Source organism: Enterobacter sp., from assembly GCF_977039595.1.
This window is the reverse complement of the sequence record NZ_CDRQYH010000014.1, coordinates 1-56,548: the sequence shown is the minus strand read 5'-3', so window position 1 is coordinate 56,548 and position 56,548 is coordinate 1. Positions and strand designations below refer to the sequence as shown.

55 protein-coding genes (1 of these 55 cut by a window edge) are annotated in these 56,548 nt (G+C 56.7%); 39 read left to right on the top strand and 16 right to left on the bottom strand.

What is annotated here, in order from left to right:
• A protein-coding gene (gene rluF / locus ACWYRJ_RS06875; protein WP_111965811.1) for a 23S rRNA pseudouridine(2604) synthase RluF crosses the window boundary here: on the top strand, positions 1–699 show its 3' portion. It extends 174 nt beyond the left edge of the window; the window shows 699 of its 873 coding nt (coding positions 175–873); the start codon falls outside the window, past its left edge; its stop codon occupies positions 697–699.
• Here the strand turns inward: rluF and ACWYRJ_RS06870 are convergent, their stop codons facing one another.
• The 3 genes from ACWYRJ_RS06870 to lysC form a co-directional block, all read right to left on the bottom strand.
• Positions 700–972 (bottom strand): DUF3811 domain-containing protein, encoded by a 273-nt coding sequence (locus ACWYRJ_RS06870; RefSeq protein WP_023309994.1) that lies wholly within the window; start codon positions 970–972, stop codon positions 700–702.
• 50 nt (positions 973–1,022) lie between these two features.
• The gene (gene panS / locus ACWYRJ_RS06865) at positions 1,023–1,967 is read right to left on the bottom strand and encodes a ketopantoate/pantoate/pantothenate transporter PanS (RefSeq protein WP_111965812.1); all 945 of its coding nucleotides are present in this window, start codon (positions 1,965–1,967) and stop codon (positions 1,023–1,025) included.
• Positions 1,968–2,060: 93 nt separating this feature from the next.
• Positions 2,061–3,410: a lysine-sensitive aspartokinase 3 gene (gene lysC, locus ACWYRJ_RS06860; protein ID WP_111965816.1), complete on the bottom strand. Its 1,350-nt coding sequence runs from the start codon at positions 3,408–3,410 to the stop codon at positions 2,061–2,063.
• A gap of 374 nt (positions 3,411–3,784) precedes the next feature.
• Here lysC and pgi point away from each other — a divergent pair, with 374 nt between their 5' ends.
• The 5 genes from pgi to ACWYRJ_RS06835 all read left to right on the top strand — a co-directional run bounded on the left by pgi (position 3,785) and on the right by ACWYRJ_RS06835 (position 9,576).
• Complete coding sequence (pgi, locus tag ACWYRJ_RS06855; protein WP_115876949.1) at positions 3,785–5,434, top strand: glucose-6-phosphate isomerase; 1,650 nt, start codon at positions 3,785–3,787, stop codon at positions 5,432–5,434.
• 367 nt (positions 5,435–5,801) lie between these two features.
• Positions 5,802–6,044 (top strand): exopolysaccharide production protein YjbE, encoded by a 243-nt coding sequence (gene yjbE / locus ACWYRJ_RS06850; protein ID WP_008503423.1) that lies wholly within the window; start codon positions 5,802–5,804, stop codon positions 6,042–6,044.
• A gap of 63 nt (positions 6,045–6,107) precedes the next feature.
• On the top strand, positions 6,108–6,746 hold the full coding sequence (locus tag ACWYRJ_RS06845; RefSeq protein WP_115876948.1) for a YjbF family lipoprotein: 639 nt from the start codon (positions 6,108–6,110) through the stop codon (positions 6,744–6,746).
• Positions 6,743–7,480 carry a capsule biosynthesis GfcC family protein gene (locus tag ACWYRJ_RS06840; protein WP_149367204.1) on the top strand — a complete coding sequence of 246 codons (738 nt, stop codon included), beginning with the start codon at positions 6,743–6,745 and terminating at the stop codon, positions 7,478–7,480. The genes ACWYRJ_RS06845 and ACWYRJ_RS06840 overlap by 4 nt, the downstream gene beginning before the upstream one ends.
• On the top strand, positions 7,480–9,576 hold the full coding sequence (locus ACWYRJ_RS06835) for a YjbH domain-containing protein (protein WP_115876946.1): 2,097 nt from the start codon (positions 7,480–7,482) through the stop codon (positions 9,574–9,576). Before ACWYRJ_RS06840 ends, ACWYRJ_RS06835 begins: the two co-directional genes overlap by 1 nt.
• Positions 9,577–9,652: 76 nt before the next feature.
• Here the strand turns inward: ACWYRJ_RS06835 and ACWYRJ_RS06830 are convergent, their stop codons facing one another.
• On the bottom strand, positions 9,653–10,105 hold the full coding sequence (locus ACWYRJ_RS06830) for an acyltransferase (RefSeq protein WP_149367206.1): 453 nt from the start codon (positions 10,103–10,105) through the stop codon (positions 9,653–9,655).
• A gap of 96 nt (positions 10,106–10,201) precedes the next feature.
• Between ACWYRJ_RS06830 and psiE the strand changes: the two genes are divergently transcribed.
• A complete protein-coding gene (psiE, locus tag ACWYRJ_RS06825; RefSeq protein ID WP_000202963.1) occupies positions 10,202–10,612 on the top strand; it encodes a phosphate-starvation-inducible protein PsiE in 411 nt (136 codons plus the stop codon).
• A gap of 97 nt (positions 10,613–10,709) precedes the next feature.
• Here psiE and malG read toward each other — a convergent pair whose 3' ends face one another.
• The 3 genes from malG to malE all read right to left on the bottom strand — a co-directional run bounded on the left by malG (position 10,710) and on the right by malE (position 14,475).
• The gene (gene malG, locus ACWYRJ_RS06820) at positions 10,710–11,600 is read right to left on the bottom strand and encodes a maltose ABC transporter permease MalG (RefSeq protein ID WP_023310002.1); all 891 of its coding nucleotides are present in this window, start codon (positions 11,598–11,600) and stop codon (positions 10,710–10,712) included.
• A 14-nt stretch (positions 11,601–11,614) separates the two neighbouring features.
• Positions 11,615–13,159 carry a maltose ABC transporter permease MalF gene (gene malF / locus ACWYRJ_RS06815; RefSeq protein ID WP_136195996.1) on the bottom strand — a complete coding sequence of 515 codons (1,545 nt, stop codon included), beginning with the start codon at positions 13,157–13,159 and terminating at the stop codon, positions 11,615–11,617.
• Positions 13,160–13,284: 125 nt separating this feature from the next.
• Positions 13,285–14,475: a maltose/maltodextrin ABC transporter substrate-binding protein MalE gene (gene malE / locus ACWYRJ_RS06810; RefSeq protein WP_045909150.1), complete on the bottom strand. Its 1,191-nt coding sequence runs from the start codon at positions 14,473–14,475 to the stop codon at positions 13,285–13,287.
• 370 nt (positions 14,476–14,845) lie between these two features.
• Here malE and malK point away from each other — a divergent pair, with 370 nt between their 5' ends.
• The 5 genes from malK to ubiA all read left to right on the top strand — a co-directional run bounded on the left by malK (position 14,846) and on the right by ubiA (position 19,983).
• Complete coding sequence (gene malK, locus ACWYRJ_RS06805; RefSeq protein WP_023310005.1) at positions 14,846–15,955, top strand: maltose/maltodextrin ABC transporter ATP-binding protein MalK; 1,110 nt, start codon at positions 14,846–14,848, stop codon at positions 15,953–15,955.
• Between the two features lie 71 nt (positions 15,956–16,026).
• Positions 16,027–17,352 carry a maltoporin gene (locus tag ACWYRJ_RS06800; protein WP_047173657.1) on the top strand — a complete coding sequence of 442 codons (1,326 nt, stop codon included), beginning with the start codon at positions 16,027–16,029 and terminating at the stop codon, positions 17,350–17,352.
• Positions 17,353–17,463: 111 nt separating this feature from the next.
• Positions 17,464–18,423: a maltose operon protein MalM gene (gene malM, locus ACWYRJ_RS06795; protein ID WP_133295391.1), complete on the top strand. Its 960-nt coding sequence runs from the start codon at positions 17,464–17,466 to the stop codon at positions 18,421–18,423.
• Between the two features lie 180 nt (positions 18,424–18,603).
• A complete protein-coding gene (gene ubiC, locus ACWYRJ_RS06790; protein WP_021242729.1) occupies positions 18,604–19,101 on the top strand; it encodes a chorismate lyase in 498 nt (165 codons plus the stop codon).
• 12 nt (positions 19,102–19,113) lie between these two features.
• A complete protein-coding gene (gene ubiA, locus ACWYRJ_RS06785; RefSeq protein WP_111965826.1) occupies positions 19,114–19,983 on the top strand; it encodes a 4-hydroxybenzoate octaprenyltransferase in 870 nt (289 codons plus the stop codon).
• An 87-nt stretch (positions 19,984–20,070) separates the two neighbouring features.
• Here ubiA and zntA read toward each other — a convergent pair whose 3' ends face one another.
• On the bottom strand, positions 20,071–22,242 hold the full coding sequence (zntA, locus tag ACWYRJ_RS06780) for a Zn(II)/Cd(II)/Pb(II) translocating P-type ATPase ZntA (RefSeq protein WP_455507602.1): 2,172 nt from the start codon (positions 22,240–22,242) through the stop codon (positions 20,071–20,073).
• Positions 22,243–22,318: 76 nt separating this feature from the next.
• Entirely contained in the window at positions 22,319–22,945 is a 627-nt protein-coding gene (locus ACWYRJ_RS06775; protein ID WP_024906687.1) for a lysoplasmalogenase, read from the bottom strand.
• Between the two features lie 129 nt (positions 22,946–23,074).
• On the opposite strand from ACWYRJ_RS06775, the gene ACWYRJ_RS06770 reads away from it, so the two are divergent.
• Entirely contained in the window at positions 23,075–23,431 is a 357-nt protein-coding gene (locus tag ACWYRJ_RS06770) for a DUF2500 domain-containing protein (RefSeq protein WP_149367209.1), read from the top strand.
• Positions 23,432–23,479: 48 nt separating this feature from the next.
• On the opposite strand, the gene ACWYRJ_RS06765 is transcribed toward ACWYRJ_RS06770, so the two are convergent.
• Both ACWYRJ_RS06765 and rsmD read right to left on the bottom strand, forming a co-directional pair.
• Complete coding sequence (locus ACWYRJ_RS06765; protein ID WP_010436509.1) at positions 23,480–23,761, bottom strand: DUF1145 family protein; 282 nt, start codon at positions 23,759–23,761, stop codon at positions 23,480–23,482.
• On the bottom strand, positions 23,745–24,347 hold the full coding sequence (gene rsmD, locus ACWYRJ_RS06760; protein WP_023310014.1) for a 16S rRNA (guanine(966)-N(2))-methyltransferase: 603 nt from the start codon (positions 24,345–24,347) through the stop codon (positions 23,745–23,747). Before rsmD ends, ACWYRJ_RS06765 begins: the two co-directional genes overlap by 17 nt.
• Positions 24,348–24,474: 127 nt before the next feature.
• Between rsmD and ftsY the strand changes: the two genes are divergently transcribed.
• From ftsY to livJ, 6 genes are all read left to right on the top strand, one after another.
• Complete coding sequence (gene ftsY, locus ACWYRJ_RS06755; RefSeq protein WP_455507601.1) at positions 24,475–25,935, top strand: signal recognition particle-docking protein FtsY; 1,461 nt, start codon at positions 24,475–24,477, stop codon at positions 25,933–25,935.
• A 2-nt stretch (positions 25,936–25,937) separates the two neighbouring features.
• A complete protein-coding gene (ftsE, locus tag ACWYRJ_RS06750) occupies positions 25,938–26,603 on the top strand; it encodes a cell division ATP-binding protein FtsE (RefSeq protein WP_045402529.1) in 666 nt (221 codons plus the stop codon).
• Entirely contained in the window at positions 26,596–27,651 is a 1,056-nt protein-coding gene (ftsX, locus tag ACWYRJ_RS06745) for a permease-like cell division protein FtsX (protein WP_045909157.1), read from the top strand. The genes ftsE and ftsX overlap by 8 nt, the downstream gene beginning before the upstream one ends.
• Before the next feature lie 251 nt (positions 27,652–27,902).
• Positions 27,903–28,760: an RNA polymerase sigma factor RpoH gene (rpoH, locus tag ACWYRJ_RS06740; RefSeq protein WP_028015143.1), complete on the top strand. Its 858-nt coding sequence runs from the start codon at positions 27,903–27,905 to the stop codon at positions 28,758–28,760.
• Positions 28,761–28,896: 136 nt separating this feature from the next.
• Positions 28,897–30,162, top strand: coding sequence for a 4-aminobutyrate--2-oxoglutarate transaminase (locus ACWYRJ_RS06735; protein ID WP_149367211.1), 1,266 nt, complete (start codon positions 28,897–28,899; stop codon positions 30,160–30,162).
• 197 nt (positions 30,163–30,359) lie between these two features.
• Positions 30,360–31,460 carry a branched chain amino acid ABC transporter substrate-binding protein LivJ gene (livJ, locus tag ACWYRJ_RS06730; RefSeq protein ID WP_074147346.1) on the top strand — a complete coding sequence of 367 codons (1,101 nt, stop codon included), beginning with the start codon at positions 30,360–30,362 and terminating at the stop codon, positions 31,458–31,460.
• Positions 31,461–31,637: 177 nt separating this feature from the next.
• On the opposite strand, the gene panM is transcribed toward livJ, so the two are convergent.
• On the bottom strand, positions 31,638–32,021 hold the full coding sequence (panM, locus tag ACWYRJ_RS06725; protein WP_455507600.1) for an aspartate 1-decarboxylase autocleavage activator PanM: 384 nt from the start codon (positions 32,019–32,021) through the stop codon (positions 31,638–31,640).
• Between the two features lie 424 nt (positions 32,022–32,445).
• On the opposite strand from panM, the gene livK reads away from it, so the two are divergent.
• From livK to ugpQ, 10 genes are all read left to right on the top strand, one after another.
• Complete coding sequence (livK, locus tag ACWYRJ_RS06720) at positions 32,446–33,555, top strand: high-affinity branched-chain amino acid ABC transporter substrate-binding protein LivK (protein ID WP_047653117.1); 1,110 nt, start codon at positions 32,446–32,448, stop codon at positions 33,553–33,555.
• 46 nt (positions 33,556–33,601) lie between these two features.
• On the top strand, positions 33,602–34,528 hold the full coding sequence (livH, locus tag ACWYRJ_RS06715; RefSeq protein ID WP_013099131.1) for a high-affinity branched-chain amino acid ABC transporter permease LivH: 927 nt from the start codon (positions 33,602–33,604) through the stop codon (positions 34,526–34,528).
• Positions 34,525–35,802, top strand: a complete 1,278-nt coding sequence (gene livM / locus ACWYRJ_RS06710; protein WP_048226437.1) for a branched chain amino acid ABC transporter permease LivM — start codon at positions 34,525–34,527, stop codon at positions 35,800–35,802. The genes livH and livM overlap by 4 nt, the downstream gene beginning before the upstream one ends.
• Positions 35,799–36,566, top strand: a complete 768-nt coding sequence (gene livG, locus ACWYRJ_RS06705; protein ID WP_024906698.1) for a high-affinity branched-chain amino acid ABC transporter ATP-binding protein LivG — start codon at positions 35,799–35,801, stop codon at positions 36,564–36,566. The genes livM and livG overlap by 4 nt, the downstream gene beginning before the upstream one ends.
• 1 nt (position 36,567) lies before the next feature.
• Complete coding sequence (livF, locus tag ACWYRJ_RS06700; RefSeq protein ID WP_008500102.1) at positions 36,568–37,281, top strand: high-affinity branched-chain amino acid ABC transporter ATP-binding protein LivF; 714 nt, start codon at positions 36,568–36,570, stop codon at positions 37,279–37,281.
• A 245-nt stretch (positions 37,282–37,526) separates the two neighbouring features.
• Positions 37,527–38,843, top strand: a complete 1,317-nt coding sequence (gene ugpB, locus ACWYRJ_RS06695; RefSeq protein WP_455507599.1) for a sn-glycerol-3-phosphate ABC transporter substrate-binding protein UgpB — start codon at positions 37,527–37,529, stop codon at positions 38,841–38,843.
• A 127-nt stretch (positions 38,844–38,970) separates the two neighbouring features.
• A complete protein-coding gene (ugpA, locus tag ACWYRJ_RS06690) occupies positions 38,971–39,858 on the top strand; it encodes a sn-glycerol-3-phosphate ABC transporter permease UgpA (RefSeq protein ID WP_455507598.1) in 888 nt (295 codons plus the stop codon).
• Positions 39,855–40,700: a sn-glycerol-3-phosphate ABC transporter permease UgpE gene (gene ugpE / locus ACWYRJ_RS06685; protein WP_013099125.1), complete on the top strand. Its 846-nt coding sequence runs from the start codon at positions 39,855–39,857 to the stop codon at positions 40,698–40,700. The genes ugpA and ugpE overlap by 4 nt, the downstream gene beginning before the upstream one ends.
• Before the next feature lies 1 nt (position 40,701).
• Positions 40,702–41,772 carry a sn-glycerol-3-phosphate import ATP-binding protein UgpC gene (locus ACWYRJ_RS06680; RefSeq protein ID WP_271369650.1) on the top strand — a complete coding sequence of 357 codons (1,071 nt, stop codon included), beginning with the start codon at positions 40,702–40,704 and terminating at the stop codon, positions 41,770–41,772.
• Positions 41,769–42,515: a glycerophosphodiester phosphodiesterase gene (gene ugpQ / locus ACWYRJ_RS06675; RefSeq protein ID WP_115876932.1), complete on the top strand. Its 747-nt coding sequence runs from the start codon at positions 41,769–41,771 to the stop codon at positions 42,513–42,515. Before ACWYRJ_RS06680 ends, ugpQ begins: the two co-directional genes overlap by 4 nt.
• On the opposite strand, the gene ACWYRJ_RS06670 is transcribed toward ugpQ, so the two are convergent.
• Positions 42,499–42,876 (bottom strand): DUF2756 family protein, encoded by a 378-nt coding sequence (locus tag ACWYRJ_RS06670; protein ID WP_111964217.1) that lies wholly within the window; start codon positions 42,874–42,876, stop codon positions 42,499–42,501. The genes ugpQ and ACWYRJ_RS06670 overlap by 17 nt on opposite strands.
• Positions 42,877–42,999: 123 nt before the next feature.
• Here ACWYRJ_RS06670 and ggt point away from each other — a divergent pair, with 123 nt between their 5' ends.
• On the top strand, positions 43,000–44,745 hold the full coding sequence (gene ggt / locus ACWYRJ_RS06665; RefSeq protein WP_223580980.1) for a gamma-glutamyltransferase: 1,746 nt from the start codon (positions 43,000–43,002) through the stop codon (positions 44,743–44,745).
• Between the two features lie 48 nt (positions 44,746–44,793).
• Here the strand turns inward: ggt and yhhY are convergent, their stop codons facing one another.
• Entirely contained in the window at positions 44,794–45,282 is a 489-nt protein-coding gene (yhhY, locus tag ACWYRJ_RS06660) for an N-acetyltransferase (protein ID WP_455507597.1), read from the bottom strand.
• 256 nt (positions 45,283–45,538) lie between these two features.
• On the opposite strand from yhhY, the gene ACWYRJ_RS06655 reads away from it, so the two are divergent.
• From ACWYRJ_RS06655 to gntU, 5 genes are all read left to right on the top strand, one after another.
• Positions 45,539–46,576: an oxidoreductase gene (locus tag ACWYRJ_RS06655; protein ID WP_455507596.1), complete on the top strand. Its 1,038-nt coding sequence runs from the start codon at positions 45,539–45,541 to the stop codon at positions 46,574–46,576.
• 123 nt (positions 46,577–46,699) lie between these two features.
• Entirely contained in the window at positions 46,700–47,395 is a 696-nt protein-coding gene (locus ACWYRJ_RS06650) for a pirin family protein (RefSeq protein ID WP_455507595.1), read from the top strand.
• A 101-nt stretch (positions 47,396–47,496) separates the two neighbouring features.
• Entirely contained in the window at positions 47,497–48,492 is a 996-nt protein-coding gene (gene gntR / locus ACWYRJ_RS06645; RefSeq protein ID WP_021242747.1) for a gluconate operon transcriptional repressor GntR, read from the top strand.
• A gap of 126 nt (positions 48,493–48,618) precedes the next feature.
• Entirely contained in the window at positions 48,619–49,146 is a 528-nt protein-coding gene (gntK, locus tag ACWYRJ_RS06640) for a gluconokinase (RefSeq protein WP_008503362.1), read from the top strand.
• Positions 49,147–49,149: 3 nt separating this feature from the next.
• Positions 49,150–50,490 carry a gluconate transporter gene (gene gntU / locus ACWYRJ_RS06635; RefSeq protein ID WP_127729256.1) on the top strand — a complete coding sequence of 447 codons (1,341 nt, stop codon included), beginning with the start codon at positions 49,150–49,152 and terminating at the stop codon, positions 50,488–50,490.
• A 105-nt stretch (positions 50,491–50,595) separates the two neighbouring features.
• Here gntU and plsB read toward each other — a convergent pair whose 3' ends face one another.
• Positions 50,596–53,016 (bottom strand): glycerol-3-phosphate 1-O-acyltransferase PlsB, encoded by a 2,421-nt coding sequence (plsB, locus tag ACWYRJ_RS06630; protein WP_455507594.1) that lies wholly within the window; start codon positions 53,014–53,016, stop codon positions 50,596–50,598.
• Positions 53,017–53,170: 154 nt separating this feature from the next.
• Between plsB and ACWYRJ_RS06625 the strand changes: the two genes are divergently transcribed.
• From ACWYRJ_RS06625 to ACWYRJ_RS06610, 4 genes are all read left to right on the top strand, one after another.
• Positions 53,171–53,539 (top strand): diacylglycerol kinase, encoded by a 369-nt coding sequence (locus tag ACWYRJ_RS06625; protein WP_111964212.1) that lies wholly within the window; start codon positions 53,171–53,173, stop codon positions 53,537–53,539.
• Between the two features lie 108 nt (positions 53,540–53,647).
• On the top strand, positions 53,648–54,256 hold the full coding sequence (gene lexA, locus ACWYRJ_RS06620; RefSeq protein ID WP_111964211.1) for a transcriptional repressor LexA: 609 nt from the start codon (positions 53,648–53,650) through the stop codon (positions 54,254–54,256).
• Between the two features lie 62 nt (positions 54,257–54,318).
• Positions 54,319–55,656, top strand: a complete 1,338-nt coding sequence (gene dinF, locus ACWYRJ_RS06615) for an MATE family efflux transporter DinF (protein WP_455507593.1) — start codon at positions 54,319–54,321, stop codon at positions 55,654–55,656.
• Between the two features lie 120 nt (positions 55,657–55,776).
• Positions 55,777–55,986, top strand: a complete 210-nt coding sequence (locus ACWYRJ_RS06610; RefSeq protein ID WP_024906712.1) for a CsbD family protein — start codon at positions 55,777–55,779, stop codon at positions 55,984–55,986.
• 47 nt (positions 55,987–56,033) lie between these two features.
• Here ACWYRJ_RS06610 and zur read toward each other — a convergent pair whose 3' ends face one another.
• On the bottom strand, positions 56,034–56,546 hold the full coding sequence (gene zur / locus ACWYRJ_RS06605) for a zinc uptake transcriptional repressor Zur (RefSeq protein WP_008503369.1): 513 nt from the start codon (positions 56,544–56,546) through the stop codon (positions 56,034–56,036).
• Between the last annotated feature and the right edge of the window lie 2 nt (positions 56,547–56,548).

Genomic DNA, 56,548 nt, shown 5'->3' with positions numbered 1-56,548 from the left:
ATCGAACCGCGTGATGCTGAAGACCTGGTGTTTATCGCGTTGAACAAACCGGTTGGGATTGTCAGCACCACAGAAGACGGCGAGCGGGACAACATCGTAGATTTCGTGAACCACAGCAGCCGTATCTTCCCGATTGGCCGTCTGGATAAAGACTCTCAGGGGCTGATTTTCCTCACCAACCACGGCGATCTGGTCAACAAGATCCTGCGTGCCGGTAACGATCACGAAAAAGAGTACATTGTGACGGTGAATAAACCGGTCACGGACGACTTTATTCGCGGCATGGGCGCCGGTGTGCCGATCCTCGGTACCGTCACGAAAAAGTGTAAGGTGAAGAAAGAAGCGCCGTTCGCGTTCCGCATTACCCTGGTGCAGGGCTTAAACCGCCAGATTCGCCGCATGTGCGAGTATTTCGGTTATGAAGTGACGAAGCTTGAGCGCACGCGCATCATGAACGTCAGCCTGTCCGGCATCCCGCTGGGTGAGTGGCGCGACTTAACGGACGACGAGCTGATCGAGCTGTTCAAGCTTATCGAGAACTCCTCGTCCGAAGCGAAGCCGAAGGCCAAAGCAAAACCGAAAGCTCAGGCGATTAAGCGCCCGGTCGTGAAGGCGCCGCAGGCGGAAGAGAAAGGGCGAGGCAAGCCGGGCAACGGAAAACGCTTTACCCAGCCGGGGCGTAAAAAGAAAGGGCGCTGATTAGCGCCTTCCACGGGTTGATGTGGTGGCGGACCAGGAAAAGGTCGCTTCTGCATCAGGTTTATAAGCCTGCTCTTTTTTCAGCTTGCGGGCTTTTTTCGCTGCGGCATCACGCTGCGCCATCAGCTTGTCGATGTACTCTTTTTTCACCTGATTGGTTTCGGCGTTGGTCAGCGTGCGGCCATGCGCGATGCGGGCGCGGTCGAGAAGCGTTTTCAGTTCGCGCTGCTCGGCTTCCGTCATGTCTTTCTGGGTCAAACGTGGTGTCGCCATTGCTGAAGCCTCCTGAGAGAGAGGCTTCAGTGTAAAGCAAGCTGAGTCAATTAACCCTGCTTCACCGCATCTTTTTTCGTTTGTTCATCAATCGGTTTGCCGGACCAATAGCCCGCCAGCAGAGAGCCGGAGAGATTGTGCCAGACGGAGAACAGCGCACCCGGCAGGGCCGCCAGCGGCGAGAAGTAAATTTTACCGAGCGCCGCCGCCAGGCCGGAGTTCTGCATGCCTACCTCAATTGCCAGCGTGCGGCAGGTAGATTCGTCAAAACCAAACAGCTTCCCGCCCCAGTAGCCGCCCAGCAGGCCGATGGTGTTATGCAGCACAACCGCGACGATCACCACAAAGCCTACGGAAGCAATGTGCGAGGCGGAGCCCGCCACCACGGCGCTGATGATGGCCAGAATGCAGATCATCGAAAACGCGGGCAGATACGGCTCAACGGCCTTCACCACGCGAGGGAACAGGTGGTGAATGACCAGCCCCAGCGCAATCGGGATCACCACGATTTGCAGAATGCTCAGCAGCATTCCCATCACGTCCACCTGAATATGCGCATCCACGTACAGGCGGGTTAACAGCGGTGTGGCAACGACGCCAACTAGCGTGGAGACGGATGAGATAGTGACGGAGAGCGCCACATCCCCTTTCGCGAGGTAGATCATGACGTTGGACGCCGTGCCGCTGGCCACGCTGCCCACCAGCACCATCCCGGCGGAAAGGTCGGGCGGCATCTTAAAGGCCATCGCCAGCAGCCACGCCGCGAGCGGCATCACCAGATAGTGCAGAAATATTCCTGCCGCGACGGGCGCAGGGCGAGACAACACGCGCTTAAAATCGTCTACTTTCAGATGCACACCCATACCGAACATGATCAGCATCAGCAGCGTGGCGACCCACGGACCAATACCGGTGAACGTGGTGGGCGTGTAATACGCGAGTACGGAGAGCAGCAGCGCCCATAACGGGAACAGCCGCGTAATGGCGGATAACATAGTGGATTCCTTGCAGTATTGTCGTGTTGTTTAGTTATAAAAAAGCCGGGTCTGTGCCCGGCTTATAGGTATTGTTTATCGTGCTAACGAATTTTATTCAAACAAATTCTGATGAAGTTTCTGCACGACCTGCTCGGCCTGATCGGCTGGCACCAGGAAGCAGAGGTTATAGCTGGACGCACCGTAGCAAATCATGCGGATGTTGAACGGGTCGAGCACGCCAAATACCTCTTTGCCCACGCCGCAGGCGCGCGACAGCTTGTTGCCGATGATGGCAACCAGCGCCAGGTCTTCTTCCACTTCCACGCGGCACAGCTCAGACAGCTCAATCAGCAGCGACTGCGTCAGCAGGGTATCACCGGTTGAGGTTGAACCGGTGGTGTCCAGCGTCAGCGCAATGCTCACTTCCGAGGTGGTGATCAGATCCACGGAGATGTTGTGGCGTGCCAGAATGCCAAACACTTCCGCCAGGAAACCGCGGGAGTGCAGCATATTGTGACTGTGGAGCGTCACCAGCGTCTGGCGACGGCGCAGGGCCAGGGCGCGGAACAGCGGTGGGTTTTCCGTTTTCTTGCAGACCAGCGTCCCGCCGGCTTTTGGATCTTTACTGGAGCCGACGAAGACCGGGATATCGCTGCGTACGGCAGGCAGCAGCGTGGCCGGGTGAAGCACTTTCGCGCCGAAGGTGGCCATTTCCGCCGCTTCTTCAAAGGCGATCACATCAATACGTTTCGCCGCGGAAACGACGCGCGGGTCGGTGGTGTAAATGCCCGGAACGTCAGTCCAGATATCCACGCGCGTGGCATGCAGGGCCTCGCCCAGTAGCGCTGCGGTGTAGTCGCTGCCGCCACGGCCAAGCGTGGTGGTGCGGCCCTTCGCTTCGCTGCCGATAAAGCCCTGTGTGACCACGATGCCGTCTGCCAGACGCGGGGCCAGCTGCTGATTGGTCAGTTCCGCCAGCGCCTCAACGTCCGGCTCGGCGCGGCCAAAGCGGTCGCTGGTACGCATGATTTTGCGCACGTCAAACCACTGCGCCTGAACGTTACGCTCGCGCATGATTTCAACAAACAGCAGGGTGGACATCAGCTCACCGTGGCTGACCAGCTCGTCGGTCAGGGCGGTGGAGGTTGCCAGAGAAGCCGCTTCTGCCAGGGTAGTGATATTTTCCAGTAGACGTTCCACTTCCTCGCGGATGACGTTAGGGTTCTGCAGACGTTCAAGAATGTCGAACTGAATTTTGCGCAGTGCATCCAGCTTCACGAAACGTTCTGTCGCTTCCAGTCCTTCAGACAGAGAAACCAGCAGGTTCGTCACGCCGGCGGAGGCAGACAGCACCACCAGGCGGGTATTCGGATCGGCCAGCACCACATCGGCGCTGCGGTTCATGGCATCGTAATCGGCCACACTGGTGCCGCCAAATTTGGCGACCACAAAACTCGTCATAACAACCTCGTGTCAGGGAATGAATAAGCGACCTTGGCACAAGAGTGAAACGAAAACAGGTGCAGGCGCAAAATACGGCCCTATAAATAAAATGTGAGGGAGGTCCTGTCAATGCTGGGATTATGCGGATTTTTTATGGGGGGGTACCCCTGAGAAACAGGACTTATAACAGGGCCAGATTTTATGCTCCGTTTTAGGGCATTTTGACCGACATTTCTCCGCTCCGGGAGGGCGCTTCAGCAGCTATACTTTTCGGGTCTTTTCACCTGTGTTTGATGCAGGCCAGGGCAATGGCATAAAAACCATCACAATTTTTATTTGCAGGCGCTACAATCGACCGCAGTCACAATTCTCAAATCAGAAGAGTATTGCTAATGAAAAACATCAACCCAACGCAGACCGCTGCCTGGCAGGCACTCCAGAAACATTATGATGAAATGAAAGACGTCACCATCGCGGATCTTTTCGCGAAAGATGCCGATCGTTTCAACAAGTTCTCCGCGACCTTCGACGACCTGATGCTGGTGGATTTTTCTAAAAACCGCATTACCGAAGAGACGCTGGCAAAACTGCAGGATCTGGCAAAAGAGACTGAGCTTGCAGACGCCATCAAATCCATGTTCTCCGGCGAGAAGATCAACCGCACCGAAGACCGTGCCGTGCTGCACGTGGCCCTGCGTAACCGTAGCAATACGCCAATCATCGTTGACGGCAAAGACGTCATGCCGGAAGTGAACGCGGTGCTGGAAAAGATGAAAGCGTTCTCCGAAGCGATTATCTCCGGTAGCTGGAAAGGCTACACCGGCAAACCGATCACCGACGTGGTTAACATCGGTATCGGCGGTTCTGACCTCGGCCCGTTCATGGTGACCGAAGCGCTGCGTCCGTATAAAAACCACCTCAACATGCACTTTGTGTCTAACGTCGATGGTACCCACATCGCCGAAGTGCTGAAGAACGTGAACCCGGAAACTACCCTGTTCCTGGTTGCGTCTAAAACCTTTACCACTCAGGAAACCATGACCAACGCCCACAGCGCGCGCGACTGGTTCCTGAAAACCGCTGGCGACAACAAGCACGTGGCGAAACACTTCGCGGCGCTTTCTACCAACGGTAAAGCCGTCAGCGAGTTCGGTATCGACACCGCGAACATGTTCGAGTTCTGGGACTGGGTTGGCGGCCGCTACTCCCTGTGGTCTGCGATTGGCCTGTCCATCATCCTGTCCGTGGGCTTCGACAACTTCGTCGAGCTGCTCTCCGGCGCGCACGCGATGGACAAACACTTCTCCACTACCGCGCCTGAGAAAAACCTGCCGGTGCTGCTGGCGCTGATCGGGATCTGGTACAACAACTTCTTCGGCGCTGAAACCGAAGCGATCCTGCCGTACGACCAGTACATGCACCGCTTTGCGGCTTACTTCCAGCAGGGCAACATGGAATCCAACGGTAAGTACGTTGACCGTAACGGCAACGCGGTGGACTACCAGACTGGTCCAATTATCTGGGGCGAGCCGGGCACTAACGGTCAGCATGCTTTCTACCAGCTCATTCACCAGGGCACCAAAATGGTACCGTGCGATTTCATCGCTCCGGCTATCACCCATAACCCGCTGTCCGACCACCATCCGAAGCTGCTGTCCAACTTCTTCGCCCAGACCGAAGCGCTGGCGTTCGGTAAATCCCGCGAGGTGGTTGAGCAGGAATACCGTGACCAGGGTAAAGATCCTGCCACGCTGGAGCACGTGGTACCGTTCAAAGTGTTTGAAGGCAACCGTCCAACCAACTCCATCCTGCTGCGCGAAATCACGCCGTTCAGCCTGGGCGCGCTGATTGCCCTGTACGAGCACAAAATCTTCACGCAGGGCGCGATCCTGAACATCTTCACCTTTGACCAGTGGGGCGTTGAGCTGGGCAAACAGCTGGCAAACCGTATTCTGCCAGAGCTGGGTGACGATAAAGCGATTACCAGCCATGACAGCTCGACAAATGGTTTGATCAACCGTTATAAAGCATGGCGTGCGTAATTAAAACGACATGAAAACGTGCCGGCTTAATGCCGGCATTTTTTTATCGGATAATTCCTGATGTCTGTTAGTTAACTCAAATTCTGGATCTGAGTTTAATCCGAAAAAGACGCTTAACCCGTTAATTGCTGCGGTTTATTTTAAGAAAATACGCAGAAATAAGATAATGTAAACATATTATAAGTATTTGATTTGTATTTGTTTTATATTCTTTGTGTTTGTCCTTCATTTCCATTTTAACCATTATTCCGAAAACCCGCCCCCTATTTCCCCTTACGGCAAACCCACGGCATGAGTTGTGTATACTCGATTCCGCCTGAAATTCTTTTCGGGCAAATCTCCATTCATTCATTGAAGGGAAATTGTTATGAAGAAAGTACTGTATGGCATTTTTGCCATATCTGCGCTTGCGGCGACATCTGTTTATGCAGCTCCGGTTCAGGTCGGGGAAGCGGCAGGGTCGGCTGCGACGTCTGCGTCTGCGGGAAGTTCTACCGCAGCCAGCGCCAGCACCGTAAGTTCAGCCGTGGGTGTCGCGCTGGCGGCAACCGGTGGCGGTGATGGCTCCAACACCGGAACCACGACCACCACGACAACCAGCACCCAGTAATAGCGGGTGTTTTAATCATAACCACACTTCGGTGTGGTTATTTCGCCCCTTCGGAGAAGAGTCGTGAAGCGACCTGCAATCATTCTGATTTGCCTGCTGCTGCAGGCGTGCTCGGCCACCACTAAAGGGCTGGGAAATTCACTGTGGGAAAGCATGTTCGGCACGCCGGGCGTGCATCTGACCGATGACGAACTTCAGAACATGCCTTATGCCAGTCAGTACATGCAGCTTAACGATGGCCCGCAGCTGTTTGTGGTGCTCGCTTTCGATGAAAACGGGCAGCAGAAATGGGTGACGCAGGATCAGGCCACCATCGTGACGCAGCATGGCCGTATCGTGAAAACCCTGCTGGGCGGCGACAACCTGCTGGAGGTGAATAATCTCGCCGACGACCCGCTGATCAAGCCGAACCAGATCGTCGACGGCGCAGGCTGGACGCGCACGATGGGCTGGACTGAACACAAGCAGGTGCGTTACGCCACGGCACGCTCGACCTTCCGCTGGGACGGCACCGACAGCGTGAAGGTCGGCAGCGACGAAACGCAGGTTCGCGTGCTGGATGAAGAGGTCACTACCGATCGGGCCACCTGGCACAACCGCTTCTGGATTGACGAGGAAGGGCAGATCCGCCAGTCATTACAGTATCTTGGTGCCGGATTCTTCCCGGTCAAAACCACCCTGATCAAGGCGGCGAAATCATGAAAACGCTCATTCACGCTGCGCTTATCGCCAGTTTTGCCGCGCCGCTGGCATGGTCCGCGGGAACGGTAAAGGTCTACACGCCGGACAGTGAAAAACCCAAAACCTTAACCCACGCCGAGCATCTTCTCGATCTCGTCGGACAGCCAAGGCTCGCCAACAGCTGGTGGCCGGGGGCAGTCATCGCTGAACGTCAGAAGACAGCTGAAGCGGAACAACAGCACAAGGCGCTCCTTGCCAGGCTAACGGGATTAGCGGAGCAGGAAGACGGCGACGACGCGGCGGCGATTAATAGCGTTCGCCAGCAGTTGCAGGCGCTGAAGGTGACGGGCCGACAGAACGTCAATCTTGATCCGGATGACGTGCGGGTCACGGAAAACGGCAACCCGGCCCTGGAAGGGGACTATACGCTCTGGCTTCCGGCGAAGCCGACGACGGTGACCGTGATGGGGCTTATCAGCAGCCCGGGTAACAAGCCCTTTACCCCCGGTCGTGACGTGGCGAGCTACCTCGACGAGCAGAGTCGGCTGAGCGGCGCGGATAACAGCTACGCCTGGGTGATTTACCCCGACGGCCACACGCAAAAAGCCCCCGTTGCTTACTGGAATAAACGTCATATCGAACCCATGCCGGGCAGCATTATTTTTGTCGGTTTTGCCGACCATTTCTGGACGAAGGCGTATGACGGGCTTAACGCCGATATCCTTCACTCCCTGATTCAGCGGATACCGGAATAATGAAAAGAACCTATCTCTACAGCATGCTGGCGCTCTGCGTGAGTGCCGCCTGCCATGCAGAAACGTATCCGGCACCCATTGGCCCGTCTCAGTCAGACTTCGGCGGCGTCGGTTTACTGCAAACGCCCACCGCGCGTATGGCGCGCGAAGGGGAAATTAGCCTTAACTACCGTGATAACGACCAGTATCGCTACTACTCGGGGTCAGTGCAGCTGTTCCCGTGGCTTGAAACCACCTTGCGCTATACCGACGTGCGGACGAAACAATACAGCAGCGTCGAGGCGTTCTCAGGCGATCAGACCTACAAAGATAAAGCCTTCGACGTCAAGCTGCGCCTGTGGGAAGAGAGCTACTGGATGCCGCAGGTCTCCGTGGGCGCCAAAGATATCGGCGGTACCGGCCTGTTTGATGCGGAATACATCGTGGCCAGCAAGGCCTGGGGGCCGTTCGACTTCTCGCTTGGCCTGGGATGGGGCTATCTCGGCACCAGCGGAAACGTGAAAAACCCGTTTTGCTCCTACAGCGATAAATACTGCTACCGCGATAACAGCTATAAGAAAGCGGGCTCCATCAACGGGGATCAGATGTTCCACGGTCCGGCATCGCTGTTTGGCGGTGTGGAGTATCAAACCCCATGGCAGCCGTTACGCCTGAAGCTGGAGTACGAGGGGAATGATTACTCGCAGGACTTCGCCGGGAAGATTGAGCAGAAGAGCAAGTTTAACGTCGGCGCAATTTATCGCGTCACCGACTGGGCCGACGTTAACCTCAGCTACGAGCGCGGCAATACGGTGATGTTCGGCTTCACGCTGCGCACTAACTTTAACGACATGCGGCCACACTACAATGATAACGCGCGGCCTGCATACCAGCCGGAACCGCAGGATGCGATTCTGCAGCACTCCGTGGTGGCAAACCAGCTGACGCTGCTGAAATACAATGCCGGCCTGGCGGATCCGAAAATTCAGGTGAAAGGCGATACGCTTTACGTCACCGGCGAGCAGGTGAAATACCGCGACTCGCGGGAAGGGATCGAGCGCGCCAACCGGATCATCATGAACGATCTGCCAGAGGGAATCCGCACGATCCGCGTGACGGAGAATCGTCTCAACCTGCCGCAGGTGACGACGGAAACGGACGTTGCCAGCCTTAAGCGCCACCTCGAAGGCGAGCCGCTGGGACATGAAACCGAGCTGGTGCAAAAACGCGTTGAGCCGATCGTGCCAGAAACCACAGAGCAGGGCTGGTATATCGACAAGTCGCGCTTCGATTTCCATATCGATCCGGTGCTGAACCAGTCCGTCGGTGGGCCGGAAAACTTCTACATGTATCAGCTGGGCGTCATGGCGACGGCGGATCTGTGGCTGACCGACCATCTGCTTACCACCGGCAGCCTGTTCGGCAACATCGCCAACAACTACGACAAGTTCAACTACACCAATCCGCCAAAAGACTCGTCGCTGCCGCGCGTGCGTACCCGCGTGCGTGAGTACGTGCAGAACGATGCTTACGTGAACAACCTGCAGGCCAACTACTTCCAGTACTTCGGCAACGGCTTCTACGGCCAGGTGTACGGCGGGTATCTGGAAACCATGTACGGCGGCGCGGGGGCGGAAGTGCTTTATCGTCCTGTCGACAGCAACTGGGCGTTCGGGATTGATGCTAACTATGTTAAACAGCGTGACTGGCGCAGCGCGCAGGACATGATGAAGTTCACCGACTACAGCGTCAAAACCGGACACCTGACCGCCTACTGGACGCCGTCGTTCGCGCCTGACGTGCTGGTGAAAGCCAGCGTAGGCCAGTACCTGGCGGGCGATAAGGGCGGTACGCTGGACATCTCCAAACACTTCGATAGCGGCGTCGTGGTGGGCGGCTACGCCACCATTACCAACGTCTCGCCGGACGAATACGGGGAAGGGGACTTCACCAAGGGAGTCTATGTGTCGATTCCGCTGGATCTATTCTCGTCAGGCCCAACCCGCAGCCGTGCAGCGGTTGGCTGGACGCCGCTGACGCGCGACGGCGGCCAGCAGCTTGGACGTAAGTTCCAGCTGTACGACATGACCAGCGATAAGAACATTAACTTCCGCTGATGCTTCACGCCGCGCGGCGCTGCGTTTTCCCGGCCTACGATTTCGTAGGCCCGGTAAGCGCAGCGCCACCGGGAAGTCACAAGCGGCGCAGCAGCCTCGCAGGGTTACCGGCATAGACACCTTTCTCGACGATCGATTTTGTTACCACGCTTCCTGCTCCAATCACCGCCCCGTCGCAGATGGAGACCGCCAGGATGGTGGCACCGCTGCCTATTGATACGTCATTCCCCACGGTAATGCGTCCCCAGCTGTTCCGGTCAGCATTGGGTTTGCCTTCGCGGAACATATCGTTGGCAAACATCACCCCATGGCCAATAAAACAGCGTTCGCCGACGGTGACGTACTCGCAAATGAAGGTGTGCGACTGAATCTTGCTGTCGTCGCCTATGTACGTATTGCCCTGGATTTCAACAAACGGGCCGACGAATACGCCGTTGCCCAGCACGCAGTCGTAAAGATTAGTAGGTTCATATACGGTCACATTGTCGCCGCAGGTCACGTTGCGAACCCCGGTTGGTTTACGATCCATCGGTTACCTCCGTACATAAAACATAATTAAAAAATATAGATCCCCGTCACATTTTTGCGTTATACAGAAACCTCGCCCTGGAGAATGAGGTGCTGTATGACATCCCTGACTCGCCCGCGCGTTGAGTTTATCTCAACTATCCTCCAGACCGTGCTGAACCTCGGTCTGTTGAGCCTTGGCCTGATACTGGTCGTCTTTCTCGGCAAAGAGACGGTGCATCTGGCGGATGTGCTGTTTGCCCCTGAACAAACCAGCAAATATGCGCTGGTGGAAGGCCTGGTGGTCTACTTTCTCTACTTTGAATTTATCGCCCTGATTGTGAAGTATTTTCAGTCCGGCTTTCACTTCCCGCTACGTTATTTTGTCTACATTGGGATCACCGCCATTGTGCGGCTGATCATCGTCGATCATAAATCCCCGCTCGACGTGCTGATCTACTCGGCGGCGATCCTGCTGCTGGTGATCACCCTCTGGCTGTGCAATTCGAAGCGGCTGAAACGGGAATAAAAAAATGGCGCTCCGAAGAGCGCCTAACAACAGTCACAAGTTGGGTCAATACAATACGTCTAAAGTTGAGGGTTGCAGTGGCATAACAAAATGAAACTTAACCTTTCACACCGCCCGCCGTCAGGCCGTTCACCAGCCAGCGCTGCGCCAGCAGGAACACCACGGTAATCGGGATGGCGGAAAGTACGGCCGCCGCGGCAAAGTCGCCCCACAGGTAGTTTTGCGGGTTGAGGTATTGCTGCATACCCACGGCCAGGGTGTAGCTGTTCACATCACGCAGTAACAGTGAGGCAACCGGTACTTCAGTGATCGCAGCGATAAACGACAGGATAAACACCACCGCCAGAATCGGCACCGACAGCGGCAGCAGCACCAGGCGGAACGCCTGCCACGGGGTAGCCCCATCCAGCGCGGCCGCTTCCTCCAGCGAGCCGTCGATGGTTTCGAAATAGCCTTTAATGGTCCACACATGCAGTGCGATACCGCCAAGGTAGGCGAAGATTACGCCGCCGTGGGTGTTCAGGCCGATAAACGGGACGTACTGGCCCAGGCGGTCAAACAAGGCATACAGCGCCACCAGCGACAGCACCGCCGGGAACATCTGGAAAATTAGCATCCCTTTCAGCAGCGTCGCTTTGCCCGGGAAGCGCATGCGGGCGAAGGCGTAGGCACAGGTAGTGGACAGCGCCACGATACCAATGGCGGTAATGCCTGCGATTTTCACCGAGTTCCACAGCCACAGCAGCACCGGGAACGGCGGCGGCGTGACGCGGCCATCCGCGTGTTCCACGCTAAAGCCCAGCGCGAGCTTCCAGTGCTCCCAGGAGATTTCGTCCGGGATCAGGCTTCCTGTCGCGAAGTTACCCGAACGCAGGGAGATGGCGATAACCATCAGCAGCGGGAACATGATCGCCGCGATGAAAATCAGCAGGCCTAAGTGCGTCGCCAGGAGGCGCAACTTCTGAGATTTGGGTTGTACCATTGCCATGATCGATGCCCTCCTTAGTCGAATTTCATACGTGTGGCTTTCAGGTTCACAATCGCCAGGGCGCCTACCAGCAGGAAGATCAGGGTGGCAATCGCTGCCGCCAGACCGAAGTCCTGGCCGCCGCCGCCTTCGAAGGCGATACGGTAGGTGTAGCTCACGAGCAGGTCGGTATAGCCTGCCGGCGTCGTAGTGCCGAGGCGGTCCGGGCCGCCGTTGGTCAACAACTGAATCAGCACGAAGTTGTTAAAGTTAAAGGCGAAGCTGGCAATCATCAGCGGGGTGAGCGGCTTGATGAGCAGCGGCAGCGTAATCTTAAAGAAGTTCTGGAACGGACCCGCACCGTCCATCGCCGAAGCTTCGTACAGGTCATCCGGGATGGCCTTCAGCAGCCCCATGCACAGGATCATCATGTACGGATAACCCAGCCAGGTATTCACGATGATGATCATCGAGCGGGCGGTGGTTGGGTCGCTGAACCAGGCCGGTTTGATGCCGAACAGGGCGCTCAGCATCATGTTGATTTCACCGAAGCTCTGGTTAAACAGCCCTTTGAAAATCAGAATCGAGATAAACGACGGCACGGCATACGGCAGAATCAGCAGCACGCGGTAAATCGCTTTGCCCTTCAGGGATTCCCACTGGACCAGACAGGCCAGAACCATGCCCACGGCAACGGTCAGTATCACCGTCAGCACCGAGAAGACCACTGTCCATACAAAGATGGCAAAGAAGGGTTTCTGAATGCCTTCGTCGGTAAATACGCGGGTAAAGTTGTCCCAGCCGATGGTGACTGTGTAGCCCGGGCTGAGCTTGTCATCACCCCATTTGCCGTCGGCAGTAATGGACTGATAGAAACCAATGTCGTTATTCGGACGGTACTTCACGCCGCTCTGGTTGTTGGTCAGCGTGCCGTCATCCGCCAGGGTATAGAGCGGTTGGGTGCCTGAGAACTGGCGCAGCGAGCTCATGGTCACTTTGCTTTCATCTGGCAGCACGGCGGTGAGCTGGGTCAGCGCCTGGCGGTTCTGGGTAATGACGCGCAGGTTGGCACGTTCACCTTCCGGCAGGGCCTCGGCCTCTTTTAAGGCCAGCTTCTGCTCGCCGCCAAATTTGAACGCGTCGGAAACGTAGTATTTGCCGCTTGCTTCGTCAGTAAGCGCTAACTTCCACTCGTTCCCCGCAGGATAGAGGCCGAAGTTAAAGGTCTTGCCTGCCTGATATGAGCGATCCAGCAGGACCTGCTGGGCGCGTTCCTGCGCAAGCTGGTTGGTGCTGCTGTAGTTGGTGAACGCAATGGCGATGGTGCAAATCAGCGGGAACAGGACAAACAGCCCCATCCCGGCCACGCCCGGGTAGACATAGCGCCAGGCATAGGCTTTACGGTTGGCGAAAATATACAGGCCAGCAGAGCTTAAAATCAGCGTCATGATGGCGAACAGATATTCCCCTTGTACGTACATTAAAACAACAAGGTAACCCACCAGCAGACACAGCAGACCTATCGCTGACCACTTCAGCGCGTCGCTTTGCCACCAGCGTTTCTTTTTAATGACATCCATGGGGTTTTTCCTCTACAACGTTTGATCTTTTCTCCCTCTCCTGGGGGAGAGGGCCGGGGTGAGGGCGTGCGAATAGCGACAACCCTCACCCTAACCCTCTCCCAAAGGGAGAGGGGACTACGTCATTACTTAGTAATACGACCCTGAGCATCTTTCAGCGCGGCATCAACGGTCTGGCGACCGCTTGCAGCGTTGATGACCGCGGTACGGGTGGCGTACCAGAACGCAGCCATCTGTGGGATGTTCGGCATGATTTCGCCTTTCTGGGCGTTATCCATGGTAGCCGCGATACGTGGGTCTTTCGCCAGCTGATCCTGGAAGGATTTCAGCGCAACGGCGCCCAGCGGTTTGTCCTTGTTCACTTCATCCAGACCCTGATCGGTCAGCAGGTAGTTTTCCAGGAACTCTTTCGCCAGCTCTTTGTTCGGGCTGGCAGCGTTGATACCCGCGCTCAGCACGCCAACGAACGGTTTAGACGGCTTGCCTTTGAAGGTTGGCAGCAGCGTCACGCCGTAGTTGATTTTGCTCTTGTCGATGTTGGTCCAGGCCCACGGACCGTTGATGGTCATCGCGGTTTCGCCTTTGTTGAACGCCGCTTCCGCGATGGAGTAATCGGTATCAGCGTTCATGTGTTTGTTCTTGATAAGGTCAACCAGGAAGGTCAGGCCCGCTTTCGCGCCCGCGCTGTCGACGCCCACGTCTTTCACGTCATACTTACCGTTTTCAAACTTGAACGCGTAACCGCCGTCGGCAGCAATCAGCGGCCAGGTGAAGTACGGCTCTTGCAGGTTGAACATCAGGGCGGATTTACCTTTCGCCTTCAGCTCTTTATCCAGTTTCGGGATCTCTTCCCAGGTTTTCGGCGGGTTAGGTACCAGGTCTTTGTTATAAATCAGAGACAGGGCTTCAACCGCGACAGGATAAGCGATCAGCTTGCCGTTATAGCGAACAGCGTCCCAGGTGAACGGGAACAGTTTGTCCTGGAAAGCTTTGTCCGGGGTGACTTCAGCCAGCAGGCCAGACTGCGCGTAACCACCGAAACGGTCATGCGCCCAGAAGATGATGTCCGGGCCGTCGCCGGTTGCCGCAACCTGCGGGAATTTCTCTTCCAGTTTGTCCGGGTGTTCTACGGTAACTTTGATGCCGGTGTCTTTCTCGAATTTTTTGCCCACTTCGGCCAGGCCGTTATAGCCTTTGTCGCCGTTAATCCAGATAACCAGTTTGCCTTCTTCAATTTTGGCGAGCGCCGGTGCGGAAATCATCATTGCTGCGAGGGCGGACAATGCGAAAACGCGTGCGCCAGTCTTGATATTCATAGCTGCCATCCTTTTTGGTGATGTCTCATGGTATGACTTCAGTGGTTCAACGTGTCTCAGTCTCCTTATTTGACATCCTCTTTCCATCCTCCCAACCCCTACGCCCCACCCCCCGTTTGTGTGATCTCCGTTGCATAAATTTAAGTTATGAGTGCTGGCGCACATAAAAACCCACCGAATTTTGCAGGCGGCTTCACGAATTTTGCCTCAGCCCTCCCACGGCGGTCGCAGAGCCTGCTCTCTCATCCTCCCGCCTCCTCCCCCATAAAAAAGGCGGGGGGTGGAGGATTCGGGAAAGTAATGGATACCCCATAGTGAACTTATCTTGAATGTTTCTGTCGGTGACAGGTTGTAACGAAGGGAGAAGGGCATGGCGAGCGTACAGCTGCGTAATGTAACGAAAGCCTGGGGTGACGTTGTGGTGTCGAAAGACATCAATCTGGACATCAACGAAGGCGAATTCGTGGTGTTTGTTGGCCCATCAGGCTGTGGTAAATCTACTCTGCTGCGTATGATTGCCGGTCTTGAAACCATCACCAGCGGCGACCTGCTGATTGGTGATACCCGAATGAATGACATCCCGCCTGCCGAACGTGGCGTAGGCATGGTGTTCCAGTCTTATGCACTCTATCCCCATCTTTCCGTTGCCGAGAACATGTCCTTTGGCCTGAAGCTGGCCGGCGCGAAGAAAGAGGTCATTAACCAGCGCGTGACGCAGGTAGCTGAAGTATTACAGCTGGCGCACCTGTTGGAGCGTAAGCCGAAAGCGCTTTCCGGCGGTCAGCGTCAGCGCGTGGCGATTGGCCGTACCCTGGTCGCCGAGCCGCGCGTCTTCCTGCTCGACGAACCGCTTTCCAACCTGGATGCCGCCCTGCGCGTCCAGATGCGTATCGAAATCTCCCGTCTGCACAAGCGTCTTGGCCGCACGATGATTTACGTCACCCACGATCAGGTCGAAGCGATGACCCTCGCCGACAAAATCGTGGTGCTGGATGCCGGTCGCGTGGCGCAGGTGGGTAAACCGCTGGAGCTGTATCACTACCCGGCAGACCGCTTTGTTGCGGGCTTCATTGGCTCGCCAAAGATGAACTTCCTGCCCGTCAAAGTGACCGCGACAGCCATTGAACAGGTACAGGTGGAGCTGCCAAACCGCCAGCAGGTCTGGCTGCCGGTCGACAGCGCTAACGTACAGGTCGGGGCAAACATGTCCCTCGGTATTCGTCCTGAGCATCTGCTGCCGAGCCACATCGCTGATGTGACCCTGGAAGGTGACGTTCAGGTCGTCGAACAGCTTGGTCACGAAACACAGATTCATATCCAGATCCCCGCCATCCGTCAGAACCTGGTCTACCGCCAGAACGACGTGGTGTTGGTAGAAGAGGGTGCCACATTCGCTATCGGCTTGCCGCCAGAGCGTTGCCATCTGTTCCGTGAGGATGGCACTGCATGTCGTCGGTTGCATAAAGAGCCAGGCGTTTAAGCAATCCCAAAAGAAGACACGAAACCGACAGGTGAAGTGTTCAAAGAAAAGCAATGATCTCAGGAGATAGAATGATGATTACTCTGCGCAAACAAGTCCCTCTGGCAATCGCCATTGCGGCAGGCATCCTGTCTGCCCAGGCGGGTGCTGTAGATTTTAAAGGTTATGCTCGTTCTGGCATCGGCTGGACCGGGAGTGGTGGTGAACAACAATGTTTCCAGACCACCGGTGCGGATTCTAAATATCGTCTTGGTAACGAGTGTGAAACCTATGCGGAAGTTAAATTAGGCCAGGAAGTGTGGAAAGAAGCGGACAAGAGCTTCTATTTCGATTCCAACATCGCCTATAAAACTGCTCAGCTTAACGACTGGGAAGACAGTAACACGCCAGCAGTGCGTGAGTTTAACGTCGTAGGTAAAAACCTGATTGATTCACTGCCAGGGGCAAATATTTGGGCAGGTAAGCGTTTCTATCAACGTCATGACGTTCACATGATCGACTTCTACTACTGGGATATTTCTGGTCCTGGCGCAGGTCTGGAAAACGTTGATGTCGGTATAGGTAAACTCTCTCTCGCAGCAACTCGTTCTTCTGAATCCGGCGGCTCCTCGGCTTTTGGCGATCGCGATCCGAATACCGGTCTGCGTACCTATAACAACAAAGTGCCAAACGACGTGTTTGATGCGCGTTTAGCCGGTATGGAAATTAACCCGGGCGGTACTCTGGAACTGGGTGTTGACTACGGCCATACCAACATTCCTGACGATTACTACCTGCAGCCTGGTGCATCGAAAGATGGCTGGATGTTCACTGCAGAACACACCCAGAGCATGATGAAAGGCTTCAACAAGTTTGTGGTGCAGTACGCCACCGACTCCATGATTTCTCAGGGTAAAGGTCAGGCGCGTGGGGGGGCTGTTGATAATGACGGCAGCCTGATCCGTATCCTCGACCACGGTGCGATCACGCTGGCGGATAAATGGGACCTGATGTACGTCGGTATGTATCAGGATATCGATCGTGACAACAATCAAGGTACCACCTGGTACACCGTGGGCGTGCGTCCAATGTACAAATGGACGCCTATCATGAGCACCTTGCTGGAAGTGGGATATGACAACGTCAAATCTCAGCAAACCGGCGATCGTAACGACCAATACAAAATCACTCTGGCACAACAGTGGCAGGCGGGTGACAGCATCTGGTCCCGTCCAGCGATTCGCGTGTTTGCTACCTACGCCAAGTGGGATGAGAAATGGGGTTACGTGAAGACCGACTCTGAGGGTAACTTCTCTTCCACTGCTGCAAGCAACAGCACTGTAACTCCGTTCGGTACGACCAGCCGTGGTGACAGCGACGAGTGGACCTTCGGTGCTCAGATGGAAATCTGGTGGTAATTTTAGACGTTAATGTATTTAAAAGAGGGGCTTAGGCCCCTCTAACTCATAACGCATTTCTCGGAAAGTATGCGCTATTGCCTGGCTACCATGCTTTCGAATAATGAGGTCATAACGATGAAAAAAAGTCTCTTAGCACTCTGTCTGACGGCGGGCATGTTTGCTGCATTACCAGCAGTGAGCTTGGCTGATGTCAATATCGTTCCGCAGAACACGACTGCTGCGCCTGCGATCCCCTCTGCCACACTGCAAAGTCTGAACTGGGTGCCCGTGAATGTGGCACAAACCCAGACCATCGAGTTGGGGAATACAGGACAGACCCTGAATGTACCGGGAATTTCAGGACCGGTTGCTGCATGGAGTGTCCCTGCAAATGTGGGTGAGTTAACGTTAACGCTTGTCAGTGAAGCCGACAAAACACCCTCTGTATTTGCACCAAACGTGTTAGTGCTTGATCAAAACATGTCGCCTTCAGCTTTTTTCCCAAGCAGTTATTTTACCTATCAGAAACCCGGCGTCATGTCGGCTGACCGCCTTGAGGGCATCCTGAAACTGACACCCGCTTTAGGCCAGCAAAAGATTTATATCCTCGCGTTTACTACGCCCGAAGATCTGCAGCGCACCACCAAAATGATTGATCCGGCAAAATCCTATGCTCAGGGGGCGGGTAACGCTATTCCTGATATTCCTGATCCGGTCGCACGCCACGTGACGAACGGTACGCTAAAACTCAAAGTTCAAACAAACACCAGCTCCAGTATTCTGGTCGGTCCGTTATTCGGATCCTCTGGCCCTGCTGCTGTCACCGTTGGCAACACTGCGGCACCTGCACCTGCCTATACCGCACCCGCTGCCACGGCAGCCGCACCGGTAGCGACTGCAGCGCCTGCACCGGCGAAGAAAGCCGAGCCGGTACTGAACGACACCGAAGAGTACTTCAACAACGCCATTAAGCAGGCGGTGAAGCGCGGCGATGTCGATAAAGCGCTGAAGCTGCTTGATGAAGCCGAACGTTTAGGTTCAACCACTGCCCGTTCCACCTTTATCAGCAGTGTAAAAGGCAAGGGGTAACCGTTTCCCCACAGTGCTGATTTGTTAGTAGTTTGGTGCGCCTGAGTGGGCGCACTTTTTTTCGTATCGGCCAGGCTGTTGCGCCCATGTTGCGATCGTGATCGTTAAATAACGTTTGGCCCCCCTCAATCCGTGTTTCTGCGATACAATGCCATTACGTTATGTATCGGAGAGTCTGGCATGTCACACCCTGCGCTAACGCAACTGCGTGCGCTGCGCTATTTCGACCAAATACCTGCGCTTGATCCGCAGCAGCTGGACTGGTTGCTGCTGGAAGATTCCATGACGAAACGTTTTGAGCAGCAGGGTAAAACGGTCACGGTGACCCTGATTCAGGAAGGGTTTGTCTCTGGCGATGAGATCGCCAACGAGCTGCCGCTGCTGCCGCACGAGCCACGTTACTGGCTGCGCGAAATTTTGCTCTGTGCCGATGGCGAGCCGTGGCTTGCCGGACGGACGGTAGTGCCCGAGTCCACCCTTTCCGGGCCAGAGCTGGCGCTGCAACGTCTGGGGAAAACGCCTCTGGGGCGTTACCTTTTCACCTCGTCTGAGCTTACCCGGGATTTTATTGAGATTGGTCGTGATGCTGAACTGTGGGGGCGTCGTTCCCGCCTTCGCCTGAGCGGTAAACCGTTAATACTGACGGAGCTTTTTTTACCGGCATCACCGTTGTACTAAGAGGAAGAAAAAATGGAGTGGAGCCTGACGCAGAATAAGCTGTTGGCGTATCACCGCTTAATGCGTACCGATAAACCCATTGGCGCGTTGCTGCTGCTGTGGCCGACCCTCTGGGCGCTGTGGCTTGCCACGCCGGGCGTGCCGCCGCTGTGGATCCTGGGCGTGTTCGTTGCCGGCGTCTGGCTGATGCGCGCGGCGGGCTGCGTGGTGAATGACTATGCCGATCGTAAATTCGACGGTCATGTTAAGCGTACTGCCGGTCGTCCGTTACCCAGCGGGCAGGTCACCGGGAAAGAAGCCCGCGTGCTGTTTATTGTTCTGGTTCTGCTCTCTTTCCTGCTGGTGTTAACCCTGAACACCATGACCATTTTGCTTTCCGTTGCGGCGCTGGCCCTGGCCTGGGTTTATCCGTTTATGAAGCGCTATACCCACCTGCCTCAGGTGGTGTTGGGCGCGGCGTTTGGCTGGTCGATTCCGATGGCGTTTGCGGCGGTTAGTGAGTCCTTACCGCTCAGCTGCTGGCTGATGTTCCTGGCGAACATTCTCTGGGCGGTGGCTTACGACACGCAATATGCAATGGTAGACCGCGACGATGACCTGAAAATCGGCATCAAATCCACCGCCATCCTCTTTGGTCGTCACGACAAGCTGATTATCGGTATCCTGCAGGTCGCGGTATTGGCGCTGATGGTGGCGATTGGCCGCCTGAACGGGCTGAACTGGGAGTTTTACTGGTCCGTGCTGGTGGCGGGGCTGCTGTTTGCTTATCAGCAGAAGCTGATCGCTAAGCGTGAACGTGATGCCTGCTTCAAGGCGTTTATGAACAATAACTACGTCGGTCTGGTGCTGTTTTTAGGCCTGGCGATGAGCTATTTCTTATAAAAAAGTCGGGTGGCGGCTTCGTCTTACCCGATCCACGATCTGGCAGGAAATGTAGGCCCGGTAGCGTTAGCGCCACCGGGCGTTTTTTTACCGGCGACGCAGCAGCCGAAGCGCGTTCGCCGTCACCAGCACCGTTGCCCCGGTATCCGCCAGCACCGCCAGCCACAGTCCGGTCATGCCGAGCAGGGTCGTCACCAGGAAAATCCCCTTCAGCCCGAGCGCGATGCCGATGTTCTGACGGATATTGGCCCGCGTCGCGCGCGCAAGATCGATCATCTGGGCCAGCCCGGTCAGGCGGTTGTGGGTCAGCGCCGCGTCGGCGGTCTCCAGCGCCACGTCAGTACCGCTACCCATCGCAATACCAATGGTGGACGCTTTCATCGCCGGGGCATCGTTAATCCCGTCACCGACCATCGCCAGCGGCGCCTGATCGTTCAGCTCCGTCACCGCGCTGACCTTATCCGCAGGCAGCAATCCGGCTTTAAACGCCAGCCCTAGCTCACCGGCAATCGCTGCCGCCGCGCGAGGGTTATCACCGGTGAGAATCACGCCCTTCACGCCCAGCTGATGCAGCGCCGCCACGGCTTCTTTTGCGTCATCGCGCAGGGTGTCGCGTAGCGCCAGCATCCCTTTTGCGGTGCCGTCCTGCATGACGGTCACGACAGTCTGTCCGGTCTGTTCTAACGTCTCCACCTCTGGAGTAGAAGACTTACCCGCCGCGACAATCAGCACCTTTTTACCGTCAACGGTGGCCTCAATACCTGACCCTACCAGCGCCCGCTGGGCGGTTGCCGGAGGTATGTTTAGTCCGCGCGACTGCGCTTCACGCACAATCGCCTGCGCCAGCGGATGGGTGGAGCCCTGTTCAACGGCGGCGGCCAGGGTCAGCAGTTCATCCTCACTGATATCCTGCGGATACACGCCGGTCACCTGCGGCTTGCCCACGGTCAGCGTACCGGTTTTATCAAAGGCGATATGCTGGACCTGGCTGAGCTGCTCCAGCGCCGCGCCGCCCTTAATCAGCGCCCCGCGACGTGCCGCAGCCGCCAGACCGGACGTAATCGCCGCCGGGGTGGAAATCACCAGCGCGCATGGGCAGCCGATCAGAAGCAGCGTCAGCCCTTTATAAATCCAGCCCTCCCACGGCGCGCCAAAGAACAGCGGTGGGACGACGGTGACCAGCAGGGCAACCAGCATAATGGCGGGCGTGTAGATCCGGCTGAAGCGATCGATAAAGCGTTCGACCGGCGCGCGGCGCTCCTCAGCCTCTTCAATCAGCTTCAGGATACGGTCGATGGCGCTGTCACCCGGCTCGGAAAGCACGGTGAGCTGTACCAGACGGTCGACGCTGGTGGCGCCTGCAGGCACTTTTTCACCCTCGGCACGCTCTACTGGAATGGATTCCCCGGTCAGGGCGCTTTCATCAAAGCTTGCGGTGGCGGTAAGCAGCGCGCCGTCTGCAGGCAGGCGTCCGCCTGCCGCGACTTCTATCACGTCACCCGGACGCAGCGTAGTGATGGCGACCGTTTCACGCGTACCGTTTACCACGCGAATGGCGGTTTCCGGCTTCAGCGCCATCAGCGCGCTGACCCCTTTACGCGCCCGGCTCGCCGCCCAGCCCTCAAGACGTTCGCCGATTAAGAACAGCAGCAGCACCATCGCCGCTTCTGCCGTCGCGCCAATGAACAGCGCGCCGATGGCCGCCACGCTCATCAGCGTTTCGATGGCAAACCAGCTGCCGCTTTTCATCAGGCGCAGCGCCTGACGGGCAATCGGGAACAGACCGACCAGGGTGGTGGCGATAAACGCCAGATTGCCGAACGGGTGGTTAATCTGCTCCAGACCCCAGCTCAGGGACATCATGATGATGAGGGTAATGAGCGGCAGGTTTTCTTTCAGGGAGGAGACTTTTTCAACGGGCGCCGTTTCGCTGCGCAGGGTATAACCCGCCTTGCTGACGGCGGCTTCAACCTGCTTGCTGACGTCTTTATCGGCGCTAACCAGCAGCTTTTCGGTGGCGAACAGCACCTGAACGTGACTCACGCCCGGCACCTGTTTGACGGCGTTTTCCACTTTGCGCGCGCAGGCGGCGCAGTCCATGCCGTTGACGACCCAGCTGTAGCGGTTGCCGCTTTCAGGAAGGGGTTGAGTTTGCGTTTCGCACGCGCCTTCGCAGCAGCAGTCGTCTTTCGACGGAACCGGGCTGAGCTTAAGTGCCGAGAATTGAGGAACTTTTTTAGGTATTTCTGGAGTTGACATGGCAGTCTCCGGCAATGATAATTTTCTCATTAACCGCAGCATACACTCTGGAGTCGACTCCAGAGTCAAGCGCTATTTAGATATACAGCGAACGCACAATCAGGAAATGCCCGGCAAAGTAACAGGCGGCGGCAATCGCGTTATCCGCCCGGAAGCGGCGGCGATAGTGGCTGCCCAGCCAGACGACGTTACCGATCAGCAGCAATGCGGCGCCGAAGAACGCTGACATCGCCGGAGCGGTCGGACGGAAGAACCACAGTTCACCAGCCAGCCATACCATTACCAGCGTCATGGCGATAAACGTACAAACCGGCAAACGCATCTCTTCCAGACGCGACCAGATCACCGCGATCAGCAGGGCGCCAATCACCAGCAGGACCAGCGGCAGCGGCCAGAAGAAAGAGAGCGTCATCTGGCTGGCGAAGTAGATGGTATACAGCAGATGCGACAGGAAAAATGCCCCTACGGCATACAGCAGGCGCTGGCGCGGCAGCAGGGTCAGGGCATCGCCAATCAGAGAGGCGCACAGCCCGGCGAGCACCAGATAGCTGACGGCGTTAAACATTGGCGCTTGCCAGGCCAGCAGCAGCAGGAGCAACAGCGTGACCGGTTTAAACAACCAGCGCTGCCAGGTGGGACCACGGTACGACGCATCGACATAAAGCCATGCGGAAAAACAGACAGCGATAAATGACCAAAGCATATTAACTCCCTGTATCTGTTAAGCCTGAATAATCAGTTTCTGATCCAGTGTAGTGACGCGGGCGGGCGTTTGGCAATGGTAGGGAAGGCAAGGTATCCTGAATTCCGCATAATCTGATGGGATTTTTCAATGAGCAAGATGCCGCTTTTTTTCATTATCGTGGTGGCGATTATCGTCATTGCCGCCTCGTTTCGTTTCGTGCAGCAGCGCCGCGAGAAGGCGGATAACGATGCTGCACCGCTGATGCAAAAGCGCGTGGTGGTGACGAACAAACGCGAAAAACCGCTCAACGACCGCCGCTCGCGCCAGCAGCAGGTGACGCCTGCGGGCACAACAATGCGCTATGAAGCGAGCTTTAAGCCGGAAACGGGCGGCCTTGAGATGACCTTCCGCCTGGAGGCGCAACAGTACCATCAGCTGACGGTGGGAGAGAAAGGAACGCTGAGCTACAAAGGGTCGCGATTCGAAGGTTTTACGCCTGAATAAGGCGCGATCGGTTCCCTCTCCCTGTGGGAGAGGGCATCAGGCCGCACATTATTTCTTCACCTGCGCCTTAAACTTCTTCATCCACACCAGCAGCTCAAACACGCCGAAAATAAAGACGCGCAGCTGCTGCCAGCCCGTCATCTGCGGGCCGTCTTTCGGCAGGCCGTTTTTCAGCATCACCATCTGAAGGGCGTGCATAAACGACGTGAAAATCAGCGCCACGTTAACGAAAATGTTCATCGGGCGCGGGAACGGGTGCACCAGATTCAGAATCAAGAACGCCCAGACGCCCAGCATCAGCAAGCGTCCCAGGTTAATCAGTACCGGCATCGGATCCTCCTTGTGCCTGACGGTGATAAAGACGATAAGCAACCTGACCTGCCACTTTTTCACGGTGCAGATCCCAGTGGGCGGGAACCGGCGGTAAACCGTTTTCCACTTCGCTTTCAACATAAATTAGCGCGTCATCCGCCAGCCAGCCGTTTTGCTCCAGCAGGGATAACGTCTCCTCCAGCAGCCCCTTGCGGAACGGCGGGTCGACAAACACCACGTTATGCGGCGTGCCCTTTTGCGCGAGGAAGCTCAGCGTGTTGGTGTTCACCACTTTGGCGTTGCTCGCCTTCAGCGTCGCCAGATTTTGCTGCAGCGTCTGCGCAACGCCGCGCTCCATCTCGAGCAGCGTGGCGCTGGCGGCATAGCGCGACAGCGCTTCCAGCCCGAGGGCGCCGCTTCCGGCGAAGCAGTCCAGACAGTGGGCGTCTACCATAGACGGAGCCAGCCAGTTAAACAGCGTCTCGCGCACGCGGTCGGTAGTTGGGCGTAAACCGGGGCTGTCCGGCACCGGTAATTTCCGGCCTCGCCACTGACCGCCGATAATACGAATTTGACCGGCCGGGGCGCGGTTGGGTTTCTTCATCTCAGGAAAGCTCTGTTAACAATTGGCCTGCGATTGCGGGCGGTGATGTCAATTAAGTAAAGTGTTAGACTATTTCATCATTTTTTTAGCTTCCATGTATATAGCGCCGCGAGGAGTGTAGTCGCAGATGGCAAAACAAAAAAAACGTGGCTTCTTTTCCTGGCTGGGCTTCGGTGAAAAAGAGCAAGAAACAGAACAGAAAACCGAAGAGCAACAAGCCGTTGAAGAGCAGTCGCAGCCTGAAACGCCTGTAGAAACCGCCGCGGTTGTCGAAGCGGAAGAAACGGCGCACAGCAAAGAAGAGATTGAAACCTTTGCTGAAGAGGTGGTTGAAGTCACTGAACAGGTTCAGGAGAACGAGAAGCCAGAACCGGTTGTCGTCGAAGCCGTTACCGAAGCGCCACAGGCCGCTATCGAACACGAAGAGCTTCCGCTGCCGGAAGAGGTCAAAGACGAAGCGGTGTCTGCCGAAGAGTGGCAGGCCGAAGCGGAAACCGTTGAAATCGTTGAGGCGGTGGAAGAAGAAGCGGCGCTTGAGCCAGAGCTGACCGACGACGAGCTGGAAGCCCAGGCGCTGGCGGCGGAGGCAGCTGAAGAAGCGGTCATCGTTGTGCCGGTAGAAGAGCAGGCCGAAGACGAGATCGTTCAGGAGCAGGAAAAACCGACCAAAGAAGGTTTCTTCGCGCGCCTGAAGCGCAGCCTGCTTAAAACCAAAGAAAACTTAGGTTCCGGATTTATCAGTCTGTTCCGCGGCAAGAAGATCGACGACGATCTGTTTGAAGAGCTGGAAGAACAACTGCTGATTGCTGACGTTGGGGTAGAAACTACCCGTAAGATCATCGCCAATCTGACCGAAGGGGCGAGCCGCAAACAGCTGCGCGACGCCGAGGCGCTGTATGGTCTGCTGAAAGACGAGATGGGTGAAATTCTCGCAAAAGTTGACGAACCGCTTAATATTGAAGGCAAAACGCCATTTGTTATTCTGATGGTCGGCGTGAACGGCGTGGGTAAAACCACCACCATCGGCAAGCTGGCGCGCCAGTTCGAGCAGCAGGGCAAATCGGTGATGCTGGCGGCGGGCGATACCTTCCGTGCAGCGGCGGTTGAGCAGCTGCAGGTGTGGGGCCAGCGCAACAACATTCCGGTGATTGCCCAGCATACCGGCGCGGATTCCGCGTCCGTGATCTTTGACGCTATCCAGGCGGCGAAGGCGCGCAACGTGGACGTGCTGATTGCCGATACCGCAGGGCGTTTGCAGAACAAATCGCACCTGATGGAAGAATTGAAGAAAATCGTTCGCGTCATGAAGAAGCTGGACGAAGACGCACCGCATGAAATTATGCTGACCATTGATGCCAGCACCGGACAGAACGCCATCAGCCAGGCAAAGCTGTTCCATGAAGCGGTAGGACTGACGGGGATCACGCTGACCAAACTGGACGGCACCGCGAAAGGCGGGGTGATTTTCTCCGTGGCTGACCAGTTCGGCATTCCTATCCGTTACATCGGTGTGGGCGAGCGTATTGAGGATTTACGTCCGTTTAAGGCGGGCGACTTTATTGAGGCATTATTTGCCCGAGAGGACTAACAATGATTCGCTTTGAACACGTCAGCAAGGCCTATCTCGGTGGGAGACAAGCGCTGCAGGGGGTCACATTCCACCTGCAGCCAGGCGAGATGGCATTCCTGACCGGCCATTCCGGCGCGGGGAAAAGTACCCTGCTCAAGCTTATCTGTGGGATCGAGCGCCCAAGCGCCGGGAAGATCTTTTTCAGCGGCCATGAGATCAGCCGCCTGAAAAACCGTGAGGTGCCGTTCCTGCGTCGCCAGATCGGCATGATTTTCCAGGATCACCATCTGCTGATGGATCGCACCGTTTTCGATAACGTGGCCATTCCGCTGATTATTGCCGGCGCCAGCTATGACGATATCCGCCGCCGCGTCTCTGCGGCGCTGGATAAGGTCGGGCTACTGGACAAAGCGAAGAACTTCCCGATCCAGCTCTCCGGCGGTGAACAGCAGCGCGTGGGTATCGCCCGCGCGGTGGTGAACAAGCCTGCGGTGCTGCTGGCGGATGAACCGACCGGTAACCTGGACGATGCCCTGTCAGAAGGGATTTTGCGTCTGTTTGAGGAATTTAACCGCGTAGGGGTCACCGTATTGATGGCAACGCACGACATCGGGCTGATTTCCCGTCGTTCGTACCGCATGCTGACCCTGAGCGACGGTCATTTGCACGGAGGCCACGGTGAATAAGCGTGATGCAATAAACCAGATTCGGCAGTTCGGGAACCGGTTTGACCGTTTCCGTAAGCCGCAGGGCGGGGGGGACGGCAATCGTAATGCGCCGAAGCGCCAGAAGGCCGCGCCAAAACCGGCCTCCCGTAAAACCAACGTCTTTAACGAGCAGGTGCGCTACGCGTTCCACGGCGCGCTGCAGGACCTGAAAAGCAAACCGCTGGCGACGTTCCTGACGGTGATGGTGATTGCCATCTCCCTCACGCTTCCAAGCGTCTGCTATATGGTCTATAAAAACGTCAACCAGGCGGCCTCACAGTATTATCCGTCCCCGCAGATCACGGTCTATCTGGATAAAGCGCTCGACGATAACGCGGCGGCCCAGGTGGTTGGGCAAATTCAGGCCGAGCAGGGCGTAGAGAAGGTCAACTATCTCTCACGTGAAGACGCGCTGGGCGAGTTCCGTAACTGGTCTGGCTTTGGCGGCGCGCTGGATATGCTCGAAGAGAACCCGCTGCCCGCCGTGGCGGTGGTAATCCCGAAGCTGGATTTCCAGGGGACCGATTCGCTTAACACCCTGCGCGATCGCATCACGCGCATTAAGGGCATTGATGAAGTGCGCATGGATGACAGCTGGTTTGCGCGCCTTTCTGCTCTCACCGGGCTGGTAGGCCGCGTCGCGGCGATGATTGGCGTGCTGATGGTGGCGGCGGTCTTCCTCGTCATCGGCAACAGCGTGCGCCTGAGCATTTTCGCCCGTCGCGATACCATCAACGTGCAGAAACTGATTGGTGCGACGGATGGTTTCATCCTCCGTCCGTTCCTTTACGGCGGCGCACTGCTCGGTTTTTCCGGCGCATTTCTTTCACTGATATTGTCAGAAATTTTGGTGATGCGGCTTTCCTCTGCCGTGACTGAAGTGGCGCAGGTTTTCGGAACGAAGTTTGATATCAGTGGCTTAGGGTTCGATGAGTGCCTGTTACTGCTGCTGGTGTGTTCGATGATTGGGTGGGTGGCAGCGTGGCTGGCAACCGTTCAACATTTACGTCACTTTACTCCCGACTAATAAAAGCGTGATATAATCTTTCCCTGCACCGAGATGTTCGCTCTGCAGGGAAAGCGTCCCTGTTGTCTCTTCCCCTGTTATCATCTCCATGTCACATTTTGTGCGTAATTTATTCACCGTTGCACCTGGAACTTGTGGATAAAATCACTGTCTGATAAAAGAGTGAATGCTAATCTCGTTGCTCAAACGCTTTGGCATGGTTGTTGCCTGACGGGGACAGCCTGGACCAGAAGAAATACTGAGAGGAATGAATGACCAAAGAAATGCAAACTTTAGCTTTAGCCCCTGTTGGTAACCTGGAATCTTATATCCGGGCTGCGAACACCTGGCCGATGTTAACGGCCGAGGAAGAAAAGGAGCTTGCTGAAAAGCTGCATTACCAGGGCGATCTGGAAGCAGCGAAAAAGCTGATCCTGTCTCACCTGCGCTTTGTTGTTCACATTGCTCGTAATTATGCGGGCTATGGCCTGCCGCAGGCGGACTTGATTCAGGAAGGCAACATCGGCCTGATGAAGGCTGTGCGTCGCTTCAACCCGGAAGTGGGTGTGCGACTCGTCTCCTTCGCCGTACACTGGATCAAGGCAGAAATTCATGAATACGTGCTGCGCAACTGGCGTATCGTGAAAGTCGCCACGACAAAAGCGCAACGTAAACTGTTCTTCAACCTGCGTAAAACCAAGCAGCGTCTGGGCTGGTTCAATCAGGACGAAGTGGAAATGGTGGCGCGCGAGCTGGGCGTATCCAGCAAAGACGTGCGTGAGATGGAATCCCGTATGGCCGCGCAGGACATGACCTTTGATATGTCCTCCGACGATGACGCCTCCGACAGCCAGCCAATGGCGCCGGTTCTGTATCTGCAGGATAAAACCTCTAATTTTGCTGACGGCATCGAAGAGGACAACTGGGAAGATCAGGCCGCGAACAAGCTGACCCATGCGATGGAAGGCCTCGACGAACGTAGCCAGGATATTATCCGCGCCCGCTGGCTGGACGAAGACAACAAGTCCACGCTGCAGGAGCTGGCCGACCGCTACGGCGTCTCTGCAGAACGTGTGCGTCAGCTTGAAAAGAACGCCATGAAAAAACTTCGCGCCGCTATCGAAGCGTAATTTTCGCGAAGTACACCGAGAACCCTCGAATGCAAATTCGGGGGTTTTGTTTTTTTAGCGCCCGCTCTGGCTAATTTCCTCCCCCTGGCAAACACTTACTGATGCGCTAAGCAGGCGACTTTCTCAGGGGGACAGGGTGAAAAATAACGAACTGAACGACCGGCGTTTACAGGCGACGCCGCGCGGCATCGGCGTGATGTGTAACTTCTATGCCGATAAAGCCGAAAACGCCACGGTGTGGGACGTGGAAGGCAATGAGTATATCGACTTCGCCGCTGGGATCGCGGTGCTGAATACCGGCCATCGCCATCCCAAAGTCATTTCCGCCATTGAAAAACAACTCCACGCGTTTACCCACACGGCCTACCAGATTTTGCCGTACGAAGGCTACGTGGCGCTTGCCGAGCGTATCAACGCACGCGTGCCCGTAGAAGGTCCTGCCAAAACGGCGTTCTTCTCGACGGGGGCTGAGGCGGTCGAAAACGCGGTCAAAATTGCGCGCGCCTATACCAAACGTCCTGGCCTTATCACCTTCGGCGGCGCGTTCCACGGCCGCACCTTTATGACCATGGCGCTGACCGGCAAAGTTGCGCCGTACAAGCTCGGCTTCGGACCCTTCCCCGGCTCGGTTTACCACGCGCAGTATCCGAATGACCTGCACGGCGTCAGCACCGCTGAGGCGTTAAAAAGCCTGGAACGTATCTTTAAAGCAGATATTGCTCCTGACCAGGTCGCGGCGATTATTCTCGAACCGGTTCAGGGAGAGGGCGGTTTCAACATTGCGCCTGCTGATTTTATGCAGGCTCTTCGCGCCCTGTGCGATACCCACGGTATTTTGCTGATTGCTGACGAGGTGCAAAGCGGCTTCGCCCGCACCGGCAAGCTTTTCTCGATGGAACACCACTGCGTGAAGCCGGACCTGATCACCATGGCAAAAAGCCTGGCGGGCGGGATGCCGCTCTCTGCGGTATCGGGCCGTGCCGACGTGATGGACGCGCCTGCGCCGGGCGGGCTGGGCGGCACCTACGCGGGCAATCCGCTGGCGATTGCCGCAGCGCACGCGGTGCTGGACGTGATTGACGAGGAAGATCTCTGCACGCGCTCGGCGCATCTCGGCCATCACCTGGTTGAAGTGCTCAACAAAGCCAAGGAACACTGCCCGTATATCGCTGACATTCGCGGGCAGGGCTCGATGGTGGCGGTAGAGTTTAACGACCCGCAAACGGGTCAGCCTTCGCCGGAATTTACCCGTGAGGTGCAGGAGCGCGCGTTGCAGGAAGGGCTGCTTCTTCTGAGCTGCGGCGTCTACGGCAACGTCATTCGTTTCCTCTATCCGCTGACTATCCCTGAAGCGCAGTTCCGTAAAGCGCTGGACATTATCTCCGCGTCGCTGACACGTTAAAGCCACATGCCCGGCGGTAAATCCTGCCGGGCTTATCATATATTCATTTCAAATTAGCTATTCCAAAATCATAAAAATCGGGTATGTTTTAGCAGAGTATGCTGAAAAAGCGCGGACAGCACACCTATAACTGACATAAAGCGCTGCACAACAACATCACAACAATCGTAATAACCATAATAATGGGGAATCTCAGGATGAACATGAAGGGTAAAGCGTTACTGGCAGGATGTATCGCGTTGGCATTCAGCACCATGGCACAGGCAGACATCAAGGTGGCTGTGGTTGGCGCGATGTCCGGTCCGGTAGCACAGTACGGCGACCAGGAATTTACCGGCGCTGAACAGGCGGTTGCAGACATTAATGCTAAGGGCGGTATCAAAGGCGAAAAACTGCAGATCGTAAAATATGATGATGCCTGTGACCCGAAACAAGCGGTCGCGGTCGCGAACAAAGTGGTGAACGACGGGATCAAATACGTTATCGGTCACCTGTGCTCTTCCTCTACTCAGCCCGCGTCTGACATCTACGAAGACGAAGGTATTCTGATGATCACCCCGGCAGCGACCGCACCGGAGCTGACTGCGCGTGGATACAAGCTGACCCTGCGCACCACCGGTCTGGACTCTGACCAGGGCCCAACCGCGGCGAAATACATCGTTGAAAAAGTGAAGCCGAAGCGCATTGCTATCGTTCATGACAAGCAGCAGTACGGTGAAGGTCTGGCGCGTTCAGTGCAGGACAACCTCAAGAAAGCCAATGCCGACGTGGTGTTCTTCGACGGTATCACCGCCGGTGAGAAAGACTTCTCCACCCTGGTGGCGCGTCTGAAGAAAGAGAATATCGACTTCGTATACTACGGCGGCTACCATCCGGAAATGGGCCAGATCCTGCGTCAGGCGCGCGCTGCTGGCCTGAAAACCCAGTTTATGGGCCCGGAAGGCGTGGCGAACGTTTCTCTGTCTAACATCGCGGGTGAATCAGCCGAAGGCCTGCTGGTGACCAAACCGAAGAACTACGACCAGGTCCCTGCGAACAAACCTATCGTAGATGCCATCAAGGCGAAGAAACAGGATCCAAGCGGCGCTTTCGTCTGGACCACCTACGCGGCGCTGCAGTCTCTGCAGGCAGGTCTGAACCAGTCCGCCGATCCGGCTGAGATTGCCACCTGGCTGAAAGCGAATACGGTCCAGACCGTCATGGGGCCACTCTCCTGGGACGCGAAGGGCGACCTGAAGGGCTTCGAGTTCGGCGTGTTTGACTGGCATGCCAATGGCACGGCGACAGACGCAAAATAATTTTCCCGTCTCCTTTCGCGCCGCAGGTGCGTTGGCTGCGTTATTCAACCCCGGTCACTTACTTATGTAAGCTCCCGGGGATTTCATAACTTGCCGCCTTCCTGCAACACGAAATGCTTGGGAAAATACAGTGGAGAATGTAGGCCGGGTAAGGCGCAGCCGCCACCCGGCTTTCTTTTAGCGCTTCTCCCACCCGCTCTCCTGCGCCGTAAAGCCTAACGCCTGCATAAACGCTGCCATCACGCCGCGGTCTTCCACGCCCACGTCAGCCATCCACCATGAGCTCACGCTTGGGTTTTCGCGGATCACTTCTTCAATTAAATACTGTCCCACGCCGCGACGACGGGTGACGTCACGAACGCGCAGTGAGTCCAGCGCTCCTTCTGTACCGCTCAGAGTGACGCGAACCGCAGCCAGCAGGCGCTCGTTAAAACGCGCGGCATAAATGCGGTGGGTCTCATCAACGCGCAGCGACGAAGGGGAATATTCCGGCCAGATCTTGCCCAGGTCGATATGATCCTGGTCGCTAAAGGTCACCAGACGCACGATAGTCAGTTTCATTAGCTACTTGTCCAAATCAAATTGAGTAGAGGCAGTGTACTCAATTTATTCACTCAGCGGCTTCCTCTTTTTATTCTCATTAACCAGGTGATTAGTTTTTTGGCAACGCGATGGGCAGTTTGAAAACACATGGATCGAAAAATAAGCAGAATTTTAACCTGAATGGTAGTGATTTATTCGGCGCTTTGTACCGTTATTTTATGCTGCAAACTGCACTTTTATTTGTTTATCTCTGCCTGATTTCAGAATATTATCTTTGCTTAATCGCCTGAAAAATAGAGATTTTAGTCTGGTTTTTGACAAAAAACTGCGCTAAACCATTAAAGGCACTGGTAAAAATAGCGTTGTTCATTAAAAGTACAGAATGCTTTTTAACCATAATAAAACAAAATATAAACACGACATCACGAATGGGGATTCAGAGATGAAAAGGAACGCGAAGACGTTAATCGCGGGGATGGTCGCACTGTCGATCTCGCATGCCGCCATGGCGGAGGACATTAAAGTTGCGGTAGTGGGCGCGATGTCCGGCCCTGTTGCCCAGTGGGGTGATATGGAGTTCAACGGTGCGCGCCAGGCCATCAAAGACATCAACGCTAAGGGCGGCATCAAAGGCGACAAGCTGGTGGGCGTAGAATATGACGACGCCTGCGATCCGAAACAGGCCGTCGCGGTCGCCAACAAAATCGTTAACGACGGCATCCAGTATGTGATCGGCCACCTGTGCTCGTCGTCCACCCAGCCCGCATCTGATATCTACGAAGACGAAGGCATTCTGATGATCACCCCTGGCGCCACTAACCCTGAGCTGACCCAGCGCGGCTACCAGCACATCATGCGTACCGCGGGGCTGGACTCCTCTCAGGGGCCAACCGCCGCCAAATACATCCTTGAAACCGTCAAGCCGCAGCGTATCGCCATTATTCATGACAAGCAGCAGTACGGCGAAGGCCTGGCGCGCTCCGTTCAGGACGGCCTGAAAAAAGGCGGCGCAAACATCGTCTTCTTCGACGGGATTACCGCCGGTGAGAAAGACTTTTCCGCGCTGATCGCCCGCCTGCAAAAAGAGAATATCGACTTTGTTTACTACGGCGGCTACTACCCGGAGATGGGGCAGATGCTGCGTCAGGCGCGCGCCACCGGTCTGAAGACCCAGTTTATGGGGCCAGAGGGCGTGGGCAATGCCTCTCTGTCGAACATCGCCGGGGATTCTGCTGAAGGCATGCTGGTGACGATGCCAAAACGCTATGACCAGGATCCGGCCAACAAGGCTATCGTGGATGCGCTCAAGGCGCAGAAGAAAGATCCGAGTGGTCCGTACGTCTGGATCACCTACGCCGCCGTACAGTCTCTGGCCACCGCGCTGGAACGCTCCGGCAGCAAAGAACCGCTGGATCTGGTGAAAGATTTAAAAGCACACGGGGCGAACACCGTGATTGGGCCGCTGAACTGGGATGAGAAAGGCGATCTGAAGGGATTTGAGTTTGGTGTCTTTAAGTGGCACGCCGACGGTTCATCCTCGGCCGCCAAATAATTATCCCACCGCCCGGACTGACGGGCGGGTATAAAAAGGTTTGCATATGTCCGAGCAGTTTCTCTATTTCCTGCAGCAGATGTTTAACGGCGTTACGCTGGGAAGCACCTACGCGCTGATCGCCATCGGCTATACGATGGTTTACGGCATTATCGGCATGATCAACTTCGCCCACGGCGAGGTCTACATGATCGGTAGCTATGTCTCCTTTATGATTATTGCTGCCCTTATGATGATGGGCATCGACAGCAGCTGGCTGCTGGTCGCCGCCGGGTTTGTTGGCGCGATTGTGATTGCCAGCGCCTACGGCTGGAGCATCGAGCGCGTGGCCTACCGGCCGGTGCGCAGCTCCAAGCGTCTGATTGCGTTGATTTCCGCGATCGGGATGTCGATCTTCCTGCAAAACTACGTCAGCCTCACCGAAGGCTCGCGCGACGTGGCGCTGCCAAGCCTGTTTAACGGCCAGTGGATTGTGGGGGCCAGTGAAAACTTCTCGGCTTCTATCACCACTATGCAGCTGGTTATCTGGGTCGTGACCTTTATTGCGATGCTCGCCCTGACGCTGTTCATCCGCTACTCGCGTATGGGTCGCGCATGCCGCGCCTGCGCAGAAGACCTGAAGATGGCGAGCCTGCTCGGCATCAACACCGACCGCGTGATTGCCCTGACCTTCGTAATTGGCGCCGCGATGGCGGCCGTCGCAGGCGTGCTGCTCGGCCAGTTCTACGGTGTGATCAACCCGTACATCGGCTTTATGGCCGGGATGAAAGCCTTCACCGCGGCGGTTCTGGGCGGTATCGGCAGTATTCCGGGGGCGATGATCGGCGGCCTGATCCTGGGCGTGGCGGAAGCGCTCTCCTCGGCGTATCTGAGCACGGAATATAAAGACGTGGTGTCGTTTGCCCTGCTGATTCTGGTTCTGCTGGTCATGCCTACCGGCATTCTGGGCCGTCCGGAGGTAGAGAAAGTATGAAACCGATGCATTTTGCAATGGCGCTGCTCTCTGCCGCCATGTTCTTCGTGCTGGCGGGCGTTTTTATGGGCGTCCAGTTAGGTCTGGACGGGACGAAGCTGGTGGTGGACGCCGCCCCCGACATCCGCTGGCAGTGGGTGTTTATCGGCACTGCCGTCGTGTTCCTGTTCCAGCTGCTGCGTCCGCTGTTCCAGAAGTCGCTGAAAAACGTCTCCGGGCCGAAATTCGTCCTGCCGGCCATCGACGGGTCAACCGTTAAGCAGAAGCTGTTCCTCGTGGCGCTGCTGGTGGCCGCCGTGGCGTGGCCGTTCGTGGTGTCTCGTGGAACCGTAGATATCGCTACCCTGACCATGATCTACGTGATCCTCGGTCTCGGTCTGAACGTGGTGGTGGGGCTATCTGGCCTGCTGGTGCTTGGGTACGGCGGCTTCTACGCCATCGGCGCCTACACCTTCGCGCTGCTGAACCACTATTACGGCCTCGGCTTCTGGACCTGTCTGCCGCTGGCGGGGCTGGTCTCCGCCGCAGCCGGTTTCCTGCTTGGCTTCCCGGTGCTGCGCCTGCGCGGTGACTACCTGGCGATCGTGACCTTAGGCTTCGGTGAAATCGTCCGTATCCTGCTGCTGAACAACACCGAAGTGACCGGCGGCCCGAACGGCATCAGCCAGATCCCGAAACCGACCTTCTTCGGTCTGGAGTTCAGCCGTACCGCCCGCGAAGGCGGCTGGGATACCTTCAGTAACTTCTTCGGCGTGAAGTATGACCCGTCCGACCGCGTGATCTGGCTCTATCTGGTGGCGCTGCTGCTGGTGGTGATCACCCTGTTCGTGATTAACCGCCTGCTGCGCATGCCGCTGGGCCGCGCGTGGGAAGCACTGCGCGAGGATGAGATCGCCTGCCGTTCCCTGGGCCTGAACCCGACACGCATCAAGCTGACCGCGTTCACCATCAGCGCCGCGTTTGCCGGTTTCGCCGGGACGCTGTTTGCCGCGCGTCAGGGCTTCGTCAGCCCGGAATCGTTCACCTTTGCCGAATCCGCTTTTGTGCTGGCGATTGTGGTGCTCGGCGGGATGGGCTCGCAGTTCGCCGTTATCCTCGCGGCCATCCTGCTGGTGGTTTCGCGCGAGCTGATGCGCGACTTTAACGAATACAGCATGTTAATGCTGGGTGGTTTGATGGTGCTGATGATGATCTGGCGTCCGCAGGGCTTGCTGCCGATGACCCGTCCACAGCTGAAGCTGAAGAACGGGCAAGCGAAAGGAGAGCAGGCATGAGTCAGCCATTATTATCCGTTAACGGTCTGATGATGCGTTTTGGCGGCCTGCTGGCGGTCAACAATGTGTCACTGGATCTTCACAAGAAAGAGATTGTCTCCCTGATTGGCCCGAACGGCGCGGGGAAAACCACGGTCTTTAACTGCCTGACCGGCTTCTACAAGCCGACGGGCGGCACCATCATGCTGCGCGACAAGCACCTTGAAGGGCTGCCGGGCCAGCAGATTGCCCGCATGGGCGTGGTGCGTACCTTCCAGCACGTGCGTCTGTTCCGCGAGATGACGGTGATTGAGAACCTGCTGGTTGCGCAGCATCAGCAGCTGAAAACCGGGCTGTTCTCCGGCCTGCTGAAAACCCCGGCCTTCCGCCGCGCCCAGGATGAAGCGCTCGATCGCGCCGCCACCTGGCTCGACCGAATTGGCCTGCTGCAGCACGCTAACCGCCAGGCGAGCAATCTGGCCTACGGCGACCAGCGTCGTCTGGAGATTGTGCGCTGCATGGTCACCCAGCCGGAAATCCTGATGCTCGACGAACCGGCGGCGGGCCTCAACCCGAAAGAGACCAAAGAGCTGGACGAGCTGATTGCCGAACTGCGCGATCACCACGACACCACCATTCTGCTGATTGAGCACGACATGAAGCTGGTAATGGGCATTTCGGACCGTATCTACGTGGTTAACCAGGGCACGCCGCTGGCAAACGGCACGCCGGAAGAGATCCGCAACAACCCGGACGTGATCCGCGCATACCTGGGTGAGGCATAAGATGGAAAAAGCGATGTTAACGTTCGACAAGGTCAACGCGCACTACGGCAAGATCCAGGCGCTGCACGACGTCAGCCTGCATATCAATCAGGGTGAAATCGTGACCCTGATTGGCGCCAACGGCGCCGGTAAAACCACGCTGCTCGGCACCCTGTGCGGCGACCCGCGCGCCACCAGCGGGCGGATTGTGTTTGATGGCAAAGACATTACCGACTGGCAGACCGCCAGAATCATGCGCGAGGCGGTGGCGATTGTTCCGGAAGGGCGCCGCGTGTTCTCGCGTATGACGGTGGAAGAGAACCTGGCGATGGGTGGGTTCTTCGCCCACCGCGATGAATACCAGACCCGCATCAAGTGGGTGTACGAACTCTTCCCGCGCCTGTGGGAGCGTCGCATTCAGCGTGCGGGCACCATGTCCGGCGGTGAACAGCAGATGCTGGCGATAGGCCGCGCGCTGATGAGCCAGCCGCGTCTCCTGCTGCTGGACGAGCCGTCGCTCGGCCTGGCGCCAATCATCATCCAGCAGATATTCGACACCATCGAGCAGCTGCGCAAAGAGGGGATGACCATCTTCCTCGTCGAGCAAAACGCCAACCAGGCGCTGAAGCTCGCCGACCGTGGCTACGTGCTGGAGAACGGCCGCGTGGTGCTGGAGGACACCGGCGACGCGCTGCTGGCGAACGAAGCGGTGCGGAGCGCGTATCTGGGCGGCTGAGCCGTCTGTATCGCCCGGTGGCGCTTACGCTTACCGGGCCTACGGTATCAACCAGGCCGGGTAAGGCGAAGCCGCCACCCGGCTTTTTCACATAAACCCCCTTCACACAACCATCATCCCCCTGACCCTTTACTGTCACTTATCTGTAAACAAACAGTTATTTTTCTGTCATTCGAGCATGTCATGTTACCTCGCGAGCATAAAACGCGTGATATCGCGCATCCGGCACAATAAGAGAGATGACAATGACATCGTTACGACACACAGCTTTGGGTCTGGCACTGGGTCTGGCTTTTGCGACGAATGCAATGGCTGTGACGACCATTCCGTTCTGGCATTCCATGGAAGGGGAGTTGGGTAAAGAAGTTGACTCCCTGGCGCAGCGTTTCAACGACACCCACCCGGATTACAAAATTGTGCCGGTGTACAAAGGCAACTACGAGCAGAGCCTGAGCGCGGGCATCGCCGCCTTCCGTACCGGCAACGCGCCTGCGCTGTTACAGGTTTATGAAGTGGGCACCGCCACCATGATGGCCTCCAAAGCCATCAAGCCGGTCTATGAAGTGTTCAAAGAAGCGGGTATTAACTTCGATGAATCCCAGTTCGTGCCAACCGTAGCGGGTTACTACACCGATTCCAAAACCGGACATCTGCTGTCTCAGCCGTTTAACAGCTCCACGCCGGTGCTGTACTACAACAAAGACGCCTTCAAGAAAGCCGGTTTAGATCCGGAGCAGCCGCCAAAAACCTGGCAGGACCTGGCCGAATACACCGCGAAGCTGAAAGCGGCGGGAATGAAGTGCGGCTACGCCAGCGGCTGGCAGGGCTGGATCCAGATCGAAAACTTCAGCGCCTGGCATGGCCTGCCGGTGGCGACCAAAAACAACGGCTTCGACGGCACCGATGCGGTACTGGAGTTCAACAAGCCGGTGCAGGTGAAGCACATTGCGCTGCTTGCCGATCTGAACAAGAAGGGCGACTTCAGCTACTTCGGGCGTAAAGACGAATCCACCGAGAAGTTCTACAACGGCGACTGCGCCATTACCACCGCCTCGTCCGGCTCCCTGGCGGATATCCGCCACTACGCCAAATTCAACTACGGCGTGGGCATGATGCCGTACGACGCCGACGTGAAGGGCGCGCCGCAGAACGCCATCATCGGCGGGGCGAGCCTGTGGGTGATGCAGGGTAAAGACAAGGGCACCTATAAAGGCGTAGCCGAGTTCCTCGACTTCCTGGCGAAGCCGGAAAACGCCGCCGAATGGCACCAGAAAACCGGCTACCTGCCGATCACCAAAGCCGCGTACGACCTGACCCGCGAGCAGGGCTTCTACAGCAAGAACCCGGGTGCAGACATCGCGACGCGTCAGATGCTGAACAAGCCGCCGTTGCCGTTCACCAAAGGCCTGCGCCTGGGCAACATGCCGCAGATCCGCACCATTGTGGATGAGGAGCTGGAAAGCGTCTGGACCGGTAAGAAAACGCCACAGCAGGCGCTGGATTCCGCGGTAGAGCGCGGGAATCAGCTGCTGCGCCGCTTTGAGCAGTCGACGAAATCGTAATTCAAACCTGCCCCTCACCCCGGCCCTCTCCCCAAAGGGGCGAGGGAGAAAAGACGGCTCCGTGCAGTCCCCTCTCCCCTCTGGGGAGAGGGCTAGGGGGAGGGGTGAATACCTACAGAGCTAACCTATGTCATCATCCCGTCCGGTGTTCCGTTCCCGCTGGCTGCCGTACCTGCTGGTCGCGCCTCAGCTGGTCATCACCGTTATCTTCTTTATCTGGCCTGCGGGCGAAGCGCTGTGGTACTCGGTACAAAGCGTCGATCCGTTTGGGCTTTCCAGCCAGTTTGTCGGGCTGGACAACTTTACCACGCTGTTCCATGACAGCTACTACCTGGACTCCTTCTGGACGACGATGAAGTTCAGCGCGCTGGTCACCGTCAGCGGCCTTGTTGCCTCGCTGTTTTTCGCCGCGCTGGTCGATTACGTGGTGCGCGGCAGCCGCCTGTATCAGACCCTGATGCTGCTGCCTTACGCCGTGGCGCCCGCCGTCGCCGCCGTGCTGTGGATTTTCCTGTTTAACCCCGGTCGCGGGCTGATTACCCACTTCCTGGCTGAGTTCGGCTACGACTGGAACCACGCCCAGAACAGCGGCCAGGCCATGTTCCTGGTGGTGTTCGCCTCGGTGTGGAAGCAGATTAGCTATAACTTCCTGTTCTTCTTTGCCGCGCTGCAGTCCATTCCGCGTTCGCTGGTGGAAGCCGCCGCGATTGACGGCGCAGGACCGATTCGTCGCTTCTTCAGGCTGTCGCTGCCGCTGATCGCCCCGGTGAGCTTCTTCCTGCTGGTGGTTAACCTCGTTTACGCCTTCTTCGACACCTTCCCGGTAATCGATGCGGCCACCGCAGGCGGCCCGGTGCAGGCGACCACCACGCTGATTTACAAAATCTATCGCGAAGGCTTCGCCGGGCTGGATCTCTCGGCCTCTGCCGCGCAGTCCGTCGTGCTGATGTTCCTCGTCATCATCCTCACGGTGGTGCAGTTCCGCTATGTCGAAAGTAAGGTGCGCTACCAATGATTGAGAACCGTCGCGGGCTGACGATTTTCAGCCATACCATGCTGATTTTAGGGATCATCGTCATCCTCTTCCCGCTGTACGTGGCCTTTGTCGCCGCCACGCTGGACACCAAAGCGGTGTTCGATACGCCGATGACGCTGATCCCAGGCACGCATCTTTTCGAGAACATGAAGACCATCTGGACCCAGGGCGTGGGCGCCAACAGCGCGCCGTTCTGGCTGATGATGCTCAACAGCTTCATCATGGCGTTTGGCATTACGGTCGGCAAAATTACGGTGTCGATGCTTTCGGCGTTCGCCATCGTCTGGTTCCGCTTTCCGCTGCGTAACCTCTTCTTCTGGATGATCTTCATCACGCTGATGCTGCCGGTTGAGGTGCGTATCTTCCCGACGGTGGAGGTGATCGCCAACCTGAAGATGCTCGACAGCTACGCGGGCTTAACCCTGCCCCTGATGGCCTCGGCGACCGCCACCTTCCTGTTCCGCCAGTTCTTTATGACCCTGCCGGACGAGCTGATTGAAGCGGCGCGCATCGACGGCGCCTCACCGATGCGCTTCTTCCGCGACATCGTGCTGCCGCTGTCGAAAACCAACCTTGCGGCGCTGTTTGTGATCACCTTTATCTACGGCTGGAACCAGTACCTGTGGCCGCTGCTGATTATTCAGGACGTCAATCTTGGCACCGCCGTGGCGGGCATCAAAGGCATGATTGCCACCGGCGAAGGCACCACCCTCTGGAACCAGGTGATGGCGGCGATGCTGCTCACCCTTATCCCACCCGTAGTCATTGTTTTAGCCATGCAGCGCGCGTTTGTCCGCGGCCTGGTCGATAGCGAGAAATAAGATGGCAGGTTTAAAACTTCAGGCAGTAACCAAAAGCTGGGACGGCAAAACCCAGGTGATCCAGCCGCTGACGCTCGACGTGGCGGACGGGGAGTTTATCGTGATGGTCGGCCCGTCCGGCTGCGGCAAATCTACGCTGCTGCGCATGGTGGCGGGGCTGGAGCGCGTGACCTCCGGGGACATCTGGATTGACCGCCAGCGCGTCACCGAGATGGAGCCGAAAGACAGAGGTATCGCGATGGTCTTCCAGAACTACGCTCTCTATCCGCACATGAGCGTGGAGGAGAATATGGCCTGGGGGCTTAAAATCCGCGGCATGGGCAAAGGTCATATCGACGAGCGCGTGAAAGAGGCTGCCCGCATTCTGGAGCTGGACGGCCTGCTCAAGCGCCGCCCGCGCGAGCTCTCAGGCGGCCAGCGCCAGCGCGTAGCGATGGGGCGCGCCATCGTGCGCGATCCGGCGGTATTCCTGTTCGACGAGCCGCTCTCTAACCTCGACGCCAAGCTGCGCGTGCAGATGCGTCTTGAGCTGCAGCAATTGCACCGTCGTCTGAAAACCACCTCACTGTACGTTACCCACGATCAGGTCGAAGCCATGACCCTCGCCCAGCGCGTGATGGTGATGAACAAAGGCGTTGCCGAGCAGATTGGTACCCCGGTGGAAGTGTATGAGAAACCGGCTACCCGCTTTGTGGCGAGCTTTATCGGCAGCCCGGCGATGAACCTGCTGGAAGGGCGTATCAGCAGCGCGGGCTCGCACTTTGAGCTGGAAAGCGGGATGGCATTGCCAATCAACTGGTACTATCGTGGCTACGCCGGGCGTAAGATGACGCTCGGTATCCGCCCGGAACATATCGGTTTAACCTCTCAGGCGGAAGGCGGCGTGCCGCTGATCATGGACACGCTGGAGATGTTGGGTGCAGATAACCTGGCGCACGGGCGCTGGGGCGAGCAAAAGATGGTGGTGCGTCTGGCGCATCAGGAGCGCCCTAAGGCAGGCAGCACGCTGTGGCTGCACCTGCCGGAAAATCATCTGCACCTGTTTGACGGTGAAACAGGACAACGAGTATGAGCAACTGGCCTTATCCCCACGTCGTCGCCCACCGCGGCGGCGGTAAGCTGGCGCCGGAAAACACGCTGGCGGCGATTGACGTCGGCGCGCGCTACGGTCACACGATGATCGAGTTCGACGCCAAGCTGTCGAAAGACGGCGAAATTTTCCTGCTACATGACGATAACCTCGAACGCACCAGCAACGGCTGGGGCGTGGCGGGCGAGCTGCCGTGGCGCGATCTGCTGAAAGTTGACGCCGGAAGCTGGTACAGCGGCGAATTTAAAGGCGAACCGCTGCCGCTGCTGGCGGAAGTAGCCGATCGCTGTCGCCAGCACGGCATGATGGCCAATATCGAAATCAAACCGACCACCGGCACCGGGCTGCTGACGGGCAAAGTGATTGCCCTTGCCGCGCGCGAGCTGTGGGAAGGGATGACCGCGCCGCTGCTCTCCTCGTTTGAAATTGACGCACTGGAAGCGGCACAGGCGGCCGTACCGGAGCTGCCGCGCGGGCTGCTGCTTGACGAGTGGCGCGAGGACTGGCGCGAGCTGACGACGCGCTTAGCGTGCGTCTCTATTCATCTCAACCACAAGCTGCTGGATGAGGCGCGGGTGAAGATGCTGAAGGACGCGGGTCTGCATATTCTGGTTTACACCGTCAATAAACCCCAGCGCGCGGCCGAACTGCTGCGCTGGGGCGTGGACAGCATCTGCACCGATGCAATCGACCTGATCGGCCCGGACTTTAGTTCTGCGGATTAAGCATACTGCCATTCGACTGCGGCGGCAGCATATGCTGCTGTCCGCTACCTGACGAAGTCATTCCCCCTAACATCCCGCCGTTTTTATTTGGCAACGGCTGCTCGCGCACCTGCCCCTGCTGCACGCGCTGGGTGTTGGCGTTCATCTGATTTTGCAGGCTTTGCTGCTGCACCTGGGTCTGCGTTCTCAGCTGCTGATTCAGCATCCCTTTTTGCTGCTGCTGCTGGCTCATCATCTCGGTCTGCATACGCTGCTGGCTCGGGATGACGTAACCCTGCTGATTCGGGTTATTCATGGTGTTGAGTGGCTGTGCGAGCGCGGCAAAGGGGATCAGCGCCGTAAGAATCAATAAGCGTTTCATTGTCATTTCCTCCTCTTGAGGTCTCTCTTAAGTGTACCCTGATTTCACCATGACGATGATTTTTTAGGAGTTGTGAACCAGGCTTAAGCGGGGAATATGGATCCCTTCACCTGGAGAACAATAATGATGAAACCAACGTTTTTGCGCTGGGTCGCCCTCGCCGCGCTGATGGCTGGCGGTACATTTAGCGTGGCGGCGAACCCGCCCGCGGCGCCTCCGGTCTCTTACGGCGTGGAGGAAGATGTTTTTCATCCCGTGCGGGCAACCCACGGCATGGTGGCATCCGTGGATGCGCTGGCGACCCGCGTGGGCGTCGATATTCTCAGACAGGGCGGTAACGCGGTGGATGCCGCGGTCGCCGTCGGCTACGCGCTGGCGGTAACGCATCCGCAGGCGGGGAACCTGGGCGGCGGCGGCTTTATGATGCTGCGCACCAAAGACGGGAAAACCACCGCCATCGACTTCCGTGAAATGGCGCCTTCTCAGGCGTCACGGGACATGTTCCTTGATGACCAGGGCAACCCTGACAGTAAAAAATCCCTGACCTCGCATCTCGCGTCCGGCACGCCGGGCACCGTTGCGGGCTTCTCGCTGGCGCTGGAAAAATACGGCACGATGCCGCTGAACAAGGTTGTTCAGCCTGCCATCAAGCTGGCGCGGGAGGGCTTTATGGTGAATGACGCGCTGGCAGACGACCTCAAAACCTACGGTAGCGAAGTCATTCCGAATCACGAAAACAGCAAGGCCATCTTCTGGAAAGACGGTGAACCGCTGAAGAAGGGCGATAAGCTGGTGCAAAAAAACCTCGCTAAAAGCCTGGAGCTGATTGCGGAGCACGGTCCGGACGCCTTCTACAAAGGGGCGATTGCCGACCAGATTGCGGAAGAGATGCAGAAGAACGGCGGGCTCATCACCAAAGCGGATCTGGCGGACTACAGGGCGGTGGAGCGCGAGCCGATTAGCGGCACCTACCGCGGCTACGAGGTGTTCTCCATGCCGCCGCCGTCTTCCGGGGGCATTCACATCGTGCAGATCCTCAACATTCTTGAAAACTTCGATATGCACAAGTTCGGCTTTGGCAGCGCGGATGCCATGCAAATAATGGCGGAAGCGGAAAAACGCGCCTATGCCGACCGCTCAGAATATCTCGGCGATCCGGACTTCGTGAAGGTGCCGTGGCAGGCGCTGACCAACAAGGCGTATGCCAAATCCATTGCCGATCAGATCGACATCAACAAGGCCAAACCGTCGAGCGAGATCCGCCCCGGCAAGCTGGCGCCGTATGAAAGCAACCAGACCACCCACTTCTCGGTGGTGGATAAAGACGGTAACGCGGTGGCGGTGACCTATACGCTCAACACCACCTTCGGAACCGGGATTGTGGCGGGCAACAGTGGCATTCTGCTGAACAACGAGATGGATGACTTCTCCGCCAAGCCGGGCGTGCCGAACGTCTACGGGCTGGTCGGCGGCGATGCGAATGCGGTAGGGCCGAAGAAACGTCCGCTGTCGTCCATGTCGCCCACCATTGTTGTGAAAGAAGGCAAAACCTGGCTGGTAACCGGCAGCCCGGGCGGCAGCCGAATTATCACCACAGTATTGCAGATGGTGGTGAACAGCATTGACTTTGGGATGAACGTCGCCGAAGCCACTAACGCCCCGCGTTTCCACCACCAGTGGCTGCCGGACGAGCTGCGCGTCGAGAAGGGCTTTAGCCCGGACACCATTAAACTGCTTGAGCAGCGTGGGCAGAAGGTGGCGGTGAAAGAGGCGATGGGCAGCACCCAGAGCATTATGGTGGGGCCGGACGGAGCGCTGTTTGGCGCATCAGATCCGCGGTCGGTGGATGATTTGTCGGCGGGGTATTGATTATTCCCCTCACCCTAACCCTCTCCCCATAGGGGAGAGGGCAGTGTGTCACTTTACTCTCGCCATATAATACGCATCCACATACTCGCCGTTGCGCAGGGCATAGCGCTTGCCGGTGCCTTCAATTTCGAACCCGTGTTTTTTGTACACCGCAATCGCCGGTTCGTTATCGACAAACACCGTCAGCTCAATGCGGTCAACGCGCAGCCAGTTATCGCACATATCAATCATGGTGCGCATCAGCGCGCTGGCAACGCCCCGGTTTTGCCACTGCGCGCCGACACAAATCCAAAAATCAGCCACATGGCTGCGGCGTGGGCGTTGCGCGACGGCGATGCACAGATGCCCAGCGACATGACCATCTATACAGGCGACCAGTTGCTTAATGCCGGGCTGGTCGGTGAGTCGTTCTTGCCACATTTGCTCAGACGGATGAGGAACCTGTAGTGTGTTGTGGTACACCTCCGGCTGGGCGTGGATCTGACGAATGGCGTCATAATCTTTCGGTTCCGCATGGCGTATCACTATCTCACTCATTCCTTGTTCCTCAGTCAGTTAAAAGTCCCTTCCAACATCAATGACTTTAAAATTTGAGTCAACCGCTATTTTTTGCAAAAAGTATTGGACAAGTGCGAATGAGAATGATTATTATTGCTCTGCATTCAGGAAGACCGCTACGGGAACCTGAAAGCACGACATTGCTCACATTGCTTCCAGTATTACTTTAGCCAGCTTTTAGCTGGCTTTTTTTTTGTTATGGTTAGACTCAGTAACCTTCCAAAAGGACTGAGCCATGACACTACATTGCGCATTTATTGGATTTGGTAAAAGCACCACCCGCTATCACCTGCCGTATGTCCTCAACCGTAAAGACAGCTGGCATGTGGCCCATATCTACCGCCGCCGCGCGAAGCCGGAAGAGCAATCTCCGCAGTACTCCCACATCCACTTCACCAGCGATCTCGATGAGGTGCTTAACGATCCGCTGGTCAATCTGGTGGTTGTTTGCACCCACGCTGACAGCCATTTTGACTATGCCAAACGCGCGCTCAATGCGGGCAAAAACGTGCTGGTAGAAAAGCCGTTTACCCCGACCATCGCCGAAGCGAAAGAGCTGTTCGCGCTGGCGAAAAGTAAAGGCCTGACCGTCACGCCGTATCAGAACCGGCGCTTTGACAGCTGCTTCCTGACGGCGAAAAAGGCGATTGAAAGCGGCAAGCTGGGCGACATCGTGGAAATCGAAAGCCACTTCGATTACTACCGTCCTGTGGCGGAAACGCAACCCGGACTGCCGCAGGATGGTTCGTTCTATGGTCTGGGCGTGCACACCATGGACCAGATCATCTCCCTGTTTGGCCGACCGGACCACGTGGCGTATGACATTCGCAGCCTGCGCAACAAAGCCAATCCGGACGATACCTTTGAAGCGCAGCTGTTCTACGGCGACCTTAAAGCTATCGTCAAAACCAGCCACCTGGTGAAGATCGACTACCCGAAATTTATCGTTCACGGCACTAAAGGTTCGTTTATCAAATACGGTATCGACCAGCAGGAGACCAGCCTGAAGGCCAATATCATGCCCGGTCAACCTGGCTTTGCGGCGGACGATTCCGTGGGCGTGCTGGAGTATGTGAACGATGAGGGCGTGACGGTCAAAGAAACGCTGAAGCCGGAAACTGGCGACTATGGCCGCGTCTACGATGCGCTGTTTGAGACCCTCACAAACGGCACGGCGAATTACGTCAAGGAATCTGACGTTCTGACCAACCTGGAAATCCTTGAACGGGCCTTCGAGCAGGCTTCTCCTGCCACGATAACCCTCGTTAAATAAGCAAAAACGGCTCCTCTGCGCTTGTTCATAATTTTTGAACAGAGGAGTCAATTTTCACCCTCTATGATCCCAGGCGGTTTGCGTCCACACTTACTCCATCGAAACGAACTGAGGGTGAAAACAATGATCTACTTACGCAAAGCAAACGAACGTGGTCACGCGAATCATGGCTGGCTGGACTCATGGCATTCATTCTCGTTTGCCGACTACTACGACCCGAACTTCATGGGCTTCTCCGCGCTGCGCGTTATTAACGACGACGTGATTGATGCAGGCCAGGGCTTCGGTACCCACCCGCACAAAGACATGGAAATCCTGACCTATGTGCTGGAAGGCGCGGTTGAGCACCAGGACAGCATGGGCAACAAAGAGCAGGTTCCGGCGGGCGAGTTCCAGATTATGAGCGCGGGTACCGGGGTGCGTCACTCCGAGTACAACCCGAGCAAAACGGAAAAACTGCACCTGTATCAAATCTGGATCATTCCAGAAGAGACCGGCATCACGCCGCGCTACGAGCAGCGCCGCTTCGACGCCAAACAGGGCAAACAGCTGGTGCTGTCCCCGGATGCGCGTGAAGGTTCCCTGAAAGTGCATCAGGATATGGAGCTGTACCGCTGGGCGCTGGCGAAAGACGAACAGTCCGTGCATCAGATTGCCGCTAACCGCCGCGTCTGGATCCAGGTGGTGAAAGGTGACGTGTCCATCAACGGGACCAAAGCGACAACCGCCGATGGTCTGGCCATCTGGGACGAGCAGGAGATCTCCGTGCATGCCGACAGCGAAAGCGAAATTCTGCTGTTTGACCTGCCGCCGGTGTAATAAAACATAAATAAATCCCCATCCTTCCCTTTCACAGGGGAAGGATGGGCTTTGTCCGTGGTAAACTGAGCAAATCTCTCACTTCAAGATTTCTCAGGACGATGAAAAAGAAACGCCCCGTACTTCAGGATGTCGCCGATCGCGTCGGTGTGACCAAAATGACGGTCAGCCGTTTTTTACGTAACCCGGAACAGGTTTCCGTGGCGTTACGTGGCAAGATTGCCGCTGCCCTTGATGAACTGGGTTACATCCCCAACCGTGCACCCGATATTCTCTCCAATGCGACCAGCCGCGCGGTGGGCGTTCTGCTTCCTTCTCTGACCAACCAGGTTTTCGCCGAAGTATTACGTGGAATCGAAAGCGTCACCGATGCGTTTGGCTACCAGACCATGCTCGCCCACTACGGGTACAAGCCGGAACTCGAAGAGGAACGTCTTGAGTCGATGCTTTCCTGGAACATTGACGGCCTGATTTTAACCGAACGAACCCACACTGCCCGCACGCTCAAAATGATTGAAGTGGCCGGTATCCCAGTCGTGGAGCTGATGGACAGCCAGTCGCCGTGCCTCGACATCGCCGTGGGGTTTGATAACTTCGAAGCGGCGCGTCAGATGACGGCGGCCATTATCGCCCGCGGGCACCGTCATATCGCCTATCTGGGTGCGCGTCTTGATGAACGTACTATCATCAAACAGAAGGGATACGAGCAGGCGATGCTTGACGCGAACTTAACCCCCTACAGCGTGATGGTGGAGCAGTCCTCTTCCTATACGTCGGGTATTGAGCTGATGCGTCAGGCACGACGTGAGTATCCGCAACTGGACGGTATTTTCTGTACCAACGATGACCTTGCGGTCGGCGCAGCATTTGAGTGTCAGCGTCTGGGGCTGAAGATCCCTGATGATATGGCGATCGCCGGTTTCCACGGCCACGACATTGGCCAAGTGATGGAGCCGCGTCTGGCGAGCGTCCTGACCCCGCGTGAGCGTATGGGCCGCATTGGCGCAGAACGCCTGCTGGCGCGCATTCGTGGCGAGACGGTGACCCCGAAAATGTTAGATTTAGGTTTCACCTTGTCACCGGGTGGATCTATTTGAACTGACAAATTTGAAGTAGCTCACACTTATTCACTTCGCGCACGTTTGGATATTGCTTCTCTTTTGCCCCGGCAGGACAATGTTACCGATAACTGTTACCCGTAACAATTGACTGAGGGACACCCTTTGAGCACGACTAATCACGATCACCACGTCTACGTCCTGATGGGCGTTTCCGGTAGCGGGAAATCAGCCGTGGCCAGCGAAGTGGCGCATCAACTCCAGGCTGCGTTTCTTGATGGCGACTTCCTCCATCCGCGCAGCAACATCATGAAAATGGCCTCCGGCGAGCCGCTGAACGATGACGACCGCAAACCGTGGTTGCAGGCGCTGAATGACGCCGCGTTCGCGATGCAGCGTACCAATAAAGTCTCCCTGATCGTCTGCTCCGCGCTGAAAAAAACCTACCGCGACCTGCTGCGTGACGGCAACCCAAACCTCTCTTTCATCTACCTGAAAGGGGATTTCGAGGTGATTGAAAGCCGCCTGAAGGCGCGTAAAGGTCACTTCTTCAAAACCCAGATGCTGGTGACGCAGTTTGAAGCGCTGCAGGAGCCGGGTGAAGACGAAAAAGACGTCTTAGTGGTTGATATCGATCAGTCACTGGAGGGTGTTGTTGCCAGCACCATCGAGGTCATTAATAAAAGGCAGTAAGTTTTGAGTACATTAACGCTAGTTTTGACAGCAGTGGGTTCGGTATTGCTGCTGCTGTTTTTAGTGATGAAGGCGCGCATGCACGCCTTTGTTGCTTTGATGGTGGTTTCTATTGGTGCTGGTCTCTTTTCCGGTATGCCGCTCGACAAGATCGCCGCGACAATGGAAAAAGGGATGGGCGGTACGCTGGGCTTCCTGGCGATTGTGGTCGCGCTGGGCGCGATGTTTGGCAAGATTTTGCACGAGACGGGCGCGGTCGACCAGATTGCCGTCAAGATGCTGAAATCCTTTGGCCACAGCCGTGCGCACTACGCGATTGGCCTGGCAGGGCTGATTTGCGCGCTGCCGCTGTTCTTCGAAGTGGCCGTTGTGCTGCTGATAAGCGTCGCATTCTCCATGGCGCGCCATACTGGTACTAACCTCGTGAAGCTGGTCATTCCGCTGTTTGCGGGGGTGGCGGCGGCTGCGGCGTTTCTGCTGCCGGGGCCTGCGCCGATGCTGCTGGCCTCCCAGATGCACGCCGACTTTGGCTGGATGATCCTGATAGGCCTGTGCGCGGCAATTCCGGGAATGATTATCGCCGGCCCGCTCTGGGGTAACTTCATCAGCCGTTACGTTGAGCTGCATATTCCGGATGACGTCACCGAGCCGCACCTGGGCGAGGGCAAAATGCCGTCCTTCGGCTTCAGCCTGTCGCTGATCCTGCTCCCGCTGGTTCTCGTGGGTCTGAAAACCATCGCCGCGCGCTTTGTGCCGGTGGGTTCTACCGCGTACGAATGGTTTGAGTTCATCGGTCACCCGTTCACGGCGATCCTGGTGGCGTGCCTGGTGGCGATTTACGGCCTGGCGATGCGTCAGGGGATGCCAAAAGACCGGGTGATGGAGATCTGCGGTGCCGCGCTGCAGCCTGCGGGTATTATCCTGCTGGTGATTGGTGCCGGCGGCGTGTTCAAGCAGGTACTGGTGGATTCCGGCGTGGGGCCGGCTCTGGGCGAAGCGCTGACCGGGATGGGCCTGCCGATTGCGGTAACCTGCTTTGTCCTGGCGGCGGCGGTTCGTATCATTCAGGGTTCCGCCACCGTGGCGTGTTTAACCGCCGTGGGTCTGGTGATGCCGGTGATTGAACAGCTGAACTACTCCGGTGCCCAGATGGCCGCGCTCTCTATCTGTATCGCGGGCGGTTCGATTGTGGTCTCTCACGTTAACGACGCCGGCTTCTGGCTGTTCGGTAAGTTTACCGGCGCCACCGAAGCGCAAACCCTGAAAACCTGGACGCTGATGGAAACCATACTCGGCACGACGGGTGCGATTGTCGGGATGATAGCCTTTACACTGCTGAGCTGAATGCGGTGATTTGACCAGGCTCAAAAATAAGGCCCGGTAGCGTAAGCGCTTACCGGGCCTTTTTATTATCCAGGGCGTCAGGCCGGGCCATAACCCGGCATTGCGTTACTCGCCCTGCGTGGCGCTCTCAATCGTCAAACGCACGTCCGAGGTAATCAGCTCTGCCAGCATCTGGTACACTTTCAGCGTCTCTTCCGGTTCGGCATCACCCGTATCGCTGATGAAGCCTTCATCACGCAGCGTCAGCACCAGAGAACTGAAGACTGCTTTGTCGAAGAATTCAGGGGCGTTAATGCCGTGCAAAACGGACAGACGCTGGGCCAGCGTCCGGCTCTCTTTCTCCAGCGTACCGCGGTTGATGGACGGGTTCGCGCTCAGCAGCCAGAACGTGATGGCGTAGCGCTGCAGCGTTTCGCGCGCACCGGCCGCCAGCAGCTGCAGGGTGCGGGAGCGTGACGGATTGATGTGCAGCTCGTCGTTGTTCAGGGTAATCAGCCCCTGGCGACGCATCTCTTCCGTCATCTTATCCAGTTCTGTCGCCAGCTCATCCCTACTCCAGCGCAGGAACAGCTCCGCTTTCAGCATCGGATAGATGGTCTCAAGATGGCGCAGTAGCTCCTGACGGGAAATATGTCGATGCTGGGTAATAATGGCGGCCATTAGCGACGGCAGCATCAGCATATGCGTGATGTTGTTGCGGTAGTAGGTCATCAGCACCGCCTGCTCGCGCGGCAGGATGATGATGTCGCCGATCGTGTCCTTTTCGACTTCAAACTTATTCATCTGAAGCGCGTGATCGATAAGCTCACTGGCGGTCGCAGAAGGTACGGTCGAATCAACCGAATACGGCACGTTCCGCATCATATCCAGATAGCAATCCAGCTGCTCTGTGAGCTGTTCACGGGTCAGCGAGCGCTGGCGCGAAGCCAGAAGCGCCGTACAGCACAGGTTCATGGCGTTAGCCGCACCGGCGTTGTTAATGCGCACCATCAGCTCGGACGCGATGCCATTAACCGTTGGCGTCAGCCAGGCCGGACGCACCGCTTCGATAGGATCGATGGACTCGCGCCACTCCGGAACATGATGATTCAGGTACGTCATCAGCGGCATCGGCTCGCCGAAGTTCACGTAGCCCTGACCGAGATTGCGCAGCTTGCTCAAGCCGCGCAGCATCTGCGGCAGGCTCTCTTTCTCTTTGGTCGCGCCACGCAGCTCTTTCGCGTACGTGCCCACTTCCATCACGTGCTCGTAGCCGATGTAGATAGGCACCAGCGTGATCGGACGGGTACCTCCGCGCAGCATGGCCTGGATGGTCATCGACAGCGTGCCGGTCTTCGGATCGAGCAGACGACCGGTACGGGAACGACCGCCTTCAACGAAGTACTCCACGGAATAGCCGCGGCTGAACAGCTCGCCCAGATACTCGCGGAACACGGTGGAGTAGAGCTTGTTGCCCTTGAAGGTACGACGAATAAAGAACGCACCCAGGCGACGGAAAATCGGGCCCGCCGGCCAGAAGTTCAGGTTGATACCGGCAGCTATGTGCGGTGGTACCAGCCCCTGATGATAGAGCACGTAGGAAAGGAGCAGGTAGTCCATGTGGCTGCGGTGGCAGGGGACATAGACAATCTCATGGCCATCATGCGCCAGTTGGCGTACACGTTCGGCGTTATGAACGTTGATGCCCTGATACAGGCGGTTCCACGTAAAGCCGAGGATACGATCGGAAAGGCGAATCATCTCGTAAGAGAAGTTCGCTGCAATCTCTTCCATCAGCGCAATGGCGTTCTGCTGGGCTTTCTCATGCGAAATTTTCTTGCTGCGCGCTTCATCTTCAACGGCGCGGGCAATTGCTTTGGAAGCCAGCAGCTTGTTGAACAGATCCTGACGCGCCGGGAGGCGTGGCCCTACGGCAGCGAGGCGCTGACGAGCGAAGTGCATACGCGCCACGCGCGCCAGTTTTTGCGCGATGATCTTGTCGGTGCCGTGCTCGTCCGCCATGCGACGCAGCGAAACGGAAGGGGAGAAACGCACAAAGCTGTCGCGTCCCAGCCAGGAGACCGCAAAGAACTTCTGGATGCCGTTAAGCATGCGCAGCGGCGGGTTCTCTTCACCTTTTTCGCGGCCCGGGCGACGACCAAACATCACCGATACCGGCACCATCTGCACATCCAGATCGGGGTTGCTGCGGTGCAGGTCGAGATAGTCATGGAACAGCTTGATGGACTCTTCTTTCGGCGTGTAATAGGTAAACACGCGCGGCCCGCCGTGGATGAACACGTAGCGCGGCAGCAGCGTACCGTCAACTTCCAGCGGTTCAAGCGGATCTGGTAAGTCATGCGCCAGACACTGGGCGCGAAGCGTCAGTAAGTCAGCCTTCGAGTTATAAGGCAAAACGTACATAATGGGACGCGACGTATCGAGCCCCAGTTCCAGCGCGGGTTCTGCTGGGATAGACTTGCTTTTTACCAGGATGCTTAATGGTAAATTAAGTAATTTGTAGTAAATTCGTGGCCAGCCGGACATAAACGATGTAAAGCCTCTGGTTAATAATGCAATTGCGGCGCAAGGATAACAGAAAGCGCGCAAAATTTCTGTTGTTACCCGTCATACTTCAGGCTGTAGCGAAACGCGCTACGGCTCCTGTTACTGACGCTCTTTTTTAAAAAAGGTTCTTTTAATGGCCAATAATACCACTGGGTTAACACGTATCATCAAAGCCGCCGGCTATTCATGGAAAGGTTTCCGTGCCGCATGGGCCAACGAGGCCGCGTTTCGCCAGGAGGGCGTCGCCGCTATCATCGCGGTGATCGTCGCCTGTTTCCTTGATGTTGATGCTATTACCCGCGTACTTCTTATCGGTTCCGTACTTCTGGTGATGATAGTGGAAATTCTTAATAGCGCTATTGAGGCCGTTGTGGATCGCATCGGTTCCGATTTCCATGAGCTTTCTGGCCGCGCAAAAGACATGGGATCTGCTGCCGTGTTACTGGCGATTATCACTGCCGTTATCACCTGGGTCACGCTGCTTTGGTCACATTTCCGATGAGCCTCGAGGAATAATTAAGTCCCTGGTTTTTTGTGCAGTTTTTGGTTCCAAAATCGCCTTTGACTGTATATACTCACAGCATAACTGTATATACACCCAGGGGGCGGAATGAAAGCGTTAACGACCAGGCAGCAAGAGGTGTTTGATCTCATCCGGGATCATATCGGCCAGACGGGTATGCCACCTACGCGTGCGGAAATCGCGCAGCGTCTGGGTTTCCGTTCTCCGAATGCTGCCGAAGAACACCTGAAAGCGCTGGCGCGTAAAGGCGTGATTGAGATTGTATCAGGCGCGTCACGCGGTATCCGACTGCTGGTAGAAGAAGAGACGGGCATTCCGCTGGTAGGTCGTGTTGCTGCCGGTGAGCCTTTACTGGCACAGCAGCATATTGAAGGTCATTACCAGGTCGATCCAGCCATGTTCAAGCCGAGCGCTGATTTTCTGCTGCGCGTTAGCGGCATGTCGATGAAAGACATCGGTATTCTTGACGGCGATCTGCTTGCGGTACATAAAACGCAGGATGTGCGTAACGGCCAGGTGGTTGTCGCGCGCATTGACGATGAAGTCACCGTCAAACGTCTGAAAAAACAGGGTAATACCGTTCAGTTACTGCCTGAAAACAACGAGTTCACCCCAATTGTGGTCGATCTCCGCGAACAGAACTTCTCTATCGAAGGTCTGGCAGTAGGCGTGATTCGTAACGGTGAATGGCTGTAATCTCTTCCTGACAGGCTACGCTTCCGCTGTAGCCTGTTCATCTACCTTTCCCGGTATTTCGCATGTCACTACTGACGGCATCAGATAAGGCATTGTGGCGTCTTGCCCTGCCGATGATTTTCTCCAATATTACCGTGCCTTTGCTGGGACTGGTTGATACTGCCGTTATAGGCCATCTTGATTCACCGGTTTATCTTGGCGGCGTGGCGATTGGCGCGACGGCAACCAGCTTCCTGTTTATGCTGTTGCTCTTTTTACGCATGAGCACCACCGGTCTTACCGCACAGGCTTATGGTGCGAAAGATCCGCTGCGTCTGGCGCGCGCGCTGGTGCAGCCGCTTATACTCGCGCTTGGCGCGGGTGCGTTAATCGTTGTATTACGGACACCCCTGATCGATCTTGCGCTTCATATCGTTGGCGGCAGCGAGGCGGTACTGGATCAGGCGCGACGTTTCCTTGAAATCCGGTGGCTCAGCGCGCCAGCGTCGCTGGCTAACCTGGTTCTGCTGGGGTGGCTACTGGGCGTTCAGTATGCCCGGGCGCCAGTGATTTTGCTGGTGGTGGGCAACCTTCTCAACATTGTGCTGGATATCTGGCTGGTGATGGGCCTGCATATGAACGTGCGGGGCGCGGCGCTGGCGACGGCGATTGCCGAATACGGGACCTTTATCATTGGCTTGTGGATGGTCTGGCGCGTGCTGTCGATGCGCGGGATCTCTCTGGCGCTGCTCAAAACCGCATGGCGCGGCAATATCCGTAAGCTGCTGGCCCTCAACCGTGACATCATGCTGCGCTCGCTGCTTCTTCAGCTCTGCTTCGGCGCGCTGACGGTTTTCGGGGCTCGACTGGGGCCAGAAATCGTGGCGGTCAACGCGATATTGATGACGCTTCTGACCTTTACCGCCTATGCGCTGGACGGTTTTGCCTACGCGGTTGAAGCGCATTCCGGGCAGGCGTACGGTGCGCGAGAAAGCGGGCAGCTTCAGGATGTCTGGCGGGCAGCCTGCCGTCAGTCGGGACTGGTGGCGCTGGCCTTTGGTCTGGTTTACGCCTGCTTTGGTGAGCAGATCGTTGCATTGCTGACGTCTATACCTGCTCTGCGCGAGTTGGCGAGTCACTATCTCCTCTGGCAAGTCATCTTACCGGTGGTCGGCGTCTGGTGTTATCTGCTGGACGGCATGTTTATTGGTGCGACGCGCGGAGCGGAAATGCGCAACAGCATGGCGGTCGCGGCGGCAGGGTTTAGTCTGACGCTGCTAACGCTTCCCTGGCTGGGTAATCACGGTTTGTGGCTGGCCCTGGCCGTCTTCCTCTCGCTGCGCGGGTTATCGCTGGCGTTTATCTGGCACCGCCACTGGCAAAACGATACCTGGTTCTCTTCGCGCCACGATATATCGTGACGGTTAAAGATTCCGAATATGAAATTAAGTACGGAATCCTTAACTACAATAATTATCACGTCCAGCAGAAAAGAACGTAACGGACGTTACGACCCGACGCTTAACTAAGAGGACACGATGATGAATAAAGACGAAATCGGCGGCAACTGGAAGCAGTTCAAAGGTAAAGCGAAAGAAAAGTGGGGTAAGCTGACTGATGACGATATGACCGTCATTGAAGGTAAACGCGATCAGCTTGTCGGTAAAATTCAGGAACGTTACGGCTACGCGAAAGATCAGGCGGAAAATGAAGTCAAAGACTGGGAAACCCGTAACGACTACCGCTGGTAACGCTGAATAACCCACAGGGCGGCTCTAAGCCGCCTTTTCTTTTGCCGTTAACGCGGCTTTTTCTTCACCAGAATAGAGTGGTCGTGCTGACACGCGTCCTGATGGCGACAGGCTTCCACCTCCACGCACGCGGAACAGAGCCCGTGCGCCTCAATCACGTTATGACGCAGGGCAAACCCCATTTTCGCTGCCAGCGTATGCATAATGTCTTCCACGCCTTCCGCAGCCTCTTCTTTCACCACGCCGCAGCGGTCACAGATAAACATCGCCGATGTGTGGGTGGGCTGATCGAACAGATGGCACAGCACATAGCTGTTTGTGGATTCCACCTTGTGCACGAACCCTTGTTCCAGCAGGAAATCCAATGCGCGATAAACCGTCGGCGGCTTTGCCTGCGGCTCGCTTTCGCGGAGCAGGTCGAGCAGATCGTAGGCGCTGATAGCACCCTGCTGCAGGCTCATCAGGCGTAATACTTCAAGGCGCTGCGGAGTCAGGCGCACATTGCGTTGCGCACACAGCTTTTCGGCCTGCGCTAACAGCTCTTTTGTGGACTTATCCATGT

Coding starts and splice junctions, on each gene's coding strand:
- ftsY (WP_455507601.1), top strand. CDS start 24,475: ATGGCAAAACAAAAAAAACGTGGCTTCTTTTCCTGGCTGGGCTTCGGT.
- psiE (WP_000202963.1), top strand. CDS start 10,202: ATGACATCCCTGACTCGCCCGCGCGTTGAGTTTATCTCAACTATCCTC.
- ACWYRJ_RS06680 (WP_271369650.1), top strand. CDS start 40,702: ATGGCAGGTTTAAAACTTCAGGCAGTAACCAAAAGCTGGGACGGCAAA.
- rpoH (WP_028015143.1), top strand. CDS start 27,903: ATGACCAAAGAAATGCAAACTTTAGCTTTAGCCCCTGTTGGTAACCTG.
- ugpB (WP_455507599.1), top strand. CDS start 37,527: ATGACATCGTTACGACACACAGCTTTGGGTCTGGCACTGGGTCTGGCT.
- yhhY (WP_455507597.1), bottom strand. CDS start 45,282: ATGAGTGAGATAGTGATACGCCATGCGGAACCGAAAGATTATGACGCC.
- lysC (WP_111965816.1), bottom strand. CDS start 3,410: ATGACGAGTTTTGTGGTCGCCAAATTTGGCGGCACCAGTGTGGCCGAT.
- lexA (WP_111964211.1), top strand. CDS start 53,648: ATGAAAGCGTTAACGACCAGGCAGCAAGAGGTGTTTGATCTCATCCGG.
- ACWYRJ_RS06670 (WP_111964217.1), bottom strand. CDS start 42,876: ATGAAACGCTTATTGATTCTTACGGCGCTGATCCCCTTTGCCGCGCTC.
- ugpQ (WP_115876932.1), top strand. CDS start 41,769: ATGAGCAACTGGCCTTATCCCCACGTCGTCGCCCACCGCGGCGGCGGT.
- malK (WP_023310005.1), top strand. CDS start 14,846: ATGGCGAGCGTACAGCTGCGTAATGTAACGAAAGCCTGGGGTGACGTT.
- plsB (WP_455507594.1), bottom strand. CDS start 53,016: ATGTCCGGCTGGCCACGAATTTACTACAAATTACTTAATTTACCATTA.
- ggt (WP_223580980.1), top strand. CDS start 43,000: ATGATGAAACCAACGTTTTTGCGCTGGGTCGCCCTCGCCGCGCTGATG.
- ACWYRJ_RS06835 (WP_115876946.1), top strand. CDS start 7,480: ATGAAAAGAACCTATCTCTACAGCATGCTGGCGCTCTGCGTGAGTGCC.
- ACWYRJ_RS06655 (WP_455507596.1), top strand. CDS start 45,539: ATGACACTACATTGCGCATTTATTGGATTTGGTAAAAGCACCACCCGC.
- zur (WP_008503369.1), bottom strand. CDS start 56,546: ATGGATAAGTCCACAAAAGAGCTGTTAGCGCAGGCCGAAAAGCTGTGT.
- ACWYRJ_RS06870 (WP_023309994.1), bottom strand. CDS start 972: ATGGCGACACCACGTTTGACCCAGAAAGACATGACGGAAGCCGAGCAG.
- ACWYRJ_RS06765 (WP_010436509.1), bottom strand. CDS start 23,761: ATGCCGGTACTGATTAACCTGGGACGCTTGCTGATGCTGGGCGTCTGG.
- ugpA (WP_455507598.1), top strand. CDS start 38,971: ATGTCATCATCCCGTCCGGTGTTCCGTTCCCGCTGGCTGCCGTACCTG.
- malG (WP_023310002.1), bottom strand. CDS start 11,600: ATGGCAATGGTACAACCCAAATCTCAGAAGTTGCGCCTCCTGGCGACG.
- dinF (WP_455507593.1), top strand. CDS start 54,319: ATGTCACTACTGACGGCATCAGATAAGGCATTGTGGCGTCTTGCCCTG.
- panM (WP_455507600.1), bottom strand. CDS start 32,021: ATGAAACTGACTATCGTGCGTCTGGTGACCTTTAGCGACCAGGATCAT.
- ACWYRJ_RS06775 (WP_024906687.1), bottom strand. CDS start 22,945: ATGCTTTGGTCATTTATCGCTGTCTGTTTTTCCGCATGGCTTTATGTC.
- gntR (WP_021242747.1), top strand. CDS start 47,497: ATGAAAAAGAAACGCCCCGTACTTCAGGATGTCGCCGATCGCGTCGGT.
- ubiC (WP_021242729.1), top strand. CDS start 18,604: ATGTCACACCCTGCGCTAACGCAACTGCGTGCGCTGCGCTATTTCGAC.
- livK (WP_047653117.1), top strand. CDS start 32,446: ATGAAAAGGAACGCGAAGACGTTAATCGCGGGGATGGTCGCACTGTCG.
- livG (WP_024906698.1), top strand. CDS start 35,799: ATGAGTCAGCCATTATTATCCGTTAACGGTCTGATGATGCGTTTTGGC.
- ftsE (WP_045402529.1), top strand. CDS start 25,938: ATGATTCGCTTTGAACACGTCAGCAAGGCCTATCTCGGTGGGAGACAA.
- ACWYRJ_RS06625 (WP_111964212.1), top strand. CDS start 53,171: ATGGCCAATAATACCACTGGGTTAACACGTATCATCAAAGCCGCCGGC.
- pgi (WP_115876949.1), top strand. CDS start 3,785: ATGAAAAACATCAACCCAACGCAGACCGCTGCCTGGCAGGCACTCCAG.
- malF (WP_136195996.1), bottom strand. CDS start 13,159: ATGGATGTCATTAAAAAGAAACGCTGGTGGCAAAGCGACGCGCTGAAG.
- ACWYRJ_RS06650 (WP_455507595.1), top strand. CDS start 46,700: ATGATCTACTTACGCAAAGCAAACGAACGTGGTCACGCGAATCATGGC.
- ubiA (WP_111965826.1), top strand. CDS start 19,114: ATGGAGTGGAGCCTGACGCAGAATAAGCTGTTGGCGTATCACCGCTTA.
- panS (WP_111965812.1), bottom strand. CDS start 1,967: ATGTTATCCGCCATTACGCGGCTGTTCCCGTTATGGGCGCTGCTGCTC.
- livF (WP_008500102.1), top strand. CDS start 36,568: ATGGAAAAAGCGATGTTAACGTTCGACAAGGTCAACGCGCACTACGGC.
- ACWYRJ_RS06610 (WP_024906712.1), top strand. CDS start 55,777: ATGAATAAAGACGAAATCGGCGGCAACTGGAAGCAGTTCAAAGGTAAA.
- ACWYRJ_RS06840 (WP_149367204.1), top strand. CDS start 6,743: ATGAAAACGCTCATTCACGCTGCGCTTATCGCCAGTTTTGCCGCGCCG.
- zntA (WP_455507602.1), bottom strand. CDS start 22,242: ATGTCAACTCCAGAAATACCTAAAAAAGTTCCTCAATTCTCGGCACTT.
- ugpE (WP_013099125.1), top strand. CDS start 39,855: ATGATTGAGAACCGTCGCGGGCTGACGATTTTCAGCCATACCATGCTG.
- rsmD (WP_023310014.1), bottom strand. CDS start 24,347: ATGAAGAAACCCAACCGCGCCCCGGCCGGTCAAATTCGTATTATCGGC.
- livM (WP_048226437.1), top strand. CDS start 34,525: ATGAAACCGATGCATTTTGCAATGGCGCTGCTCTCTGCCGCCATGTTC.
- livH (WP_013099131.1), top strand. CDS start 33,602: ATGTCCGAGCAGTTTCTCTATTTCCTGCAGCAGATGTTTAACGGCGTT.
- ACWYRJ_RS06800 (WP_047173657.1), top strand. CDS start 16,027: ATGATGATTACTCTGCGCAAACAAGTCCCTCTGGCAATCGCCATTGCG.
- malE (WP_045909150.1), bottom strand. CDS start 14,475: ATGAATATCAAGACTGGCGCACGCGTTTTCGCATTGTCCGCCCTCGCA.
- ACWYRJ_RS06770 (WP_149367209.1), top strand. CDS start 23,075: ATGAGCAAGATGCCGCTTTTTTTCATTATCGTGGTGGCGATTATCGTC.
- yjbE (WP_008503423.1), top strand. CDS start 5,802: ATGAAGAAAGTACTGTATGGCATTTTTGCCATATCTGCGCTTGCGGCG.
- livJ (WP_074147346.1), top strand. CDS start 30,360: ATGAACATGAAGGGTAAAGCGTTACTGGCAGGATGTATCGCGTTGGCA.
- ACWYRJ_RS06830 (WP_149367206.1), bottom strand. CDS start 10,105: ATGGATCGTAAACCAACCGGGGTTCGCAACGTGACCTGCGGCGACAAT.